The organism is Methylophilus sp. DW102, assembly GCF_037076555.1.
GTDB lineage: Bacteria > Pseudomonadota > Gammaproteobacteria > Burkholderiales > Methylophilaceae > Methylophilus > Methylophilus glucosoxydans.
Genome location: NZ_AP029023.1, coordinates 2,187,769 through 2,243,946, shown reverse-complemented (window position 1 = coordinate 2,243,946; position 56,178 = coordinate 2,187,769). Strand labels below are relative to the sequence as shown.

Here is a 56,178-nt window from a genome sequence, read left to right as displayed (position 1 = left end):
CGTGCCGCTGGGCCAAGTGGCCGGGCAGACCATTTTACTGGCGCTAGGTGAGCAACTGCCGCAAGTGGTCGCCAGCGCCATGGCCCTGCCAGATGAAGAGATGAGTAACTTTAATCCATTGCTGAGTATCGCGGGCTGTTTGCACGAGACCCAGTACAGCCGTTTGTTCAGGTCATAACCTGTTTGTTAAAGAGCGTTTAACCCATGATGAAAATACATACCCAATTTGATAGCCCCATGCCTGAAGTCACCGAGTTCAAAGAGCCGCTGCGCGTGGGCATTGGTGGCCCGGTGGGCTCCGGCAAAACCGCGCTGACCCTGGCGCTGTGCCAGCGTTTGCGCGAGGTATATAACATTGCCGTGGTCACCAACGATATTTACACCAAAGAAGATGCCGAATTTTTAACCCGCAACGAAGCGCTGGTGCCAGAACGCATCATCGGTGTGGAAACCGGCGGCTGCCCGCATACCGCCATCCGCGAAGACGCTTCCATGAACCTCGAAGCGGTGATGCAACTGAGCAAACGTTTTCAGACGCTGGATATTGTGTTTGTCGAAAGTGGTGGCGATAACCTGGCCGCGACATTTAGTCCCGAATTGTCTGACCTCACAATTTATGTGATCGATGTCGCCGCCGGGGAGAAAATCCCGCGCAAAGGTGGCCCCGGTATTACCAAATCTGATTTGCTCGTGATCAACAAGATAGACCTGGCGCCTATGGTGGGTGCCTCCCTCGAAGTGATGGACCGTGACGCCAAGAAGATGCGCGGCGAGAAACCGTTTATTTTCAGTAATTTGAAGACGGGGCAGGGGTTGGAAGACATTGTCAGGTTCATCGAAAAACAAGGCCTGATGCTTTAATCAAGCAAATGCTATGCGTCCGTGGCGGTGTTGCGCGGGCTTGCCGTACTAGTTTGTACTGTCTGCGCCCGCACGCCTTGCCACAAACGCATATCATTCGCTTGAACACTTGAAGGTAGTTCATCTTGAATTGGGTTGAAATACCAAATGCAGACTAAAGTGGTTTAGACCACAAGTATCCCGAAATTAAAACGGAGAAGATTCAATGAAAAAAAATATTCTGTTCGCCATTGCCGCGTTCGCTGCATCGAGCAACGCCTTTGCCCATCCTGGCCACGGCCTGGAGTCTGGCTTTGCCGCTGGCTTCATGCATCCATTCAGTGGCTGGGATCATCTGCTGGTGATGTTCGCGCTGGGGATCTGGGCCGCGCGCCGTCCGGCCGCGCAAGGTTGGCAGTTGCCAGTGCTGTTTGTGACGGTGATGGCCGCCTCTGCGTCATTTGCCATGGCTTGGCTGCCGGTCGTATTGGCTGAAGCCCTGGTGGCGGCCAGCGTGGTGGTCATGGGCTTGTTACTGGTGAGCAATTTAACAGTGAACCGTGCCATGCAAATCGGCGTCGTCAGTATTGCCGCCGCTGCACATGGCTATTTGCATGGCATGGAAATTGGCAACCAATGGTCAGGCTTGGCGGGTATGGTGCTGGCAACGGCTCTGCTGCATGGTTTGGGCTGGGTGTTGGGCCGCCAGACCCATCCACAATTGCAAAGAGCCACGCAATTACTGGGCGGCTTGATGCTGGGCTTGGGCGCTGTGTGGATGTTGGCTTAAAACAGATTGATTACGCGCTAATATCTGCAAGCGCACGAATAAAGTCGTCGTCAAATTGATTTAGCGCTTCCATCAGCCTATCCCCTCTGTTAGGTTTGATGGGGTGTATCACCAGATCACCATTGTCTGCACGGCTTATTTCAACTTGTTGAACATCTAATTGGAAAGCTCGTGGAATGTGCACGGCCTGGCTATTCCCATTATTAAAAACACGCGTTTTTAAGGTTTGCATAAACGTTCCCCTCGTTAATTTAACTGTGTACAAGAGATTGTATGTATTTTAAAAGCGGGTGGAGATAATGCAACCTCTGGTTGTAAGAGACTAGTCTAGGTTTTTTGTCGCCGCTGAATCTCCTGCCCGAGATGAAAATCTGCAAAGTAATTGAAGTAACATAGCGCATCCATAAAATACATGCATTGTGATGACACCCACCCCAGCGCCCGACGACACTCTCGCTCAACTCAAGGCAGGCAAACTTCAAGGGGCCCAACAGCTCAAATTAAGTGCGCAGTTAACGCAGTTCCCCGCTGAGATTTTTGACTTAGCCGATAGCCTAGAGATTCTGGACTTGTCCGGCAATGCGCTGACTGAGTTGCCCAGTGATCTCAATCGCCTGAAAAAACTGCGCATTCTGTTTTGCTCAAACAACCAGTTTACGCACCTACCAGAAGTGCTGGGGCAATGCGAAAACCTAAGCATGATTGGTTTTAAAGCCAACCAGATCAAACACATCGCTGAAAGCGCCATCCCCACCCACACCTTACGCTGGTTTATCGTCACCGATAATGCACTGAGTAAAGTGCCTCATGCATTGGGCGAGTGCAGCAAGCTACAAAAACTCATGCTGGCAGGTAACCAGCTCAGCAGCTTGCCCGCCAGCCTGGCAAATTGCCACGCCTTAGAGTTGTTGCGGATTTCTGCCAACCAGTTTGAGACCTTGCCCGAATTTTTATTCGACCTACCCAAACTCACCTGGCTCGCCTATGCCGGCAACCCGTTTTGTAACGCCATTGAGCAAGCGTTAATCAGCCAACATCACATACAACATATCGATTGGCAAACCCTCACGCTGCAACATGTGTTAGGCGAAGGCGCCTCTGGCGTTACCTACCAGGCGTTAATGCAAAACAAAAACATGCAAGAGTCTGTGGCAGTAAAACTCTTTAAGAGTGGCCTCACTAGCGACGGCCTGCCACGCTGTGAAATGCATGCCAATATGCTGGCCGGCGAGCACCCCAATTTAGTCGGCGTCAAAGGCGTGATACACAATCACCCGCAAGGCGTTGATGGTTTGGTTATGCCTCTGTTGGACGCCGATTTAAAAGTGCTGGCCAGGCCCCCGAGTTATGAAAGCTGCACGCGCGATGTATACGCGGATGATTTAACACTCACGCCACAACAAGCCGAATTTATTTTAAAAGGCATTACCCAGGCTGCAGAACACCTGCATGCCCATGGCCTCATGCACGGCGATTTATACGCGCATAATATTTTGTGGGGGCCTGAAAAAGTGGTGTTAAGTGATTTGGGCGGCGCCTCATTTTTACCGCTGCATAACCCAGAGCTCACGCAAAAAATACTTAAACTGGAGGCCAGGGCACTAGCGGTGTTGGCTGAGGAGTTGGCAGCGGTTGTGCGTAATAGTGATGGTTTTGTAATGCAGGGATAGTGGTTGCTGAAGCTGTGAATTATCCCACGCTTACAAGCGCATTTTCATTCACCATACCCACCAACTGAATCACTTTTTTCGCATCAGCCTCATCAAAAACACCAATCAATCCATCTTGATGGATATTGGTAAAGGGCGGTTCAAACAGCATCGTTTTCTCAATCACACCGTTTTTATTGAGGTAGTTGATGATGTTATTGATAAACGTCATTTGGTCCGCTTTCAGGTTTCCGGCCTGAATAAACTCGGCAAACACCTCTTGTGCGGCATTCACATCCAGGCCAACGATACTGCGAATAAACACACCCAATGGTTTATCGCCATAGGTTTCAATGTAGTCTTGCTTAGTGCCGACTGTGCTGCCATCAAATAAAATACTTTCAAGCACAATAATCTCTGTTTCGGTAATCGGCTTGTTGGTCTTAAGCTTTTGGATAACCAAGTGATTGCTGTGATCACGCACATAAGATTCCACGCGGTCTTTGTAACTTTGTAGACGACCATAGGCTGGTATTAAGTCGTGTTGTTTAACGCCGGTAAAATCCAACAGATCTTCAAAGTTGGTTTCTACAATCGTTTGTGTTTCTTTATCTAAATATTTAATCAAATCGCGCAGGGCAACTCGTACATTCTCAAGACGATTAATATTAATGGCTTTCCAAAACGGCTCCAATTGCAGCTCGTTTAGCAGATGTACTTGTTTGGCGACCGCTGGGATATTTTGTTTTTTCAGTAAAGCCTTGGCAGTGCCACTAATCTGTTTAATAAATCGGTCAGTGCTATATGCCGCCGTCATCAGCGCCAACTGATAATTTAAAATCAATAGGTCAAATCGTTTGGCCAGTTCGTCATCTTCTTTGGCAGGTAAAGCTAGCGACGAAAGGTGTGTATTGATATCTAACAAATCGCCTTTTGAGAGATTTTGCCAACGCGCTTTTTCACTGTATTCAACCACATAACGCAATTTGGCTCTCACCACAAAACGGCTTTTATCCAAAGTGGCGATGGTTTGGTGTAAATCTGCGATATAACTTTCAGCAAGGGCGCGTTCTTCTTCACTGCTTTCTGCATCTTCGCGTACCAGCATCGCCAACTCCAGCTTGGCCTCAAAAATCTGTTGCGTCAGGCTCTTAATCGCCTTGGTTTTTACGCCATCTGGGTTCACGCCAAAAAACTCAAAGTTCTGACAATAATCAAAAATCAAAAACTCGGTTTTGTCATGCCCCACACCAAACAAATCCGGGCACAAGCGTGTACCTCGGCCTATCATCTGCCAAAACTTGGTGGCCGATTTCACTTGTTTGAAAAACACCAGATTCACTACGCGCGGCGCATCCACGCCCGTATCCATCATATCCACCGAGACAGCAATTTGTGGGTCTTTTTCTTCGTATTTATCTACAAACGTCTCCAGCAGGCTTTGCGCTTTGCTTTCGTAGTTATCAATCACCCGCAAAAACTTGCCTGCGTATTCTGGGTAGTTTTTATTAAACCGCTTTTCAATAAATACGGCATGTGTATGGTTTTTGGCAAAAATAATGGTCTTGCCTAACCTTTCACCCCCTTGCACTTTAATGCCATCGGTCATTAAGTGATCTAGCACCTTATCCACCGTGTCAGTGTTAAACAGCCAGTTATTCAGGGCAGCACTATCAATCTCGTCGGGCACTTCACCGGTGGTCGGGTCACCAAACTTTTCTTCATACTCGGCTTTTTCACGGTCTGAGAGTTCATGGTACTTCACACCTGTGCGGATAAACTTGAGTGGTACAGACATTGCCTTGGGTGGAACCAAAAAGCCATCGCGCACGGCGCTATCCAGCTCATAAGCAAAAGTCGGGTTATCGTCCTCAATGCCAAACAAGCCATACGTGTTATGGTCAATGTCGGTTTTTGGGGTCGCAGTTAGCCCCACCAGCAAGGCATCAAAATAAGCAAAAATCGCGCGGTATTTTTGGTAAACCGAACGGTGCGCCTCATCCACAATAATCAGGTCAAAATGCCCCACACCATAAAAGCGCTCGCCTTCTTGCACATGGTCAATCCGGTTCATGATGGTTGGGTAAGTCGAAAACACCAGCCGCGTGCCGTTGTCTTCTTTTTCTTTAGTCAGGTCTATCGCGCTTAAATTGGGCAGGTATTCATTAAAGGCATTTTTGGCCTGGGTGACCAAGGCGTTTCTATCCGCCAAAAACAGCACGCGCTTGGCCCAATTACATTTGGTGAGCATATCCACCAGCGCCGCCGCCGTGCGAGTTTTGCCACTGCCAGTCGCCATCACCAACAAGCTCTGCCGCGCGCGACCGCGCAACTCACCTTGGCCATTCGTGGTGACAAAATTTTCCGCAATCCGCTGCATGGCCTCCAGTTGATAAGCGCGCCCGGCAATCTCGGTATTCACTTTAAAACTACGCAAATCGATTCGGCTCTGGCGGCGGGCAATCAGTAGCTGTAATTCCTCTTTGCTATAAAAGCCCTGCACTTCGCGCTCAGGGTAAAACTGGTCATCCCAAATATGTGTTTCAAAGCCATTGCTGTAAAAAATAATCGGCCGTTGGCCTGTCATCGTCTGCAGGCAATTGGCATACAGCTCGGCTTGATGTTTGCCTTTTCGCACATCGGCCATGGTCTTTTTGGCTTCAATCACTGCCAGCGGCAAGCCATCATCGCCCCACAACACATAATCCACATAACCAATGCCGGTGCGATTGGTACTGGCGGGCATACCAGTCACCTCAAACTCTAACTCGTGGCCTTCTTGCAGGTTGTCCCAGCCACATTCTTTAAGGGATAAATCAATATAGCGGCGGCGGGTTTCTGCCTCGCTCACCAATAGCGGAACGGTTTGTTCAAAGTCGATGGTTTTTTCGCGCGCCTGTTTGCGTGCCGCAACTTCGGCTTGTTGTTGCTCCAGTTGCGCTTTTAACTGTGCGTTTTCTTCTGCCTGCTGTTGTCTGGCCTGCTCAGCCTCACGGGCTGCCTGGTCTTTGGCCGCAAGTTGTTGGTGCAAAGTGGCAATCTGTTCAGCACTTTCTGGCTGGGCAGCGCCTGTTGGAATCAAGCGCTCATCAAACGCCTGTGGCGATGGTGTTTGCTTGCCGTAATATGTCGCTACATAACGCAAAAATCGATACAGATATTTGAGTGAAGCCAAGGCATCCTGCTGGCTCACCTTGCTGCCATGCGCGGCCACGTTACCGGTTTTGCGGATTAAATGCAGCTCACCCAGCATGGTCTGGTTAAACTGGCTGGCAAAGCAGTGCTCGTGCATCAACGCGCTGAGTTCAGACTTAAACGGGCGGGTGAGTTTGGGGTCGTGGTCGTAAAGCCAGTTAATGGCATTTTCCTGGGTGCTACGGCAAAAAATCGCAGCCGCTTTGGGCGAGAGTAACGTCAGCTGCTCAGCCTCTACCGCATCGGCATGCAGGGCGGGAAAATCTGCAAGTAGAAAGCTGAAATTGCTCATATATGAAGGTTGTTATTTAAGCTTATACATCAATAGATTTCCACATCATACCGATACTTTAACGCCTCCAGCCAGCAAGACAACACATCGCTTGCCATGTGTATGATATTTTCATACTATTACCACATCAATCGTGTTCAGCGCGACATTCTTAAAGGCTCAATTATGGCAACCGTACGCAAAACCATCACCGTGACTGACCAGCAAGATAGCTGGATTAAAGCACAAATTGAAAACGGCCATTACACCAACGACAGCGAATATATTCGCGACCTGATCCGCAAAGAGCAAGAACGCAGCGCCCAAATTGAAACACTCAGAAAAGCCCTGATTGAAGGCGAAAACAGTGGCGAGCCACAACCGTTTGACGCCGCCGCCTTTAAACAACGCATGCTCGCTGCTGGTTAACCATGGCTAAGTATCGCCTAAGCCCAGCGGCTGAAAAAGACCTGGAAAGCATCTGGCGATACACCCAGCAACACTGGGGCATTGAGCAAGCGGAATTGTATTTCGATACCTTAATCAGCGCTTTTCAAACCCTGGCACAAACACCAAACACCGCCCCTGCTTGCGACCATATTCGCCTAGGTTATCGCCGCCAAGTAATAGAAAAACACGTGATTTATTTTCGCGTCACGGCTGATGGTATTGCCGTGATACGTATTTTGCATGCCCGTATGGATGCGCCGCAGTATTTATAGACCTATCACCAAAGTATCTCGCTTGGCTTTTCTGCCGTCATTCCCGCCCCTCTTAGGTCATTCCCGTGAACACGGGAATCGATTTTATCGATGTTAAATTCAACTTGGATTCCCGCTTTCGCGGGAATGACGGTATGTTAAGCCGCCATCTTCGCCGTGAGCTCGCCCGTAAATGCGCGCTGTAACAGGCTATTAAACAAAGCCTCGGATTTTTCTAAACTGCGCTGCGCTTGCTGTTTTTGGGCTTCGATGAGTTGGGCGCGTTCTGCAAATTGGTTTTGCATATTAATTGGTGGCATTGGCACAGGTAATTCTCTCATGGTTTTTAGTGACACATTCTTTATTGTGCTTCCTGTTGCTCCCCCCATTGCGTATTTGAGGAAATATGGACTTTCAATCAAACGAAATAAATATATCTTGTTAATCAATTTTTCGTTTGTGTTGAAGTAACACGCGCTCTTTTCAAGTATTATTTTTTCTCCATTATAGAAGGCAACTTTGCCTATCGAGCCGTTAATAGAAACAAGTATCGTTGAATCGTTAAGGTTCTTCTTGTGTTTATCAAACTCTGCTTTAGATACTTTCTTGGTTTCTGGGAAAAACTCTATAGCTCCATGATTTAAATTATTTCCATTTATAAAAAAATATTCACCATCATCGCTATATTCTGGAGTGCCATGCAAACCATCACCTAGTTTTGAAACTAAATTATTAAGCTGCGTGTAAGACCACCCCATCGGATTTGTCACAGGGTCACCAAACATTTCCAAAAACAGCGATTGGCTGAGTGCGGTGTAACGCTCGACCAGTTCTTGGTCTTTTTGTCTAAGGCTATCCGCCGCATCCAATATCGCCGCAATTTTTTGTTGCTCGGTTAGCGGTGGTAGTGGGACCTCGACATTTTTGACTAAATTAATATTTAAATTCTTGACCACTGCGCCAGCAGCTAGACTGGAGAACTTTTTGTGAAGTAAATCACTACCTAATAAGTGGTAAAAGTAGTCTTGATTAACTTTATTTTTATCTCCTGAAAGTACGAGCCATCCGTCGTGAATACAACCCGTTGTATTCACAATATAAGGTCGCCCAAAACTCATAGAGTTAGTTAATAAAAAATCACCAGGATGAACAAGCCTCGATTTTGATAACCCTTCTTTTCTAATTTTCAGTTTTGTTTTCGAAATGTATTTCCCACTGTTCGAAGCATCTTTAATTGAAATCCAATTTAAACCATCAGGTTCTTCAGTTATAAAGTCATCGATTGGGCGTGGCGAGCCACCACGAGCAATTTCAAAAATTTGCCCTAATTTAACTGACTGCCAACTCAAGCCAACAACCCCTTCAACACCGCCAACGCCTGCGCCCGCTCCGCATCCAAGCGCTCTATCTCTGCAATAATTTCTGCTGGGCTGTCATGCTGTACTTGCTCGTACACCACTTGTTTATAGCGGTTAATGCTTAAATCCCAGTTGTTTTGCTCTATCTCGGACAGTGGCACTAAAAAGCTTTGCTCAGTGCGGCTGCGGTTGGTCTCGTTTTGGCGGTTTTGGTAGCGGGCAATTATGTCTTTGGTATCGTCTTCTTTAATCGGGCTGCGTTTGTCGTCCAGGCTGTAGCCATCGGCTTGCATATCGTAAAACCACACGTTATCAGTGCCGCCATGGTTGGTTTTGGTAAACACCAAAACGGCGGTGCTCACGCCTGCATAGGGTTTAAATACACCGCTGGGCATGGAGATCACGGCTTCTAGCTTATGGTTTGCAATGATGGTTTTGCGGATTTGCACATGGGCGTTAGATGAGCCAAACAGCACACCATCGGGCACGATCACCGCGCACCGGCCACCCACTTTTAGCATGCGCAAAATCAGCCCTAAAAACAGCAGCTCGGTTTTTTTGGTTTTGACTGTCGTCAGCAATGAGCTTTCCACACCATCGTAATCGAGGGAGCCTTTAAACGGCGGGTTGGCGAGGATTAAGCTAAATTGATCGCGGCTGTCTGCATTCGCCTCACTTAGGGCATCGCGGGCAATCAGTTGCGGGTGGTCTATGCCGTGCAGTTGCAGGTTCATGGCGGCAATGCGCAGCATGGTGGCATCAAACTCAATGCCAGTGAACATATCTTTGTTGTAGTGTGCGGCAAAACTGGCATCGTGAAACCAGTCAGGGTGATGCTCGTGCACGTATTCACCCGCTGCCACCAAAAAGCCCGCCGTGCCACAGGCCGGGTCGCAAATGGTGTCTTCCTGTGTGGGCTGCATCATCTCAACCATCATTTTAATAATGTGGCGCGGCGTGCGGAATTGGCCATTGGTGCCTGCGGTGGCGATTTTTGAGAGCAGGTATTCATATAAATCGCCCTTGGTATCGCGGTCCTCCATCTGGATTTTGGCGATCATCTGCACTACCTGGTCAAGCAGTTTGGGCGTGGGAATCATAAAGGTGGCGCCCTTCATGTAGTGCGCAAATACGCCTGCCTGCTTGTTGTTTTGTTCACCCAACTGTTTCATGTGCTCAAACACAGTGAGGTTGTCAGCATCCACCTGCGGCTTGGTAAACAGGTCGAACATCGTCTCGGGGTCTTTATTCACAAACGAATGCCAGCGGAAACGCTCTTGCTCTGGCGTGTAGAGGGGTGATTTGATTGGTGTACTGAGCATATTGGCTTTTCTTTCAGCCAGTAGCTGGTTTTCATCCAAGCGACGTAAAAACAGCAAAAAAGTAAATTGCTCAATCACGGTCAGCGGGTTGCTGATACCACCTGTCCAAAACGTCTCCCAAATCTTATCGACTTGGCTTTTTAATTCACCCGTGACCATCTTTTACCTATTGTTGTGATGTTATGTTTTGCGCTGGAGTACAAGTCATTTGGCATAAATAATCGATGACTTTTTGTGTCCAAATTGGCTTTGTTCAAAGAACCCGACCGATTTTAGCATAGGCAGGATGGCATCAGATTGCTCATCCGTTTGGTAATTGACACAGCACTTTAGTCGTTGAGGGCGCTGATCTGCATCAGCGATATGGTAAGTTCACCGGTCAGGTCATCGCTGCCGCCTGCGCTCTACGTCAATTAACGTAGTGATTGCATGAGCGAACTCTCCTAGTATATGCTCGGGGAAAGCTGGCCTTGTTCCCCGCTTGGCTATTGATACTAAGGATTGTTGATTGTCTAACCCGTCCGTAACCGGATTTACCACCGAACCAGAGACCCCTACACGCGCTGAGCCGATTCAGCGGATCGTGAAAATTCGTCGCGACTATAACAGTTGGGTGGCGAATGAAACCATTGAGGATTATGCCTTGCGCTATACGCCGCGGGCGTTTCGTAAGTGGTCTATTCTGCGTGTCTCTAATACGGCGCTGGGGGCGATTTCGTTTTTGGTGCTGGAGGCGATTGGCGGCACCATTACCATCAACTACGGTTTTCAGAACGCCTTGTGGGCGATTATGGCGGTGGGGCTGATTATCTTTTTAACCGGGTTGCCGATCAGTTATTACGCCGCCAAGTATGGTTTGGATATGGACCTGCTGACGCGCGGCGCGGGCTTTGGCTATATTGGCTCGACGATCTCGTCGTTTATTTATGCCTCGTTCACCTTTATCCTGTTTTCGCTGGAAGCGGCGATTATGGGCTATGCGCTCGAATTGTATTTTCATTTGCCGCTTTATCTGGGCTATCTGGTCAGTGCGTTGATTGTGATTCCGTTGGTGACGCATGGGGTGACGCTGATCAGCCGCATTCAGATGATCACGCAGCCGCTGTGGATTGCGCTGATGCTGCTGCCATTTTTTGCGATTTTCAAGATGGATCCGGGTGTGATTGACCGGTTGAGTCATTTTGCCGGGATATCGCCTGAGGGCGGGCATTTTAACTGGGTGATGTTTGGTGCGGCGACGGCGGTGGGGGTGGCGTTGATCCCGCAGATTGGCGAGCAGGTGGACTTTTTGCGCTTTATGCCGATGCGCAATAAAGAAAACTACTGGCGCTGGAATCTGGGCGTGCTGATGGCGGGGCCGGGCTGGGTGGTGCTGGGCATGCTCAAAATGCTGGCGGGGGCCTTGCTGGCTTACCTGGTGTTTAACCGCGATATGCCTTTAAGTTCGGCGGTGAATCCAACGCATATGTACTGGATTGGCTTTGAGCATGTGTTTAGCAACCACCATGTGGCGCTGGCGGTGACGGCGCTGTTTGTCTGTGTGTCGCAGCTTAAGGTGAATATGACCAATGCCTATGCCGGCTCGCTGGCGTGGTCTAACTTTTTTGCCCGGCTGACGCATAGCCACCCTGGCCGTATTGTGTGGGTGGCGTTTAACGTGATGATTGCCATCGTGCTGATGGAGCTCAATGTGTTTCAGGCGCTGGAAGAGATTTTGGGCCTGTATGCCAATGTGGCGATTGCCTGGATTGCGGCGGTGGTGGCGGATCTGGTGATCAATAAACCGCTGGGGTTGAGTCCTAAGGGCATTGAGTTCAGACGCGCTTATTTGTATGACATTAACCCGGTGGGTGTGGGCGCCATGTTTATTGCCTCGGCGGTGTCGATTGCGGCGTACACTGGGGCGATGGGCGTGGTGGCGCAGTCATTCTCTACGTTTATTTCGTTGATCACTGCGCTGGTGATGTCACCGCTGATTGCCTGGTGGACCCAGGGCAAGTATTACCTGGCCAGACCACGGCCCAAGTATTTGCAGCCAACCAAGACCCAGCGCTGCGTGATTTGCGAGCGTGAATATGAAATGAATGACATGGCGCATTGTCCGGCGTATGGCGGGGCCATCTGCTCGTTATGCTGCTGCCTCGATGCGCGCTGCCATGACGCCTGCAAGCCGCAAGCGCGGCTCAGTGCGCAGTGGGAGGCGTTAAACAAACGCTTTTTGCCGCAGCGCTTGTGGCCACACCTGAATGGCGGCGTGGCGCATTTTCTGTTGTTGATGGTGATTGCCGTGGTGCTGTTTGGTGCCACCATAGGCCTGATTTACCTGCATGATGCCTTGACCATTGGCCGCGAATATCCCGAGTTGATGCGTCACTTCAGGTTGGGCTATTTGAAGATTTTTGTCGCCTTGCTGTTTTTGGGCGGCATTGTCGCCTGGTGGCTGGTGCTGACCTCGGCTAGCCGCCGGGTGGCACAGGAAGAATCCAACCGGCAAACCGGTTTGTTGCTTGAAGAGATCGAGTCGCACAAAAAAACCGATGCCCAGTTACAAAAGGCGCGCCGACTGGCGGAAGAGGCCAACCAGGCCAAGAGCCGCTACATTACCGGTATTAGCCATGAGTTGCGCACACCGCTCAACAGTATTCTGGGCTATGCACAGTTGCTCACTAACGATGCCAGCATCCCCGAGCACCGCAAGCAGGCGATTAAAACCATCAGCCGCGGCGGCGAGCATTTGCTGTCATTGATCGAAAGTACGCTGGACATTGCGCGCATTGAAAGCGGCAAAATGACCTTTGATGTCAAACCGCTGCATTTCCCCGAGTTTATCGACCAGATTGTCAGCATGTTTGAGATTCAGGCGCAAAACAAAGGCCTGGCATTTATTTTTGAAAAGCAAGGCAACCTGCCCGAGTACGTGCGGGCAGACCATAAGCGCCTGATGCAGATTCTGGTCAATATTGTCGGTAACGCGGTTAAGTTTACCAGCAAGGGCAGTGTGACATTCAAGGTGAGTTATGCGCGTGAGATTGCGCAAATTGATATTGCCGACACCGGGCCGGGTATCGCCCCCAATGAGGTGGAAAAAATCTTTGAGCCGTTTGAGCGCGGTAGCGCGGCCGATGTGGTTGGCATTGGCGGCACCGGCCTGGGCCTGACCATTAGCAAGTTGTTGACGCAGTTGATGGGCGGCGAAATGCAGTTTGAGAGCGTGCTTGGCCACGGCACGCGCTTTGAAATTCGGTTGTTCTTGCCGCAGATTCGTGAAACTGCGCATCTCCCCAAGAAAACGGTACGCCAGCGCCTGGGTTATGAAGGGCCGGTGAAAACCATCCTGGTGGTGGATAACGAAGAGGTGGACCGCGAGTTGTTGCGCAACACCTTGCAGCCGCTGGGCTTTATTGTGCATGAAGCTGCCAATGGCCAGGCCTGCGTCAATCAATACCAGATGCTTAAGGCGGATGCCATCTTAATGGACTTGGCGATGCCGGTGATGGATGGTTGGGAGGCTGCCTACATCATCCGCCAGGTGCATCACGCACAGCTGCCGATTGCGATTGTGTCTGCCAATGCCTATGACCGTAACCTGGATAATCAGGCCAAGATTCCGGCGCGCGACTTTTTTGTGAAGCCGGTGAACCTCGAAGAGGTGCTGGACTGGATAGGCCATCAGTTAAACCTGACCTGGCGCTATGAAGCTAGCCAGGGCCCGGCACCGGCGTTAGCCGCCCCTGTGCTGGCGCCGCAAGCGAGTGCTGAGGCTGCGGCCACGCTTGCGGAAGCGATTCCGCAGGTATTACTGGATAACCTGGTGCAGTTTGCCCGCATGGGCTATGTCAAAGGCGTGCGCGAGGTGCTGGCCACACTGAGCCGCGAGCATCCGCAACATCAAACATTTATTTACGCACTGCAACAGGCCATGGAACGCTTTGATTTTGCTAAACTGCTGCGCTTGATTGAGGAGTATGCCAAATGACCAGTCCCAGCCATACCGTGTTAATTGTGGATGATGTGCCAGAAAACCTGGCCTATCTGCACGACGCGCTGGATGAGTCCGGTTATCAGGTGCTGGTGGCCAACTCTGGCGAGATGGCCTTGCAAATCGCGCACCTGATGCAGCCGCAAGTGATTTTCATGGATGCGATGATGCCCGGGATGGACGGCTTTGCCACCTGCCGGCGGATTAAAGCTGCGGCAGAAACCCAGCATATCCCGGTCATCTTTATGACCGGCTTGACCGAAGTGGAACACGTGACCATGGCGTTTGATGCCGGTGGCGTGGATTATGTCACCAAGCCGGTCAGGCCGGCAGAAGTGTTGGCCCGCCTCAAGGCGCATGTGCAAAATGCCACCAGAATGCATCAGGCCACCTCGGCGCTGGATGCCTTTGGTCAGGCGACCATTGCCATCTTGCCCGGCGACAAGCGCCTGATATGGCAAACCCCGCTGGCCAAGCAATACCTGGAGCAATACTTTGCAGAATGGGCCGCCAAAGAAGCTTATCATGCCGTGCAAACCTTGCCGCCCATGATTTACCAATGGCTGGAAAACTGTGTGCAACAGTTATCCGAAGGCCAGTCCATGCAGACGCTGAATGTGAATCAGGGCAACGCCCGCCTGAGTCTGACTGTGGCCAATACCAGCGAAGAGCAATGGGTGGTAGTGTTGCGCGAGTATTCTGACGATGCGCAGATCGAGTCCTTGGGCAAGTTGTTCCAGCTCACCAAACGGGAATCCGAGGTGTTGTACTGGACGGTAAAAGGCAAAACCAACAAGGATGTGGGCGAAATTTTGGGCACCAGCCCGCGCACGATCAACAAACATCTGGAGCATGTGTTTCAGAAGCTGGGGGTTGAAACCAGAACTGCAGCTGCTTCGCTGGTCGCCTCAAAAATCAAGTTTTAGCGGGCTGGCAGGCGAGTCATCGTTGCCAGCCGCATGCCAGCTCAATATCAGAAGTTGTAGATAAGACCCACCGTACCGACGTTGGTATCAAAGCCTTTACTGCCCCCACCAGTCACATCCACTTCTGCTCGGTAGTGATCCCAGCCTACGCGCATGGACAAGGTTTTATCGTAGTGATATTCCGCACCCAGGCCATAGGTGGCCCCGGTGTGTGTGGCATCGTTATAGGCGCTCAAGCCAGAAGAGACTTTGCTTTTGGTGGCGGCGACACCGAGTTTGCCGTAAAAATCAAAGGATTCATTGAGGGGTATGCTGCCCACAGCCGTCAAGCTGAGTGCATCGGCCTTGGCGCTGCCGCTGAGGTTATCCGTCACCTTACCTATCCCGGTATATTGGCCTTCGACAGCAATATATTGATTGAATCGATAGCCGCCGACGACACCAGCGATCGCCTGGTTCTCCTTGTCCACGCCATTTGGCGTGCTGAGGTTGTTGTTGGCTACACCGACATTAAAGCCGCCATAAAAGCCCTCGGCATGCCCAAGCAGAGGGGCTGTCAGCAATAGGCTGCTGACCAACAGATTGAAAACAGATTGACGCATCAGTGCTTCTCCAAGTGACGTTATTTCAAATTCGGTTATTTCAGTTTGCTTTGTGCCAGGCGCAGGCCTTCTTCAATCTCCTGCTTGCGGCCAGCGTCGGCATCTTCACGGCCGGGGCGGGCAGGGGCTTGCAGGGCTTTCTGGTAGTAGGTCACGGCCTGGCTGTAGTCGCCCTGGGCACGTAAAAAGTCTGCATAGAAATAGTTGCTGTCTATGCCGGTCGGGTTCAGTTGTAGGGCTTTCTCCAGATACTCGCGGCCTTTTTTCTTGTCACCAAAGCCAATCGGCCAGCCAGGAACGCGGAAGTAGAGCGAGCCCAGTGTGGTATATGCGGAACCATGCAGCGCTTGCGGGTTGGTTTTGATGCTGGCCAGCAACAGGTCGCGGGCTTGTTCAGCTGCTTTCAAGGCATTCACCGGATGCAGTGGCCCCATGCTTTTCGCGTAACCGCTTAACACGATCGCCTCCCAGATCATGGCTTCATTGGCGTCAGGATGCTGGGTCGTGAGTTGATGGGCTTGCTCGGTCAGGGCTTTGAAGGCGGGTTCTTGCTGGTCTTTGCTTGTTTGATAGGTCGCTTTGGCCCAGGCATGCTGCAGCGTGGCCAGTTCGTTGTCTAACATTTCATCGGCAAAAGCAGCACTGGTCAGCAATGCCAGGCAGGTATAGATCATCCAGCGTTTCACAATCACTCCTCGTAAATTATTGAATTAAATGCAGTTGAGTCATCCCATTTTTGCAAAAACGATGCCAGTCTGCGCCGCTGATTGAATTAGGTATAAAAATCAAACAGTTGCTGTTTTGTCCTCGCGCGCTTGAAAGCTGGCTGTAAGCTAGGGTGCGCGAACTCTGCTTTTTTTGCAGGGTCGGACAGCGTGACACTGCAAAAAATGCATGCTAAGGTCCTCTTTCTTGTTAGCCCACTCAAGCCATCCACCTCATGTCCCTGCGCCTGTTGCCACATTCTTTTAAAGCCTTGTCCCAGCGGTATGGGGAGCGCTACAAATGGATGGTGTTATTGATCATTGGCGTCGGCACGATGGCGGGGGTGTTATGTACGTCCAGCTTTAACGTGGCGGTGCCAGCGTTGACGCGCACGTTTCATTTGGGGCAGGATCATGTGCAGTGGGCCATGACGGCATTTTTGGCGGCGATGACCATAGGCATGTTGCCTGCCGCCTGGTGGTTGCAGCGCTTTGGCTTGCGGCGCGTGTTTATGTGGACGCTGTGGCTGTTGGTGGCGGCCAGCGTGGCGGGCTTTTATGCGCACAGCTTTGTGCAGGTAGTGATTGCAAGGCTGCTGCAAGGCCTGGCTGCAGGCGTGCTGCAACCGCTGGGGGTGATGGCGCTCATGCGTCTGTTTCCACCAGACATTCAGGGACGCGCGTCGGGGATCCTGATTGTCGGCATTGCGTTTACGCCTGCCATCGCGCCCTCCATCAGTGGCTGGTTGCTGGATCAGTTTGGCTGGCAGGCGATTTTTCTGCTTGGCGTGCCGTTTGCGCTGATCGCCCTGCTATGTGCCTGGCGGTGGTTGCCTGCGCCCAGGCAGCAGCCGGTCAATGCGTTTGACTGGGCGGGCCTGGGCTGGTTGTCGGCGGCGACCATCGGCTTGATTGAGTTTGTCTCCAGCTTGCATCACAGTGGGCTGTTTGCGCCGTGGACCTGGGGGCAGGCCTTGCTCACGGTAGGGTCGCTGCTTTGTTATATGCGTCATGCCCGGCAACTACCGCATGCCATCATACAATTGCATCTGTTCCAGCGGCCCACCTTTAGCCGCGGCACCTTGGTGGCCTTTGCCTATGGCTTTGGCCTGTATGCCTCCACTTATCTGATCCCGGTATTTTTACAAAATGCCATGGCCTTTTCGGCCACAGAGGCTGGGGTGTTGCTGTTGCCTTCAGGCATGGCCCTGGTGTTGACCATCCCGATCGCTGGCCGGATGGCTGATCAACTGTCTCCACGGCGGATTACGCTGGCTGGCCTGGTCATTTTCGGCGCATCTTTTATCGTATTTGCCGTGGCCGCCGATCAGGTGCGCTACTGGGAAATTGTTGCGGCGACCATTGTGGGCCGCATCGGTCTTGGCCTGATTTTGCCGGCATTAAATCTGGCCACCTTGCATGAAATGGAGCCGCAGCATTTGGGCCAGTCTTCGGTGGTGGTCAGTTATGCCCGCCAGTTAGGCGGCGTGGTGGGGGTGGCCATGATGGCGGTATTTATGGAGTGGCGCGAGCGTATTTATGGACAGCTGCCGCCGGGTATTTTCGAGGCCTATGCACAGGGCTTTCTGCTGCTATCTGCCGTGATTGTGTTGGCGATCATGGTGGCGCTGGGCATGCAGGACCGCAAGCTCTAACGACATAAACCTTTACAGGATCAGGCGCCAGACTTGCATGCCTGACGGTTGAAAACCATGTTTTCTGTAAAAGTGCTGGCCAGCCTGATTATCCTGGTCGGTGAGCAGGGTCAAGCGCTGGATCGCCTGCTGGCGCGCGTGCGCAATCGCAAAAGTCAGCAATTGCAAGCCAATGCCTAAGCCGCGACAGGTCTGATCGACCACCATATCTTCGAGCAATGCCACGCGGCCGCCTAATGCGGTCGAAATCGTAAACAGCAGGCTTACCATCGCAATCACTTGCCCTTGTTGCCGTGCTACTAAAATATGGCCGATGTCAGGGTGTTGCAGAATGTGGCTCAAGCCTTGCTGCTGGGCCGCGTGGTCAGGGGAGAATTCGTGTTCCTGGGCACACAGTTGCGCGAGCAGCGCGCATAAGGCAGGCAGGTCAGCCAGAGTGGCGTGTTCAAACTGAAGAGTGGCATGGGCTGTCATGCGCGTGTACTTTCATGACAGCCGGACATGCAATGTGTCTTAACCCTTATTTTTCAACAAAGGCTTTTTCAATCACGTAGTCACCCAGTTCGCCGATGCGCGGCGAGACTTTGAAACCACGCTTGTCCAGCATGGCGGCCGTGTCGACCAGCATGGCCGGGCTACCGCAGATCATGGCGCGGTCCGTTTCCGGATTCAATGGCGGCAAGCCAATATCGGTAAACAGTTTGCCATTTTCCACCAGGTCTGTCAGGCGGCCCATGTTTTTAAATGGCTCGCGTGTGACGGTGGGGTAGTAGATCAGTTTATTGCGCACTTCTTCGCCAAAAAACTCGTTATTCGGCAGTTCTTTGGTGATGAAGTCTTCGTAGGCCAGTTCATTGACGTAACGCACACCGTGAATCAGGATGACTTTTTCAAAGCGGTCATAGACTTCGATGTCTTGAATCAGGCTCATAAACGGCGCTAAGCCCGTGCCGGTCGAGAAGAAATAGAGGTGTTTGCCTGGCTTGAGGTCTGAGGTGATCAGCGTACCTGTTGGCTTACGGCTCACCAGCAGCGGGTCGCCCACTTTCAGGTGTTGCAGGCGTGAGGTCAGCGGGCCATTGGGCACCTTGATACTGAAAAACTCCAGATGCTCTTCGTAGTTGGGGCTGGCGATACTGTAGGCACGGGTCAATGGCAGGCCATCGACTTCCAGGCCTATCATCACAAACTGGCCGTTTTCAAAGCGCAGGCCAGGATCACGGGTGGTTTTGAAACTGAACAGCGTGTCATTCCAGTGATGCACGCTCAACACCGTTTCGGTGGAATATTTTTTACTCATGAGATGAACAGGTTTCTGAATTCAAAAGGTTAATTGGTAAACGCTTAATTATAACGCAGCCGTCAATTGCGGCACGGCTTCAAACAAATCTGCCACCAGGCCGTAGTCGGCAATCTTGAAGATTTGCGCTTCCGGATCCTGATTGATGGCGACCACCACTTTACTGTCTTTCATACCATAGGCATGCTGGATGGCGCCGGAAATGCCAACGGCGATATACAGCTCTGGGGCGACCACTACACCGGTTTGGCCGACTTGCAGGTCGTTGGGGGCATAGCCAGAATCGACCGCCGCACGGCTGGCGCCAATGGCGGCATGCAGTTTGTCTGCCAGCGGGGCCAGCACGTCTTTAAATGCATCCGCACTGCCCAGCGCGCGGCCACCAGAGACCACCACTTTAGCGGCGGCCAATGGGGGGCGCTCGGATTTGTTAAAGGCTTCTGCCACCCAGCGGCTGCCTTCTGGTGCAGCTGGCGCAGTCACCGATTGAATGGCAGCATTGGCGCCAGTCGCAGCGGCAGAGAACTTACTGGCACGCACGGTGAGTACTTGTTTGGCATCACTGCTTTGTACCGTTGCCAGCACGTTACCGGCGTAAATGCCACGCACATAGGTGTTGCTATTCACGATCTCAAGCACGTCAGACAGCATGTTGACATCGAGCAGGGCGGCGAGACGTGGCATGACGTTCTTGCTGAAAGCGCTGTGCGCAGCCAGCACCACGCTGTAATTGGCCGCCAGCGGCACAACCAGCGCAGCCAGGTGTTCTGCGATTGGGTGTTCCAGGGCGGCATCGGCCGCAACCAGCACGGTGCTGACGCCTTGCAAAGCGGCGGCTTGTGCGGCCAGGCCGTCAGCTTGTGCAGCAGCAATCAATACATCCACTGGTTGCTGCCAGTGTTGGGCCGCAGTCACGGCGCGTGCCACTTGTTCGTTTAAATGTTGGCCGTCGTGTTCGGCAATAATCAATGTTCTCATGGCAGCAGTCCCTCGTGCGTACGCAGTTTGCTCAATAATTCATTCACGTCTTTCACCATCACGCCGGCTGGGCGCTCTGGTGGGGCGGCAACCTTCAGTTGTTGCACACTATGAGTGAGTGACAGATTGAGCGAATCAAGCGGGAGGGTCTCAATGGGTTTTTTTCTGGCCATCATGAGGTTGGGCAGTTTGACGTAGCGTGGCTCGTTCAGGCGCAGGTCAGCAGTAATCACAGCTGGCAGGCTCACGGACAAGGTTTGCGTGCCGCCATCAATCTCGCGCACCACGGTCGCCTGATGATCGGCAATGGTGATCTGCGAGGCATACGTAGCTTGTGGCAGGTTGAGCAGGGCCGCCAGCATTTGGCCGGTCTGGCCGGCATCATCATCAATGGCTTGCTTGCCCAGCAGGATCAAGGCAGGCTGTTCACGCTCGACCACGGCTTTGAGCACCTTGGCGACGGCCAGCGGGGCCAGGCTGTTTGCTGTTTCAACCAGCGTCACACGGTCCACGCCCATGGCCAGGGCATGGCGCAAGATATCCTGATGCGTCGCGGCACCAATGGTGACGGCGACGATTTCTGTGACAATGCCTTTTTCTTTGAGGCGGATGGCTTCTTCGATGGCGTTTTCATCAAAGGGATTGACTCCCATTTTGACGCCCTCGATATCCACATCCGAACCGTCCGCTTTGACGCGGACTTGAATGTTATAATCAACGACCCGTTTGATCGCTACCAATGCTTTCATAAAACGTTTGCCTTTGTTGGGGGTATTTACTCGTAACCGGGCATTTTAAGCCAGCTTGTAATATTTATTAAATTGATTATTATAATATTATATATCTATTCTGTAGATTGATTTTGACGCGGCGCAACTCTCGGCCACGCAGCCCCCTCCATGAAATACACCCTCAGGCAACTGGAAATCTTTGTCGCGATTAGCCGCACTGGCAGTGTCTCCCGTGCCTGCGACCAGTTGGCCTTGTCGCAATCAGCCGCCAGCACCGCCCTGATCGAGCTGGAAAAACAGTTTGATATCCAGTTGTTTGACCGGGTCGGCAAGTCTTTGCGCATCAATGAAGCCGGGCAGCAGCTGTTACCCAAGGCGGTCGAATTGCTGGACCGCGCGCGTGAAATCGAGCGCATGCTGCAGGGGCAGCAGGGCTACGGCCATCTCAAGATTGGCGCGACGCTGACCGTGGGCAATTATCTGGTCACCTTGCTGGTGGCCAAGTTCTTGCAGCAGTATCCGCAAAGCCACATCCAGTTGCAGGTGCAGAACACACGTACCATCGTCGAGCAGATTGCCAACCACACCCTGGATTTGGGTATGATAGAAGGCGAGTGCAATCATCCCGATATTGCGGTGGCGCCCTGGATTGCCGATGAGCTGGTCATTTTTGCTGCGCCCACGCATCCGTTGGCACTGTGGGCGCAAAGCGGCAAACCCATCCACAAAGCGGATTTACTGCTACAGCCCTGGATCGTGCGCGAGAAGGGCTCAGGCACGCGCGAGACCTTTGACCGCGCCTTTAAACAGGATTATTCAAAACTCAATATTACGCTGGAGCTGGAACATACCGAGGCGATCAAGCGCGCGGTAGAATCGGGCCTTGGCATTGGCTGTATTTCGCGGCTGGCCCTCAAGGATGCATTCAGGCGCGGCAGCCTGGTGCCGATTGAGAACCACGGCTTGCAATTTCACCGCAATTTTTATTTTTTATGGCACAGGCAAAAATACCAGACCGGTGGCATTCGACAGTTTCTGGCGTTCTGCCAGGCGTTTACCCAAGGGGCGACGCGTAGCGACCTGATCGATATCCCGGCCATTGCCTGACGAAGGAGCAAAGATGGAAAGAGATGTCATGGAGTACGATGTGCTGATTGTGGGGGCAGGCCCGGCGGGCTTGTCCGCAGCCATCCGTCTCAAACAACTGGCGCAGGCGCAAGGCCAGGAGCTGGGCGTGTGTGTCCTGGAAAAAGGCGCCGAAGTCGGTAGCCATATTTTCTCTGGTGCCGTGCTGGACCCGAAAGCCCTGCAGGAGTTGTTCCCTGACTGGCAGGCCTTGGGCGCGCCGCTCAATACCGCCGTCGATAAAGATACCTTTGTGGTGCTGGGTGAAGAAAATGCCTGGGCCATGCCGGAGTGGTCACTGCCGCCCTTGATGCGCAACCATGGCAATTACATCATCAGTCTGGGCGAAGTCTGCCGCTGGCTGGCGACGCAGGCAGAAGCACTGGGCGTAGAAATCTATACCGGGTTCTCTGCACAAGCGCCCAGTTATGACGATCAAGGCCGCATGAATGGCGTGATTACCGGCGATATGGGTCTGGACAAGCAAGGCAACCCGACCGCCAACTACACCCCAGGCATCGAAATCCGCGCCAAACACACGCTGGTGGCCGAGGGGACACGTGGCTCACTGACCAAGCAGCTTGAAGCCCGTTATGGCTTGCGGGCAACGTCCAGCCCGGCCAAATACGGCATCGGCTTTAAAGAGGTTTGGCGTGTCAAACCCGAGTTGCATCATAAAGGCCTGATCGAGCATACCTTGGGGTGGCCACTGGATGCCAGCACCGGTGGCGGTGGCTTTATTTATCACCATGGCGAAAACCTGGTGTCCGTGGGCTATGTGGTGCATCTGGATTACCGTAATCCGTATTTGTCCCCCTTTGACGTGTTTCAGACCTATAAAACCCATCCCAAGCTCAAGGCCTTGCTGCAAGACGGTAAACGCTTGAGCTATGGGGCGCGTGCCATTTCAGAGGGCGGGATACAGTCCTTGCCGGAAATGGCTTTCCCCGGCGGGGCCTTGCTCGGCTGCAGTGCAGGGCTGGTCAATGTGCCCAAAATCAAGGGCACGCATTACGCCATGAAGTCCGGCATGCTGGCGGCGGAAGCCGTGTTTGATGCCATCGCACAAGGCAGCCCGGAAGTGTTGAGTGCTTATCCGCAAAAACTGCGCGCCTCCTGGGTCTGGCAAGAATTGTCTGCGGTGCGTAACGTCAAGCCTTATTTGTCCCGCTTTGGCACCTGGGGCGGCACCGTATTGGGTGGCGCCGAAATGTGGCTGTCCAGTTGGGGCGTGACCTTGCCGTGGACGCTCAAGCATGACAGCGCAGACCATGCGACTTTGGCCGAGGCTGCCAATAGCCGTCCGCCTGTGTATGCCAAACCGGATGGCGTGTTGACCTTTGATAAACTGAGCTCGGTCAGCTTATGCAATATTTCGCACGATCACCAGCAACCGTGCCATTTGAAACTGGGCGTTGCGGATAGGGCCGTGCGCGTGAATCTGCCGAAGTATGCCGGCCCAGAACAGCGCTATTGCCCGGCAGGTGTGTATGAGTTTGTGGAGCAGGCCGGAGAAAAGGCCTTGCAGATCAACGCGCAGAATTGCATCCATTGCAAAACCTGTGACATTAAAGACCCAACGCAGAATATTAATTGGGTACCGCCGGAAGGGGGCAGTGGGCCGAATTATGTTTCGCAGTAATTGGCGAAGCTACCTTACCTGAATGGATCCTTGGATGGCTTATACGAGATGAAGTGTGGTGGGGGCGGGTAGGGTAGGTAACTCATCTAGTAACGTTTCTTTTCGCCTGTAGGCGAGTTACTTTCTGTTGCTTGCCCCACAGAAAGTAACCACAACTAACGGAGTGTTGCGGCTTAGGCTAACCTTTAGGTTAAGCTACAAAGTGGCGGCCGTAGCCAAAGAAGAGGGCACCCAGCCATCACGGCCTTACGGCTCCCTTGCGTTGCTCGACAAAGTGGGCGGCCATCGAAACTCGCCCTGACAAGCCACACACTTCGTGGCTTGTTGCGGAACTCGAACAGCCGATGGCCGACATCCCCCACTTCGTCTGTGCTCCTCAGAGTGATGGGATGGGGCTCATCTCATCTAACTCACACTGGTAAAGTTTGAACCGTTCAAAAAAATCATTCTTTTGTTAAATCCAATGATGCTGGTACTCGCATGGTTTTCGGGGTCCCCATCTGCCGCGCCGAGTAGCGCAGGCAAAATAAGATGAAGCGAGCGGCTGTCCGAATCCCGCGGTGGCCTGCGGTGTGTGCAGGCCGCTAGGATGAGTTTCGCGAGCGCTTATTTTGACGAGCAACACAGGAAAAAAGCGGAAGCTGGGGTGCACTTTCTTTTGGTTACTTTATCTTTGTGCAAGCAAAGAAAAGTAACTCGCCGAGAGGCGAAATGAATGAAACATCTATCTTGGCTGTACTCAAGAGCGACACTAAATCGTAACTAACCAAACGCAACTTAGCCCAAGAAAAAATTTAATTATTCACGGAAGGGCTGTGTCAGGCTCTGGAGCTATTAACCGAGTGAGTGATATTGCTATTTCTTCTGCGTCAGCGCAATAAATGCGGCAATCCACCCAATTGCAGTAGTACACAGCAAGATCAGCCCACCCACATGAACCAGATGAAAAGCCAACTGAAAATGGCTTTGATAGTTATTAGCCAGCAATTGCACCGGCTGCCGCAGGTTCCAGACAATGGCAAATAAGAGTGCGACGGCAATCAGGCCGCCGCCCAGGCCATAGGCGCCACCCATATACAAAAACGGGCGCCGGATAAAGCTATGCGTGGCGCCGATCAGGCGGCTGACTTCAATCTCGGCTTCATGCGTGAGAACCTGCATGCGCACGGTGTTGCTGATGACGGTAATCATGGCAATGCCGAGCAGACTGGCAAAAATAATGGCAATGCGTTTGCCCAGTAGCAGCATGGAGTGCAGGCGTTCTATCCACACGCTATCAATGACGATTTCATCGACTTCTGGCCGGGTTTGCAGCAGGGTTTGTACCGGTTTGACGGTGGCAGGCTGTGTATCCGTCAAGGTAATGAACACGGCATCGGGCAGCGGGTTTTGCGGCAAATCGACTAGCAAGTTTTTTTGCGAAAACTGCTGGGACAGTTGCTCGATAGCATCTTCTTTGGAGACATAACGCACCTCTTTGACCTGTGGCAGGCCTTGTGTATCGTTGATCAGGCGTTGAATCAGGTTGCTGGAGGTCGCCGGTTTGAAAAAGACGCTGATTTGCGCATCCTGCTTGATGGCGCCAGACATGTCCTGCAAGTTATCCAGCGCGACAAATAGCAGGCCGGGCAGGGTGACGGTAATGCCAATCACCATGCAGATAATCAGGGTATTGAGCCAGTGATTTTTTAAACGCTGCAAAACCAGGTCTAAGGCCAGCGTGTGTTGGTTAAGCCAGTTTTTCATGCACTTGTTCTCATAACATGGCCGTCTGTGCAGGCAGGGTGCTAATGGTTTGGTGGTCAATATGCAGTGTACGGTAAGCGATGCTGCTGACTTGGGCGACATCGTGCATGGCAATCACCACGGTCACGCCCACTTCATTAAAGGCTTTGAGTAACTGCATGATTTCAAGCGAGGCCGTCTGATCAAGGCCGCCGGTCGGTTCATCGGCAATCACAATGGAGGGGCGGCTGACCACAGCGCGCGCAATCGCGAGCCGTTGTTGCTCGCCGCCGGACAGGGTGATCGGCATGGCTTTTTCTTTATTGAGCAGGCCGACTTTATCCAGCGCTGCCCGCACGCGACGGCCAGCCTCTTCGCCGGTGATGCCCTGAATGCTTAGCGGCAAGGCCACGTTGTCAAAGCTGTTGCGGTCGTAGAGCAGTTTGTGGTCCTGAAACACCAGGCCAAAGCGGCGACGCAAATAGGGCACGGCATTGGGATGCAGTTTGCCGATATCCTGCTGATTAATCAGAATTTGGCCGCTGGAAGGCGCTTCAATGCCCGCCATCAATTTAAGCAGGGTGCTTTTGCCTGCGCCAGAGTGGCCGGTGACGAGCACGAAATCGCCTTTGTCTATATTGAAGCTGACCTGGCGGAACAGGTGTGCGCTATTGGGGTAGCGCATGCTGACGTTTTTAAACACAATCATGGCTAGTCATCAATCAAGGCGTCGATAAAGTCATGGGCGTCAAACGGGCGTAGGTCATCAATACTTTCCCCCACGCCAATAAAACGCACCGGAATCTTGCTTGCCGATTGCTGGCTCAGGTGCGCAATCGCGGCAATGACGCCGCCTTTGGCGGTGCCATCCAGCTTGGTTAAGGCCAGTCCGGTGACACCGAGCGCCTCGTTAAAGGCTTTTAACTGGTTGACCGCGTTTTGGCCGGTGTTGGCATCCAGCACCAGCAAAATTTCGTGTGGCGCACCGGGCAAGGCTTTGTCGATGACACGCTGCACTTTTTTAATCTCATCCATCAGGTGCAATTGCGTGGGCAAGCGGCCCGCGGTATCGGCGATGACCACGTCGATTTTTCTGGCCATGGCCGAGTTCACCGCATCGTAAATCACTGCCGCCGGGTCGCCACTCTCTGAGGCAATGACGTGCACATCGTTGCGCTCGCCCCACACCTGCAACTGCTCACGGGCAGCGGCCCTAAACGTATCCCCTGCGGCAATCAGCACGCTTTTGCCCTGGGCCTGCAAATACTTGGCCAGTTTGCCAATAGTGGTGGTTTTGCCAGCGCCATTCACGCCGACCATCATCATCACAAATGGCTGGTGATCCTTGACCTCCAGCGGCACTTGCAAGGGCGTCAGCAGGTCAAGCAGCGTGTCTTTCAACGCCTGTTTCAGTGCAATGGTGTCTTGCAGATCATGCTTTTTGACACGGCTGCGCAGTTGTTCGAGCAGGTGCTGGGTGGCACTGACGCCGACATCCGAAGTTAGCAGGATGGTTTCGAGTTCTTCGTAAATGTCTTCATCAATCTTGCCACCGCCAAACAAGGCGCTTAACTGCCCGCCCAGCTGCTGACGGGTTTTGGCCAGCCCGTTTTTGAGACGCTGCGCCCAGCTGAGGCTGGTCGGTTCAGGTTGGGCAGGCGTCGCTGGTTCGGATTTTTTGGCGAAAGGATTAAACATGGCAATCTAAAACTCTGTAATATGACTATTTTAAGCCGAATCGACGTTTCCCGCCACGTCAAGCTGAGCACTTGAGTCGCCAGGCCTCCGAACTTAGTCCGCGCTGTGTCGGTCACATGCATGGCGATACACATCAAGCTAAAAACAATCTATTCATCATTCATAAAGTCAGATATGAAAAAATCTTATTCTTTTGCGCGCTTGCTACGATTGGGGCTGTGCCTGGCCCTGTTGATGAGCGCTCATGCCGCGCAAGCACAGGCAGAGATTGCGCAGAAAACCCTTAAAAACGGACTCAAAGTCATTGTGCAAGAAGACCATCGAGCGCCCGTCGTTGTCTCGCAAGTCTGGTATCGCGCCGGTTCGCTGGATGAAGTGAATGGCAAAACCGGGGTTGCCCATGTGCTGGAACACATGATGTTTAAAGGCACGCAAAAAGTCCCGGCCGGGCAGTTTTCCCGCCAGATTGCGGCTGCGGGCGGTAAAGAAAATGCCTTTACCAGCAAAGATTACACCTGTTATTTCCAGCAACTGGAAAAATCCAGATTGCCGCTGGCCTTTACGCTGGAAGCAGACCGCATGGCCCATTTGCAGATTACCGATGCCGAGTTTGCCAAAGAGATTGAGGTGGTGAAAGAGGAACGCCGCTGGCGTACTGAAGACAAGCCGCAATCACGCGTCAACGAACAATTTGAATCTTCGGTCTATCGTGCCCATCCTTATGGCCGCCCGGTGGTCGGCTTTATGAATGATCTTGAAAATATGACTGCTGATGATGCCCGTGAGTGGTACCGCACCTGGTATGCGCCGAATAATGCCACAGTGGTGGTGGTCGGTGACGTCAAGGCGCAGGAGGTGTTTGCGCTGGCTGAAAAAAACTTTGGCAAACTGGCTGCCAAGCCTTTACCTGTGCGTAAGCCGCAGGTGGAGCCCGCCCAGATTGGTGAGCGCCGGGCCATTGTGAAGGCGCCAGCCAAGCTGCCCTTTTTTGTGATGGGGTTTCACGCGCCCGCGCTCAAAAATGCGGCGGCTTACAGCGAGCAGGACTGGGAGCCTTATGCGCTTGAAGTGTTGTCCAGCATTCTGAGTGGCAATGATGCGTCACGCCTCAACCAGAAACTGGTGCGTGAGCAGGCGATTGCGCTTGAAATTGACACGGGGTATGACAGTACCAACCGCGGTCAAACCTCGACATTTGAGGTGGCGGCCTCGCCAAGTGAAGGCGTCTCGCAAGAGGCGCTGATCAAGGCGATCTGGGCACAAATTGAAGAAGTCAAAAACAACGGCGTCACGCCGGCTGAGCTGCATCGAGTGAAAGCCGCGGTCATTGCCGCCGATGTCTACAAACGTGACTCCATGTTTTATCAGGCCATGCAGATCGGCCAGCTGGAAACCATGCATTACCCTTTATCTTTGCTACAAACCAATGCGTCACGCGTGCAGGCGGTCACCTCTGAACAAGTGCAGGCCGTGGCCAAAAAATATCTGGTCGCAGACCAAATGACGCTCGTCAGCCTGGACCCACAACCGATGGATCCTAACCAGAAGCCCGCCGGTCGGCCGCATCAACATTAATCCGTTCTTCGAACGTTTGATTTGGGAATTTCATGAAAGTCGTTACTTTATTTAAACACCGGGTATTCAACATCGTCTTGTTGATCAGCCTGCTGCAAGGCTATGCCAGCCTTGCATGCGCCGCACTGAATATTCAGCACTGGACCACCGCGGAGGGCAGCGAAGTCTATTTTGTTGAAAATCATGCCTTGCCCATGATGGATGTCAGCATCAATTTTCGTGCAGGCAGCGCTTATGACCAGCCAGACAGCAGTGGTGCCGCCGCGTTAACCCATCATGTGATGGGCATGGCCGCGGGCGGGTTGGCAGAGGAAACGCTGACTAACCGCTTTGCCGATGTGGGCGCGGTGTTGGGCGGCAGTTTTGATGCAGACCGCGCCAGCTTCAAGTTGCGTACTTTGACCAGCGAACAGCAGGCCGCACTGGACGCGTTTACGCTGGTGTTACACCAGCCGGATTTTCCTGAAGCCGTCGTGAGCCGTGAGCAAACCCGGATTGTGGCCGCGTTGCAAGAGGCCGAAACAGAGCCGGATAGCATTGCGCAAAAAGCCTTTATGCAGGCGGTGTACGGCATGCATCCTTACAGCCTGGATCAAAATGGTGAAGTGGGTACGGTGCCATCGCTAACGGTGAGCCAGTTGCGGCAGTTTTATCAAAGCCACTATACGGCAAAGTCTGCCGTGATCGCCCTGATGGGGGATCTGACCCCGGATCAGGCCCGGCAGATTGCGCAGCGTCTGAGCGCCGGCCTGCCAGCAGGATCTGCGGTGGTCGATATCCCCGCCGTGCCAGCGTTGTCTGCGCCTAAACTGAAAAAAGTACCGCATCCGGCCATGCAGGCACACATCCTGGTTGGCCAGCCTGGCAATAAGCGCGGCGATGCAGATTTCTTTGCGCTGTATGTGGGTAACTATATTTTGGGCGGCGGTGGTTTTGTGTCACGTCTGACCGAGGAAGTCCGTGAAAAGCGCGGTCTGGCGTATAGCGTGTATAGCTACTTTATGCCCATGAGTCAGTTGGGACCGTTCCAGATCGGGCTGCAAACCAAAAAAGAGCAAAGTGAAGAAGCGCTCAAACTGGTGATGGCCACCGTACAGAAATTTGTCGATCAAGGCGTGACAGAAAAGGAACTGGCTGCGGCCAAGGATAACCTGATTGGTGGTTTTCCCATGCGTATAGACAGTAATAGCAAGATTCTGGAGTACCTGAACATGATCGGCTTTTACAAGTTGCCGCTGGATTACCTGGATAGCTTTAATGACAAGGTCGCAGCCGTCACTGTGCAACAGGTGAATGATGCGTTCAAGCGCCGCATCCATCCTGAGCATTTTGCCACCGTGATTGTTGGTGCGGAATAACAAAAAGCCGGCAGTTTGCCGGCTTTTGCTTTTATGTCTGTTGCGGTGAGCGGGATCAGATCAAGCCATGCGCTTTTTTCTCGCCAGCCAGTAGTATAAAAAGGCCCCCAGCAGGTTTAAAAAGAAAATCACCAGAAACCACACCAGCTTGTCTTCACTTTGATTGGCCAGGCAATCAATCAGCATCCATACCCAAAACAGTGACAGCGCCAGCGCGATCACGCCGCCCAGCAGACCAAAGCCAAATAAGAACTCCATAGCAATATTCCTTGATGAATTAACGAAATCATAACACGATGACTTGGGTGCACCCTCGGTTTAGCGCAGGCCATGGGTAGTCGGGATGCAAAATCTGGGATAATGCTGATTTATTTATTCGAATCAACCACCGCTCATGAATCAGGTACGATTGAATGCCGGGAAATGGCGTAGCCGTGTGCTCAAGTTTCCCGATGCCGAAGGGCTACGCCCGACGCCAGACCGCGTGCGGCAAACCGTCTTTAACTGGCTGGGCCAGGACTTGACAGGCAAAACCTGCCTGGATTTGTTTGCGGGGACCGGCGCCTTGGGGTTTGAAGCGCTGTCTCGCAATGCCAAAGCGGTCACCATGCTCGAATTGGCCAAAGCGCCTTATGCGGCTTTGTGCCAGAACCAGCGTTTGCTGGAGGCGACCCAGGCCCGCATCCAGCAAATGGATGCCAGAACTTTTCTGAGCAGCAATCAACAGCCGTTTGACGTGATTTTTTGTGACCCGCCGTATCGCCAGGACTGGCTGGCGCAATTGTTGCCCGTGCTGCCCAGACATTTGGCGCCTGAAGGCTGGCTATATGTTGAGGCCGAATATGCGTTAAAATCCGATGCATGCTGGCAGGTGGTCAAATCGGGCAAAGCGGGTCAGGTCTATTTTCACCTGCTGCAACCCGCGTCAGCCGATGCGGCTGCTGGCACGGATTAAGGCAATCAAGTCAGCGGCAGCCAGCAACGACACAACGACGATTACGGAAGCAAGCGATGAGTAAAACCAGAATTGCCGTCTATCCAGGCACCTTTGATCCCATCACCCTGGGGCATGAGGATATTGTGCGCAGGGCGGCCAAGCTGTTTGACCAGGTGATTGTGGCGGTGGCTGGCAGCACCAGCAAACAAACCTTGTTCAGCCTGCAAGAGCGGGTTGCGCTGGCAGAGTCGGTGTTTGCAGGCGATAACATCCGTGTGGTCGGCTTTGACGGCTTGCTCATGCAGTTTGTGCAGTCGCAGGGCGGGCAGATGGTGATCCGTGGCCTGCGTGCGGCCAGTGACTTTGAATATGAGTTTCAGTTGGCCGGCATGAACCGCAAGCTCTATCCCAAACTGGAAACCCTGTTCATGACCCCGGCGGAAGAGTTCATGTTTATTTCCTCCAGCCTGGTGCGTGAAGTGGCGCGCCTGGGAGGAGATGTGAACCAGTTTGTTTCACCTGGCGTCGAACGGGCAATCAAGCAAAAACTGGCGATCGCCTGAGTGATGGCGCCTCTGTAGCGATGTAAAGAAAATCATGGCTTTATTTATTACCGATGAATGTATTAACTGCGATGTATGCGAGCCCGTGTGCCCGAATGAAGCCATCTCGCAAGGCGCAGAAATTTATGAAATCAACCCCGACTTGTGTACCGAGTGCGTCGGCCATTACGATAAACCGCAATGTCAGCAGGTCTGCCCGATCAGCTGCATTCCGCTAGACCCTGAGCGGCGCGAAACCAAGGAGCAATTGCTGGAGAAATATCAGCGCATTGTTGCCACGCGGGGTTAAGCCGAGTGGACCGGTTACGTCCACAACAGATTAAAAAAATCAGAGATCAAGGAGATATCAATGCGGATTTTACATACCATGTTGCGCGTGGGCGATATGCAACGTTCCATCGACTTTTATACTGGCGTACTGGGCATGAAGTTAATCCGTACCCAGGATTATCCTGACGGCGAGTTTACACTGGCGTTTGTCGGCTATGGTAACGAGTACGACCACACTGTGCTGGAGCTCACCTACAACTACGGCAAAACCACTTATGACATGGGCACTGCCTATGGTCATATGGCAATTGAGGTGGACGATGCCTATCAAGCGTGTGAGCTGGTCAAGGCCAAGGGCGGTAAAGTGGTGCGCGAGGCGGGGCCCATGAAACACGGCACCATCGTCATTGCTTTTATCGAAGACCCGGACGGCTATAAAATCGAATTCATCCAGAAAGGGACGATTGAATATCCCAAGCATGTCTAACCGGACATTGTTATTGCAGGCAGTGAGGCTGGCGCAAGCCGGAGACTGGCATGGCGCACATCAGATTGCGCAGGCGTATAGTGACCCCACTGCCCACTGGATACATGCGGTATTGCATAAAATAGAAGGTGACCGTTGGAATAGTGAATACTGGTATGCCAGAACCGGCGGTCATCAGTATGCAGATTTTGACAGCGACAGTGCGGCAGAGCTCGACGCGATTGCCCGCTGGCTGACGCCAGAATAGCGCTTATTTACTTGTGCTCTTCGTCGCTGCCCTGGCGACCCGTTGTAAAAATACCCCACAGTGATTGCGTAAACAGCCCGATCACGGTCCCAAACAGAAATAGCAGCAAGCCGATGATCAGGCACATCAGCAGCAAAAAACCATCCTGCAGCCAAACGCTCTGCGCGGCCAACGATTGCCAGACGGACAGGATTTGTGCCATCCAATGATCGAGATTGATGCATTTCATCTGTCTATTATGCCTCAGGAAACGCCATGTGATGCATCCCTGCGGCGTCTTTGCTAGTGCAAATTTCCGCAAAACATCCATCAAACTGTGCGGCCTTGCCGTTTCAGGGCCTGATGGACAGTCTGCGTTCAACGCGACTGTTGCCCATGTGATTCGAGGCCCAAATCGGTGCACCGGTTTGCCTGTTGGCAGTGCATGGGAGTCACTTCGTATAAGGCGCTTGAGTTTCGTTTCTTCCAATACGCTGATTTTAAAGTAAAAAAATCTTTCTTTTAGATGGCCTGCTTGTTGCTAGGGATAACCTAAGCTAGAGGAGAGGCATCATGATAAAAAAACTTGCAGCCGACGCCATGCTAACGGCGGAAATGCGGCTGTCCAACAATATTCAGTTGTTAGGTGATTTACTTGATCAGGCCATTCTGGAGGTGGAGGGCGAAGCGGTTGCGCAGAAAATTGCCGCCATCCGGCAAGCCGCATTGCGTTTTCACCAGAATCATGACCAGCAGGCTTCGTTAGATCTTGAGCAGTTGCTCGCTGACCTGAGTCTGGAGCATACGGTGCGCGTGGTACGTGCACTGGCTTATTTCAAACATCTGGTGAATTTGGCCGAAGATCTTTACGGACAGGAACTCGGCCATTGCCAGCAAAATACACCTGCGCCTGGCATGCTGTCGCACACGCTGGCACAAATCAAGGCCTCTGGCATCGCGCCGCAAAAAATCCAGCAACTGTTGCAGGACGCGTTGATCTCACCGGTACTGACCGCGCATCCGACCGAGGTGCAGCGTAAAAGTGTGCTGGACATTGAGCAGCTGATTGCGGAGTTGCTGGGGCAGCGTGGGCACATGGTGTCTGAGCGCCAACTGGCGCGCAACAAGCTGTTATTGCAAGGCGCGGTGTCGGCCTTGTGGCAAACCCGCATGATGCGCTACTCCAAGCTCAGTGTGCTCAATGAGATTGAAAACGCACTGACCTATTACGAAAGTACCTTCTTACATGTGATCCCTGAAATCCTGCAGGATATCGAGCGCGACCTGGCAGATTGGCTGCCCGGCATGGACTTGCCAGGTATTTTGCGCATGGGTAGCTGGATTGGTGGCGACCGTGACGGCAATCCGTTCGTGAATGGCACCACCTTGCGCGATAGTGTGCGCCTGCAGGCCACCACCTTGTTCAAGTTCTATCTGCAAGAGCTGGCTGCGCTCAAGCGCGAGCTGGCTGTGTCCACGCGCGTGGTTGGTGTGGATGACGCAGTGTTGGCCTTGGCGAAAGCTTCGCGCGACCAGTCATCGCATCGCCTGGATGAACCCTACCGGCTCGCGCTCAATGGCGTGCATGACCGTTTGCTGGTGACCGCCAGCCATTTGCTACCCGATGCCAGCTGGAGTTTGCCGGAAGAGGTCGGCAACGAGCCTTACGAAGATCCTGAGGCCTTGCTGCACCCCTTGCAGACTATTGCCGACTCTTTGCGCCGTCACCATGGCGAGGCCTTGATTTATCCGCGGCTGGGCAAGTTGATTAAAGCCATAGTCACGTTTGGGTTTCATTTGGCCACCGTGGATATCCGCCAGTCCTCTGACGTGCATGAAGCGGTGATTAGCGAGCTGTTACATAAGGCGGGCTACGATTTTGACTACGCCAGTTTTAACGAGGAAGAGAAAATAGGCCTTTTGCTCGAAGAACTGAAGCAACCGCGCCTGCTGTTTTCGCCTTTCCAGCAATATTCCGAGCTGGTGCACAAGGAAATCGGCGTGCTGGAAGCGGTGCGTGAGGTGCGCCAGCGCTTTGGTGAGCATGCCGTACGCCAGTATATTATTTCGCACACTGAAACCTTGTCTGACCTGCTGGAAGTGGCCTTGCTACAACGTGAGGCTGGTTTGCTGCGCGGCGTGTGGGGCTCGGCCAATATCCAGGTCGATCTGAATATCGTGCCGCTGTTTGAAACCATCGCCGACTTGCGCGATGCGCCCATGATCATGGGCAAATGGTTGAGTCTGATCGGCATCCGCCATGTGATCCGTTTCCAGGGCAATGAGCAGGAAGTCATGCTGGGCTATTCGGACAGCAACAAGGATGGCGGTTTTTTGACCTCAAACTGGGAGCTGTATAAAGCGGAAATTTCGCTGGTGGAACTGTTTAACCAGGCCAACGTCAAGTTGCGCCTGTTCCATGGCCGTGGCGGCACGGTTGGCCGTGGCGGCGGTCCGACCTATCAGGCCATCATGGCGCAACCTATCGGCACCGTCGATGGCCAGATTCGCCTGACCGAACAGGGCGAAATCATCTCCACGCGTTATGCAGACCCGGTGGTCGGCCGCCAGCATCTGGAAACCCTGATTGCGGCGACGCTGGATGCTACCTTGTTCCCGGCCGACCAGCTGGAGCCCGCCAAACGGCGTGCGTTTGAAAGCGTGATGGAAGCCCTCTCAGCCACCGCGATGACCAGCTACCGTAGCCTGGTTTATGAAACTCCTGGCTTTGCCGATTACTTTTTCAATACCACGCCGATTGAGGAAATTGCCGGACTCAATCTGGGCAGCCGGCCCGCCGCGCGCAAATCAACGCGACGGATTGAGGATTTAAGGGCGATTCCGTGGGGATTCTCATGGGGACAGTGCCGCTTGCTGCTGCCAGGCTGGTATGGTCTGGGCAGCGCCATTCACCAGTTTTTAGCGCACGACCCAGCCTTGAAGCAGGCACGTCTGGAAATGTTGCTGGAGATGCAGGCACACTGGCCGCTGTTTAATACCCTGATTAACAACGTCGATATGGTGCTTGCGAAAACAGACCTGATCGTGGCCCGCCATTATGCCCATTTACTGGCTGACAAGGCCTTGCGCGAAGAAATTTTCAGCCGCATTGCGCACGAACACAAACTGACCACCGACGCGGTCAATCTGCTACTGGGCACCACGCAACGTCTGGCCACTCAGCCGGTCATCGCCAAATCCATTCGCGACCGCTTGCCCTATCTGGATCCGCTTAATCACTTGCAGGTAGAAATGATACAGCGCTACCGCAATGGCGAAACCGATGAAAAACTTAAATGGGCCATCCCGCTGACCATTAACGGCATTGCTACCAGTTTGCGCAATACAGGTTAAGGCCTGATAGGCAGAAACAACGCAGGACAAGCGGGGCTTGTCCTGCGTGCTGTCACTGCTTAGACAATGATGCTAAAACGCCAAGCGTTACATCATGCTAAGTGGGTATGGCACAGGCCTTAGTGGCGGTGTTTGTCTTCCCAGGCTTTGAGCTGTTTCTCAGCTTCATCCTTGGTGATGCCATAGCGTTCCTGGATTTTGCCTGCGACCTGGTCGCGTTTGCCTTCGATCACATCCAAGTCATCATTGGTCAGTTTTCCCCATTGTTCTTTGACTTTGCCTTTAAGCTGCTTCCAGTTGCCTTCGAAAATGTCTTTGTTCATCTCGAGTCTCCTATGATTACATTCTTGATTTAGATCGTTGTGTCAGTCGGTGTGCATGCCATCGACCTGAGTGCATCTTAAAGGCAAGCTTGCCTGGGTTCAGTCGGCCATGCCCGCATTTTTGGGTCGGATTTGGCTGACAAGCTATTCAGGCGCGTCTGGGTTCAGCAGCGCTTTGAATTTGGGCAGGTATCGCGATGCCATTAAAAGCTGTTAAGATGCGGCCATGAAGAATGACACCTTTTTCAGTGCGCTCGCGCGGCGCCTGCCTTATGAGTTTTGGATAGGCTGGCGCTATACACGCGCCAAACGCAACAATCACTTTATTTCGTTTATCTCTCTCACCAGCATGATAGGCATTGCCCTCGGTGTGATGGCCCTGATTGTCGTGTTGTCGGTCATGAACGGCTTTCAGGATGAGCTCAGAAAGCGTATTTTAGGCGTGGCTTCGCATATTGAAGTGCGTAGCTTTGAAGCCGGTTTGCCGGACTGGCAGCATTTGCAGCAGCAAATAGAGCAGATTCCGGCCAAGGCGGTTGCCAGCCCCATCACCGGCGTGGCGCCTTACATCATGGCGCAAGGCATGTTGACGCATGACGAAGCGGTGCAGGGCTTGCTGATTCGTGGCGTGTTACCTTCACAGGAAGGCAAAGTCTCTGACCTGGCGACCCAGATGAAAATTGGCAAGCTGACCGATTTGCAGCCAGGCCAATTCAATATTGTGTTGGGGGCAGACCTGGCGCTGGCGCTGGGCGTGCGCGTTGGCGACAAGGTGGTGTTGATGGCGCCGCAAGGGCAGGTGACTCCGGCGGGATTGGTGCCACGTATCAAGCAATTTACCGTGGCCGGGATTTTTCAGGTTGGCATGTATGAGTATGATGCGGGCCTGGCCTTGATTCATTTGGACGATGCGGCCAAGCTCTACCGGCTGGGCGATCAGGTTTCTGGCTTGCGCCTCAAGCTGGATGACTTGTTTATGGCCGACCGCGTCAGCCGCGAGCTGGTGCAGGCGCTGGGACCCAATTATTACGTCACTGACTGGACCCAGCAACATGCCAATTTCTTTAAGGCGATCCAGCTCGAAAAACGAGTGATGTTTATTATTTTGGCGCTGATCGTAGCGGTGGCGGCGTTTAATATTGTCTCTACGCTGGTGATGGCGGTAACTGACAAACGTGCGGATATTGCCATCCTGCGCACCATGGGCGCAACCCCGCAAAGCATACGCAAAATGTTTGTGGTGCAAGGCGCGATGATAGGCATTATCGGCACCTTGTCGGGGGCGGTGCTGGGCGTGTTGCTGGCCCTCAATATCGAGACCGTGGTGCCCTGGATTGAACATACTTTTAATGTGCAGTTTTTGTCCAAAGACGTCTACTACATCAGTGATTTGCCTTCCAAGCTGATGTGGTCAGATGTGTCGGCGATTGTGGGCCTGTCTATCCTGCTCAGTCTGGTCGCGACCTTGTATCCCAGTGCCCGTGCGGCGAGTATGAATCCGGCGGAGGCCTTGCGTTATGAGTAATTGGGTATTGCAGTGCCAGGGCTTGGCCAAGCGGTATGAAGCGCTGGATACCTCGGTGCTGACCGGGGTCGACTTGCAACTGGCGGCAGGTGATCATGTGGCGATTGTTGGCGCTTCGGGCAGTGGTAAAAGTACCTTGTTGCATTTGCTGGGCGGTCTGGACGCGCCTACGCATGGCGAGGTGCAGTGGTTGGGCAAGCCGTTAACCAGGCTCTCCGAAGTTGAAAAAAGTGCCATGCGTAACCAGTATCTGGGCTTTGTCTATCAGTTTCATCACTTGCTGCCAGAGTTCAGTGCGCTGGAAAATGTGGCCATGCCGCTACTGATTCGTCGCATGCCACGGGCGCAGGCGCTGGAACAGGCTGCACATTATTTGACGCAGGTCGGTCTGGCGCATCGTCTGCAACATACCCCTGGTGAGTTGTCAGGCGGTGAGCGTCAGCGCGCGGCCCTGGCCCGTGCATTAGTCACTCAGCCACGCTGCATATTGGCCGATGAACCAACCGGCAACCTGGACCGGCAAACGGCACAACAAGTGTTTGAGTTACTGTTGCAGATCCAGGCGCAACAGGGCACTGCGCTGGTGGTCGTGACTCATGATCTGTCGCTGGCGGCACGCATGCATCAGCAATATCGTTTGCAGGATGGGCGCTTGCAACCCCTGTTGCCGGACGCACAAGGACTGGCTGACGAGTAGCCGTCATGTTGCCGGGCGCCACACTGGGATTATTATTCGGTGTCTGGCTGTTTCAGCAACAAGCGCAATTATGGTCGCTCCCGGTTTGGCTGGGCTGGCTAGCAGCCTTGGGACTGGTCGCGCTACTGGCGAACAGTCGCCATATCGGGGGTGTCAGGCTAACCTCAGCGGTTCGCCTTTTTTGCCGTCGGCTTGGCTGTATTTTGCTGGTGGCTGCCATCGGCTTTGCCTGGGCGCAGGCGCGCGCGGCCTGGCGCTTGCAAACGGCGCTGCCTCAGGCGTGTGAACAACAGCCACTCAAGATTCAAGCTGTGATTGTGAGCGTGCCAGCGCGCGATGCACGAGGCCAGCATGTGGATGTTGCCGTTGAGCGCACCTTCAACGCACATTGTCCGTTGCCCCCCAGGCTGCGCTTGCATCTCTACGAGCAGTCATATCGTCATGCCCCGGCCACGTCGCGCAATGCTTTACCATTATTACAAGCAGGAGAGCGCTGGCAATTCACCGTCAAGCTCAAACGTCCCCATGCCACGCGCAATCCGCATGGTTTTGATTATGCTGCCTGGTGCCTGGCCAACCAGATTGGCGCAGCGGGTTCTATAGTCTCCAAAGCACCGATGTGCAAGCTGCAAGCCATGGTCTGGCAACCCGCTGCCATGGTTGCGCACTGGCGAGCGCTGGTGGGTGAGCGAATCCAGCAGGTGCTTGGACACAGCCCGGCCAGTGGCGTCCTGCGCGCTTTGGTTATCGGTGATGATAGCCAGATCTCGCGTGCGGACTGGCAATTGTTTGTCGATACCGGGATTAATCATTTAATCAGTATTTCTGGCCTGCATATTACGATGCTGGCTGGCCTTGGTTATTTATTGACGGGCTGGGTGTGGCGGCAGCAACCGCGCTGGGCGCTATATGTGCCCTCCACACTGGCGGCCCGGGTGGGTGGGGCGTTAGTGGCGGTGGTTTATTCCGCCCTGGCCGGATTTTCCATTCCGACACAGCGCACCTTATGGATGTTGCTGACCATGCTAGGCATGCTCAGTCTGCGCCGCCAACTCCCTTTTTCCTGGATACTCAGTGTGGCACTCTGGGTGGTCGTCGTGCTGGATCCCTGGGCGGTGCTGGCGCCGGGTTTCTGGTTGTCTTTTGGCGCAGTGGCCTTGCTCGCCTTTGGCATGGGCGGACGCTTGCGTCCACCGAGTGCCTGGCGGGCCGCGGTGCATACACAGAGCATGATTACGCTGGCCTTTGTGCCTATCCTGATCCTCTTGTTTAACCAGGTGTCTCTGGTGTCCCCGTTTGCCAATGCTCTGGCGATTCCACTGGTTAGCCTGGGCGTGGTGCCACTGGCGATTGCCGGCGCTATGTTGCCGGTGGATGCCTTGTTAATGCTGGCAGCACAGTTGTGGCAGGGACTGGCCTGGCTATTACATTGGTTCAGCCAGTTATCCTGGGCAGTCTGGTATCTGCCTACACCGTCACTGTCTGCCTGGCTGCTGGCAATGTTAGGCATGCTGGTGTTGCTGTTACCCAAAGGCTGGCCATTACGCTGGTTTGGGCTGCTACTCTGGTTGCCTTTATGCTTGCCTGCCCCGTCAGTGCTCAAGCCAGGGGACATGCGCGTCACTGTGCTGGATATCGGCCAGGGCTTGAGTGTGCTGGTGCAAACGGCTAGCCATGCCATGCTTTACGATGCGGGGCCGGTCTATCATGAAGACAGTGATGCCGGTCAACGGATTGTGCTGCCTTATTTGCGCCACTTGGGCCTGTACCGGCTGGATTTGGCGGTGGTCTCGCATGACGATAATGATCATGTCGGTGGCATGGCCTCAGTGTTGGCTGGCGTGCCAGCCACACGCTTGTTAAGCTCACTGGGCGCAGACGCGGCTTTTTTTGCGCAACTGCAGGCGATTCCGCAGGCGGCAAGCATGCCACATCTTACTTGCCAGGCCGGACAGCATTGGCAATGGGACCAGGTCAGTTTCAAGGTGCTTTATCCTTTGGCGCAACCAGAAACTCCCCTTAAAGATAACGATAAAAGCTGTGTGATTCAGGTGATCTCTGCCCATGGCAGTCTGTTATTGACAGGGGATATCGAACAATATGGTGAGCAACGGTTGCTGGAACAGTCTGGAAAAAATCTGGCTTCTACGGTGATGACCATGCCGCATCATGGCAGCAAAACCTCCTCCAGTCCTGCGTTTGTCCAGGCGGTAAAACCCAGCATCGCGATTGCCACGGTGGGCTATCTTAACCGGTTCGGTCACCCCAAGCAGGCGGTGTTATCACGCTACGAAGCGATAGACAGTCAACGCTATCGCTCAGATCAGCATGGCGCGGTGATGCTGGATTTTACGCAGGGCAATCACCCAACGGTCTTGACCTGGCGCCAGGTTGAGCCGCATTATTGGGATTGACTGCCTCTGCGACCACCCCACATTGTGCAAAAGCGGCTTTGTAACCGCTTAGATACCGCACAAAACTTGCCCTCAGGGCAGGTTAACGCTAAAGTAGCGGAAGTTTAAAAAACCATTGGAGTCATCACTGTGTGGGAAATTATTTTAGCGGCCGGTTGGCCAATCTGGCCTCTGGTTATCGCTTCTGTGATCTCGTTTGCCATTATTGTCGAGCGATTCTGGGCCTTGAGAGCTTCAGTTGTCACCCCGGACCAGTTATTGCCTGAAGTGCAAAACTGGTTAAAGCAGGGCGGCGTGACACGTGAAACCTTAAGCCGTCTCGAAGCACACTCTTTACTTGGTCGCGTCTTTGCCAGTGCGTTGGCGAATATGGGGCACTCACGTGAGGTTACCAAAGAAGCGATTGAAGAAACCGGCCGTGCGGTTGCACACAAGCTGGAACAATACCTGCCCACCCTGGGGACCATTGCCACTGTAGCGCCTTTGCTGGGGCTGCTGGGGACGGTGATCGGGATGGTCGAGCTGTTTGGCTCATTCACAAACAGTGGTCACGATGTGGCACAGTTTGCGCGAGGCATTTCGGTGGCCTTGTACAACACGGCGGCCGGGATTGTGGTGGCGGTGCCTTCGATGATTGCCTATCGTTATTTCAAGAGCAAAGTGGACGGTTTTCTGGTGGATATGGAGCAGCAAGCCGTTAAACTGGTAGAAATTATCCACGGCGACCGCGGATAAGCATTTTGCGACAGGATAAAAAAAGGCAGTCTCATGAACTTTAAACGTGGTAGCCGCGACGAAGAGCTCGAAATCAACTTTATTCCGTTGATTGACGTGTTGCTGGTGATTATTATTTTCCTGATCGTGAGTGCAACCTTTTCACGTACCAGTGAGTTGCAGATTAACTTGCCGACTGCGGATGCCAATGCCCCTCAAGAAAAACCATTGACCATTACCGTGGAGGTCGATGCCAGCGGCCGTTGCCTGGTGAATGGCAAAGAAGCGAATGGCGCCGTGGTGTCTGATTTGTCAGCCGCCTTGGTCGAAGCAGGCAAGGCCGGTCCGGCAGACAAAGAGCCGACCATTATCATTAATGCCGATGGCAAGGCCTCGCACCAGTCTGTGGTGAATATTATGGAAGCCTCCCGGATGGCGAATTACACACATATCACCTTTGCTACACAGGTAAACAGCCACTAATGTGTGGTGGCTGTTTGTGAGCTGTCCCGTTTAGTGCCAGGCAAGCCCGTTGTGACCGACGGGCTTGCTTGTTTTTAAGTAATCAGAGAACCCGCATGGCCCGCAAACAAAAAGTCGATTTACCTAAAATCGTCAATCCCAAACTGTTATATAAGCGCCTGTTTTTATATGCCTGGCGTTACAAGTTTTATTTTCTGGTCTCCATGGTGGCAACCACCGTGTTGTCGCTCAGTAACACCGCTTTTCTGGCCCTGATTAAAAAAGTCACCGATGAAGGCTTTGTCCAGCATTCGGTGCAGGAAGCATTTACTTTGCCGCTGATGCTGGTTGGCTTGATGGTCGTTCGTGCCGTGGCTTCATTCTTCTCGATTTACTGCTTGCGCGCTGTGACCAGGCTGGTGGTCGAAGTGATGCGTAAACAGGTGTTTGCCAAGCTGATGTTGTTGCCGGTGAGTTTTTTTGACATGCATTCCAATGGCTCGCTGGTGTCCAAGATGACCTATGACGCCGAGCGGCTATCGATTGTCGTCACGCGTTCGGCCCATAACGTAGTACGGGATATCCTGACTGTGATAGGCCTGATTGCTTACATGCTGTATTTGGACTGGAAACTGACCCTGGTATTTGCGCTGGTGACGCCGCTGATGGGGCTGTATTTATCCAAGACTACGCCCAAGTTGCGCGCAAATGCCAAACGGGTACAGCAAGCCGTTGGCGAGATTACCAAAACGGCGGAAGAGGCGATTGCCGCGCAGCGTATTGTCAAAATTTTTGGCGCCCAAAATTTTGAGAACACGCGCTTTGGCGATGTGGTCGGTAAAAACCGCCAGCTCGAATTGCGCAGTGCGCGTATCTCGGGGCTGAACAGCTTTGTGATTGAGGTGTTGTCGGCGCTGGCTTTAGGGCTGGTGGTCTATTATGCCCTGGGACAATTTACGGTAGGCGAGTTTGCCGCGTTTATCGGCGCATTGATGATGCTGATTGCACCGATCAAACACATCACTTCGGCTAACGAAGACTTGCAAGTGGGCCTGGCGGCGGCGCAGAGTATTTTTGAGGTGCTGGATTTGGCATCCGAAGAGGATCATGGCCATCATCGGATTGGCCGCGCACAGGGCGATCTGGTATTTAAAGACGTGACCTTGCGGTATCCGCAGGCCAAACACAACGCACTGGACCACATTAACGCCACGATACGCGCTGGCGAGAAAGTGGCGCTGGTTGGTCGTTCTGGCAGTGGCAAAACCACACTGGTCAATTTGCTGCCACGCTTCTATGGGTTGCAAGAAGGCAGTATTTTGCTGGATGGCGTGGATGTCCGTGAGTATGGGCTGGAGAACTTGCGCGAACAGTTTTCACTGGTCAGTCAGGATATCGTCTTGTTTAACGACACCATTTACAACAATATTGCCTATGGTGCCTTGCGCGAGGCGACTGAGGAAGAGGTCATTGCCGCTGCCAAAGCGGCTAATGCCTGGGAGTTTATCGAGCACATGCCGCAAGGCCTGCAAAGCGAAATCGGTGACCGGGGTGTCCGTTTGTCCGGCGGGCAGCGCCAGCGTCTGGCGATTGCACGTGCCATTTTAAAAGATGCGCCGGTGTTACTGCTGGATGAGGCGACGTCTGCCTTGGACAGTGAGTCCGAGCTACATGTACAGATGGCGCTGGATCGCTTAATGCAAAACCGCACGACGATCGTGATTGCGCACCGCTTGAGTACCGTAGAGAACGCAGACCGGATTTTGGTCATGGATCAGGGCAGAATCATCGAAACTGGATCGCATACCAGCCTGCTGGCACAAAGCGGGTATTACAGCCGGTTGTATCACAAGCAGTTTCAAGACGACTGATGTTGCGGCATTGGTTTGAAAAACAGTGGCAGGGGATGGGCTGGGCGCAAGCCTTACTGCTGCCGTTGTCTATGCTGTTTGCGGTATTGTCTGGCTTGCGGCGCCAGTGTTACCAGGTGGGGTTGTTGAGAAGCCAGGCCTTGCCTGTGCCGGTGGTGGTAGTCGGCAATCTCTCTGTAGGTGGGGTCGGTAAAACGCCTGTAGTGATTTATCTGGCGCAGCAGTTACTTGCCGCAGGCTACCGTCCCGGGATTTTGAGCCGCGGCTATGGCGGACAACACACCGGCGAGGTGACGCCTGATAGCTTGCCGCAGTCACTGGGCGATGAGCCGGTGTTGATTGCCGGGCGTACTGGCTGTCCGATCTGGGTCGATGCCAACCGTGTGGCAGGCGGTCTAGCCTTGCTGCAGGCGCATCCTGAAGTCAATGTGATTCTGTGTGATGATGGCTTGCAGCATTATGCGCTTCAGCGGGATATCGAAATTGCCGTTGTACAGCGGCCACTCGGTATCGGCAATGGTCACTTACTCCCTGCCGGGCCGTTGCGTGAGCGATTGCGCCGTTTGCAAACCGTGGATATCATCGTAGAAAGTGGTCAGGTCCCTGCCGGCCCCTGGCCTGTGGCGCATTATGTCGTTGGCCTGGAAGTGGGCCGCTGGACCTCAGTCACAGACCTGAATACGCATCTGTCGAATGCCGAGTTGCAGCAGCGGGCATTGGTTGCAATTGCCGGCATCGGTCACCCACAACGGTTTTTTAATACCGTCTCCAATCTGGGTATTAGCTGTGAAACCGTCGCCTTCCCCGACCACCATGCTTACCGCAAGGAAGACTTCCAGCCTTTTAAACAAAAAACCATACTGATGACAGAAAAAGATGCCGTAAAATGTCAGCATCTGGGATTAACCAACGCCTGGTATTTGCCAGTCAGTGCGCAAATCACGCCGCTTGGTGATCATCCTTCCCTGACGGAAAACGTCATCAGACGTTTGCAACAATGCAAAGGAAATAGGCATGAATCCTAAACTCTTGGAAATTCTGGTGTGTCCGGTGACCAAAGGACCGCTGGTGTATGACAAACAAAAGCAGGAGCTGGTGTCCAAAGGGGCCCGCCTGGCTTATCCGGTACGCGATGGCATCCCGGTCATGCTCGAAGACGAAGCGCGTCGCCTGGAAGAGCATGAATACGCTGAATAACCATGTTTAAAGTTGTTGTTCCAGCCCGTTTTGCCAGTACCCGGCTGCCGGGCAAACCCTTGCTTGATCTTGCCGGTAAACCCATGGTGGTTCGCGTGGCTGAGCAGGCAGCCAAAAGCCTGGCCAATCAGGTGGTCGTGGCCACCGATCATGCGCAAATTCTGCAAGCTGTCGCGCAGCACCAGATCACTGCAGTGATGACGCGGGCCGATCATGTTTCTGGCACAGACCGCATTGCTGAAGTGGTGCAAACCATGCAATGGCCGGAGGACACCATCGTCGTCAATGTGCAGGGCGATGAACCTTTGATTGATCCGGTGCTGATCAACGAGGTGGCCCAAACCTTGGCCAATGATGAACAGGCGGTGATGTCTACCGCTTGCCATGCCATTCATGACGAGACGGTCTTCACAAATCCGAATGTGGTCAAGGTGGTATTCAATGCCAAGCAGCGCGCGCTGTACTTTAGTCGCGCGGCGATTCCATTTGCACGGGACACGACAGATCGCCAGCAGCCCCTCACCGCATATCGCCACATTGGCATTTATGCTTATCGTGTCAGCTTTTTAAAGCAATATGCCAGCTTGCCAGTCACCACGCTGGAAAGCATTGAAAGTCTGGAACAATTGCGCGTGCTGTATCATGGCTACCAGATCGCCGTTAGCGTGACTGATCACGCGCCTGCCAGCGGCGTGGATACGCCCGAAGACCTGGCGGCAGTCAGGCAGATTTTTGCTAGCAACGGCTAAAAGCAAAAAGCCTCACTTAAGTGAGGCTTTTTATTTTGCGATAGCTGATAAATTAGCTGTTTTTCTGACGACGGAAGGCAATCAGACCCATCATCGCCAAGCCAGCGAACATCATGCCGTAAGTTTCTGGCTCTGGAACAGGGACAGTAATTGGGTTGATGGTATAGCTACCTTCGTAACGGCCACCACCGATCAGGTTAAATTGTAAAGTGTAGTTCCCTGCAGCCAGGTTCGAAACACTGAAAGTCCATCTTGTCAAATCAGAGCCAATCAGGATAGGCGTGATAATTGGTGCCCATGTGAAGGTGTCATCTGCATCGCTAATCAGGGTGACACCTTGGTAAAGTCCTGAATTGACTTCATTTAACAGTCGGAACTCTGGATCCAGAACGCCTGTTAAGTCAAAGCTGCCAGCAGTGTATGAAATATTCACTTTAGCTGTTTTTGCAAGACTGCTTCCTGACAAGTCAGTGCCACTAAAATTGGTTGTCGTGGCAGTTGCAAATGCTGATGTGCTCACTAACAATGATGCTGCGACTAAAATATTTTTTAACATATTCGTATCCCCTAATGAATTAATTAACAATTTCTGGGAGCGATTATGACAATATCAATCGTGCAAGCATATAGCCCGTTAGGGTCATCGGACTATCGGGCGTTTAAAAACGGAGTCAAGTACGGAATATAAAGTAGACTGCCCCCATCATACATAAGCCTGCCCACAGGTAATCCCACTTGAGTGGCTGCTGCATGTACATGACGGCAAACGGGACGAATATCACTAGTGTGATGACTTCTTGCAGAATTTTGAGTTGCGCCAGATTGAGTTGGGTAAAGCCAATCCGGTTGGCGGGTACCTGAAAACAATATTCAATCAGGGCGATGCCCCAACTGACCAGAATGGCGATCCAAAGCGGTTTTTGATGCAAGTCTTTCAGGTGACCATACCAGGCAAACAACATGAACAAGTTGGCTGTGGAAAGAAGCAGGATGGTTTTAATCAGTGTGAAAGACATGCAACATCAGGCAAGAAAAGGTGACTTGGGAAAAGTCACCGGATCATTGAAAAAAGCTTAAATGGCGGCTTCGCCAGTTTCACCAGTACGGATACGGATCACTTGTTCGACGGAAGAGACAAAAATCTTGCCGTCACCGATTTTACCGGTATGGGCGGCCTTGATAATGGCTTCGATCGCACTTTCTACCATGTCTGATCCTAGAATCACTTCAATTTTGATTTTTGGCAGAAAGTCGACGACATATTCTGCGCCACGATATAACTCGGTGTGACCTTTCTGGCGACCAAATCCCTTGACTTCGGTGACTGTCAGTCCATTGACGCCAATTGCAGATAACGCCTCACGCACTTCGTCCAGTTTAAAAGGCTTAATAACGGCTTCTACTTTTTTCATATGTGCTCCGTGGATAAATCTCTCAATGGCATTTTACGCAAGCAGTGCTTTTTATACAAATGTCCTGTGCATGCCTCACAAGGCCTTGCGTGTCGCGCACTTAAAATGACAGGTTACAGGTGATCGGGTAGCGACGGTCCTTGCCAAAGCCGCGCTCTGTAATCCTGACACCCACTGCCGCTTGCCGCCGCTTGTATTCATTGCGATCAATCAGGCGGGTCACGCGCTGCACATCACTGGCGGTATACCCCATTTCGATGATACGTGCGATGCTCAGGTCTTTTTCGACGTAGGCTTCCATGATGGCATCCAAGACCTCATAGGGCGGTAAGCTGTCCTGGTCGGTCTGGTTTTCTCTGAGCTCGGCGCTAGGGGCACGTGTGATAATCCGTTCAGGGATCACCCGGCTCAGGCCATTGCGGTAGGTTGCCAGCTTGTAAACCAGGGTTTTGGGTACATCCTTGATCAAGGCAAAGCCACCCGCCATATCACCGTATAAGGTGCTGTAGCCGACAGCGGTTTCTGACTTGTTGCCGGTGGTGAGCACCAGGCTGCCAAACTTGTTACTGATGGCCATCAGTAGCATGCCACGGATGCGGGCCTGCAGGTTTTCTTCGGTGGTATCAAAAGACTTGCCGGAAAACTCCTCAGACAAGGTCGCACAAAATCCTTCAAATAGCGGTTTGATGGGTAATACGCTGTACTCAACCTCAACCAGTTGTGCCATTTCAGCGGCATCTGCCACGCTGATGCCGGCGGTAAATTCAGAGGGCATCATCACCGCTTTGACGCGCGCTTTACCCAGCGCATCCACGGCGATGGCAAGTGTGAGGGCGGAGTCTATGCCACCAGACAGACCTAGCACCACCCCGGGGAATTTGTTTTTATTCACATAGTCACGCAGACCCAGTACCAGCGCTTTATACACGGCGGCTTCAGTGCTCAACGGCACTGTAATGTCGGTAGACAAGGGATTTGTGCCATCAATGGTCAGGTAAGCCATCCCGGCTTCAAACATTGGCAGCTCTTGCACCAGTTCTCCCAACCGGTTCATGCTAAAAGACGCGCCATCAAACACCAGTTCGTCCTGGCCGCCGACCATGTTGGCATAGATCATGGGTAGCCCGGTTTCACGGATGCGGTCGCGCAATACCTGGTAACGAGTCTGTTGTTTGTGCAGATGGTAAGGCGAAGCATTGATCGTCAGCAGTACTTGTGCCGAAGCTTGCAGGGCCTGCAGGGCCGGGCCTGACTCCCAGCTATCCGCACAGATCAGCACCCCATAGCGTACGCCATGCCATTCAAACACCACGGGCAATTGACCCGCCTCAAAATAGCGCTCTTCATCAAAAACGCTGTAGTTGGGCAAGTGATGTTTATGATAGGTCGCCTGTATCCTGCCAGAATGTATTACCGAAGCCGCGTTGTAGCGTTTGCCTGCCACTTCATCAGGATGACCAACAATGACTGCCATGTCGTGAGGCAGACGCTGCACCAGCCAATTAAGTGCCTGCGTGTTGGCGTGATAAAAATCCTGCCTGAACAGCAAATCTTCTGGAGGGTAGCCGCATAACGCCAGTTCTGGTGTCAGTAAGAGGCGTGCGCCCGCTCGATAAGCCTCTTCGGCTTGCGCCAGAATGTGTTCCGCATTTTGCTGCATGGCACCGACCATGCAGTTCATTTGAGCAATTGCAAGTTTCATCTGCTTTTCATTCAGGATGGGCTGCAGGGCTTAATACTTGCCACCCGCAGCCTTGATCAGTTCTACCATGGTCGGGTTTTGGCCTTTGAGGGCATAGACATAAGCGGTCAAACCGTATTGATCACGTGTTTTGACATTGGCCTCATGTTCAAGCAGCAATCGCGCCATTTCCGGCGCATTGTTGCTCACCGCCAGGTGCAGCAAGGGCGTGCCTTCGCTGTCTTTTTGGTTGGCATCTGCTTCATGCTCAAGCAGTGTTTTGGCTGCTTCAAGCTGATTTTTCTTCACCGCCCAGGTCAGGGCTGTCCAGCCATGCTCATCTTCCTCATCCACTTTTGCACCATGTTCTGCCAAATAGGTCACTGCGGCGGCATGCCCCTCTCGGGCGGCAATCATGAGCGCTGTGGTGCCCAGCTTGTCTTTGAGATTGGCGTCAGCGCCTTTGGTTAATACCGTGGTAATGGTGGGTACATCACCACTTTTGGCCGCATACATGAGCACAGTTTTCCCATCCGAAGACCGCACATTAGCATCAAAACCACGCGCGATAATCAGGCCCACCAGTTCGCTGTAGCCGGAGGTGGCCGCCAGGCCGAGGGCGCTCCAGCCGGCCGGGTCGCGGGCTTTAACATCGGCACCTTTTTCCATCAGCATTTTGGCGGCATCCAGATTATTTTTCTTGGCCGCAAACATGAGTGCTGTCCAGCCACCCTGATCTTTGGCATTAATGTCGGCGCCACCGGCTAACAACTCGCGGATCACTTCCGCCTGGTTTTTACGGGCGGCATACATGATGGGCGTCAGTTTGTCGCCATCGGTGACATTCGGGTTGGCGCCGCTTTTTAACAAGGCTTTGACCGTGGCCAGGTCGCCTTTGGCGGCGGCAATGAGCAGGTAAGACACTTCATCATCGCGAAAAGGCGCGCTGTCCTCGGCCATCTGTTTTTTGCTGGCGGCCTCAGCAGACAGGCCAGGCCAGGTGAGGCCAATCAGCAGTACGCTGCTAACAATGATGCCTGTCCAGCGATGGTGAGCCTGTAAGCAACGATACATGCCAGTTCCTTTATGCGTTTGCGCGTTGAATGGCCGCGAGGACGGCCTCACCCAGACCAGCAGGGGAGGCTGCAACAACACAGCCAGCTGATTCCAGGGCGGCAATCTTGTCTTCTGCACGGCCAGAACCACCGGAAATAATTGCCCCGGCATGGCCCATACGTTTGCCTTTAGGGGCGGTTAAGCCGGCAATATAAGCAGCGACCGGTTTGGTGACATGGTGTTTGATGTAGTCAGCCGCTGCCTCTTCATCACTGCCACCGATTTCACCAACCATGATGATCGCCTCTGTTTCCGCGTCTTTCTGAAAGAGTTCCAGGCATTCAATAAAGTTCAAGCCTTTGATCGGGTCGCCACCAATGCCGACACAGGTGGTCTGGCCCAGGCCCAGGGCCGTGGTCTGATGGACAGCCTCGTAAGTCAGGGTGCCAGAACGTGACACGACACCGACCTTACCACGTTTGTGGATGCTGCCCGGCATAATGCCGATTTTGCATTCGTCCGGCGTGATCACGCCTGGGCAGTTTGGGCCGATCAGTTTGGTGCCATTGGCGCGCAGCGCCGCTTTGACATTGAGCATGTCCAGAGCCGGAATGCCTTCGGTGATACAGACAATGAGCTCAATGCCTGCGTCTGCGGCTTCAAGGATGGAGTCAGCGGCAAAAGGCGGCGGCACGTAAATCACGCTGGCATTGGCCTCGGTTTCCTTCACGGCTTCGCGCATGGTATTGAATACGGGTAGCTCCAGATGGCGCTGGCCCCCTTTGCCTGGCGTCACGCCACCCACCATTTTGGTGCCATAAGCCAGCGCTTGTTCGGAATGAAACGTCCCTTGTTTGCCGGTAAAGCCCTGGCACAATACTTTGGTATCTTTATTGACTAAAATCGCCATGACTACACACCCTTGTTCACTGCGTTGACTGCTTGCTGGGCGGCATCGGTCAGCCCTTCTGCAGAAATAATATTCAGGCCACTCTCACGCAGCATCTGCTTGCCCAATTCGACATTGGTCCCTTCCAGCCGCACCACGACCGGAATGGTCATGCCCACCTCTCTGACTGCGGTGATAATGCCGGTGGCAATGATGTCGCAACGCATGATGCCGCCAAAAATATTGACCAGAATCGCTTTCACATTAGCGTCAGCCAAGATGATTTTGAAGGCCTTGGTCACGGTCTCAGCTGTGGCGCCGCCGCCGACATCCAGAAAGTTGGCAGGCATGCCGCCATGCAGCTTGATCAAGTCCATGGTTGCCATGGCCAGGCCAGCGCCGTTCACCATGCAACCAATGTTGCCATTTAAGGCAATGTAATTGAGGCCGCTATGATGGGCCTCCGCTTCTTTGGCATCGTCTTGTGACCAGTCACGGATCTCTGCAAACGGTTTTTGACGGTAAAGTGCGTTGTCATCTACCGTCATTTTGCAATCCAGCGCCACCAGTTTTCCTTCAGCGGTTACAATCAGCGGGTTAATTTCGAGCAGTGACAAGTCATTGTCTTTAAACAATTTGTACAGGCCTTTGGCCAGCTTGGTAAACGCGCCAATCTGGTCACCACTCAGACCCAAGCCAAACGCCAGGTTGCGCGCCTGAAAGTCCACCAGGCCATTGAGCGGGTCACAGACTTCCTGCAGGATTTTTTCTGGCTGGGTAGCCGCAATCTCTTCAATATCCATGCCGCCTGCGCTGGAAGCAACCATGACCACGCGTTCCAGCGTGCGGTCTACCAGCATCGAAAGATAAAGCTCACGTGCAATCGGCAGGGTTTGCTCCACCAGCACCTGATGCACGGGTTGGCCATCCGGCGCATTCTGGTAAGTCACCAAATGCTTGCCAAGCAGGCTACCTGCCACGGTTTGCGCTTCTAATGCAGATTTAACCACTTTGACGCCACCCGCTTTGCCGCGACCGCCGGCATGCACCTGGGCCTTGACCACCCAGGCTTCACCGCCCAGTTCTTTGGTGGCTGCCGCAGCGGCTTCTTCGGATTGAACGACCAGGCCAGCCGGTGTGGCCAAACCATATTTTTGCAGGAGTTGTTTGGCTTGGTATTCGTGCAGATTCATGAAAATTCAGAGGTTTTGATAGTTAAGCATCTATTTTCGCGCAAATACCCTATCAAGGCTAGACTGCAAATAAAAAAACCGCACAACTGTGCGGTTTTTAAACGTATTTAACGCGATAGCGTTAACGAATGCGTCGTCGCTTATAAGTCCTGCGCCCAGGCATTGCCGTAGACTTTGCCATTGCGGGACAGTACCAGCATTTGATACATGCTGATCACCCACATGTAACTGGAGGCCAGGCTGTAGCCAATGCCACCGATAATCGTCAACCAGGCAAAGTGTGGTGACAACTTGGTCAGCCACCACGACATCACGTCCATAATCAGAAAAGCAAACGGGAAGGCGATGGCAATGATTTTGGCAGGTTTGGGCACATTCACGGCAAAACTGAAAATCAGGCCGATAAAAAAGAAAATGAAACTGATGCCAAACAGGTGTATATGCGACACCCGCGTCAGGCCGCTGATCGTTGCGCCCTCATTCACCTCTGCGCGCGCCTTAACTTCATCATAGTTGTTAAAGTTGGGGATGCCGGGGATGTTGCTGTGGCACATGACGCAATGCTGCGCAAACACCTGCTTGAAGTGTGATTCCCACTGGTCTTGTGGCGCGCCTTGTTGCGCCCATTTGATAATGTCCTGGCGGACCTCCAGGGGTGCCTTGTCAGACATGGAGCCATTAAGTTTGCTCGCCAGTTTGGTGCCACTGCGGTCACCGTAATAACTGTAAACAATATCGTTCACGGACAAGCCGAATTTGCCATCGGCCATGCCGTGAGTGAGCATTATTTGCAGGCCAGCCATACACAGGCCGACGCCAATCACGAGCAGATAACCAATAAACAGGGCTTTAAGCGGTAAGGGCAGGTTAGGCAAGTTCAGCCATGGCAGCGTTTGTGCGTCTTGTTTCATTGTAATCCCTAGGGTGTTGAGTTTAACCAGTTTTAATTTTTGCCAAGCATATCATTGCCGGGGGCAATCCAAAAACAGAAATACTCCCAAAAAAGCACGCTTATCAATGCGATGCACGGGCAACTGCTATAATCCAGTCTTTTAATCGACGGTAGTGATCATGCGTTTAGTGGTTCAAGGGCCGGCCATCACCATGGCTCATCTTTCCCATCTTCATGGCCTGGTGGGCGGGCATGCGCAGTTTATGCAAGTGGGCGAACATGCCTACTATTTGCCGGTGCCAGAAGCGGATTATCTGGAAGCGAAGGCTTTTTGCGCCAGTCAGCAGATAGACTGCGCGCTGGTGCAAGACACTCATAGGCTGCAACACATGGGCTTGTGCGTCATGGATATGGACTCCACCCTGATCTCCATTGAATGCATTGATGAAATTGCCGACATGATGAACCTCAAACCGCAGGTCGCCGAGATCACCGAAGCCGCCATGCGTGGCGAGCTGGATTTTTCTGCCAGCCTGCGTAAACGTGTGGCCTTGCTCAAAGGCCTGCCAGCGACCGCATTGCAACGCGTGATTGATGAGCGCCTTCGTTTTAATCCCGGCGCGCAAGCCTGGATCAATACCTGCAAGCAACACGGCATCAAAACCATGGTCGTCTCTGGCGGCTTTACCTTTTTTGCCAACCATGTCCAACAGACCTTGGGGCTGGATTACGCGGTCTCCAACACGCTGGAAATCATAGACGGCAAACTCACCGGCCAGGTCCTTGGTGAGATCGTCGATGCCCAGCGCAAAGCCGATGAACTCACTAAACTGCGTGATCAGTTGGGCCTGTCGGCCGCACAAACGATTGCGATTGGTGACGGTGCCAACGACCTCAAAATGATGGCGGTTGCCGCGGTGGGCGTGGCTTATCACGCCAAACCAGTGGTGCAACAGCAAGCCATGTATGCGCTCAATGTGGTGGGGCTGGATGGCGTAGCGAGCTTGCTATCGGTCTAACTCATCTGCACGGTTGCTCCATGATTCCAGAATTCTGCTCTCGAGTCATCGCCACCTAACATAAAGCGTTCAAGGGTGGCTTGGGCGCTTTTTATTTAGCCAAATGAGGCCTGCGCTTGTCCACAGGCGATGCCTTGAGTTTTTTGATGATGCGATTTGTCGCGTATTGAATGCTTTTCGGGATAGATGCTTAAATAAATATTTGATTTATTTTGGTTTTTTTGAAAATAATATTTGCTATTGTGGTGCATAAAGCGCATAGTTGTTGCACGCGACGTTCAAGCATTGTTGTTTTCTCTGGTGGTATCTTCTGGTTCTCTCGTTAATCCCGCTTACTTGTGCCTCGCCCTCCAAGGGGTTTCCCTTTCATTTTTTACAAAGGATTTAGATATGGCTACAGGTATTGTCAAATGGTTTAACGATGCAAAAGGTTTTGGTTTTATTACTCCAGATCAGGGTGGCGATGATTTGTTCGCTCACTTTTCCGAGATTCAATCAGCAGGTTTTAAAAGCCTGGCGGATAACCAGCGCGTTTCATACAACGAAACGACTGGCCCTAAAGGCAAACAAGCTTCTGCGATTCAGGTGATTGCATAGTCACGCCTGACCAAGTGGCGCAGTAAAAAGCCCGGTTTCGGGCTTTTTTCATTATTGAAAAAGGAATCGCATGGCTAAAGAAGAATTGATTGAAATGCAGGGCGCAGTGACTGAAGTGTTGCCGGATGCGCGTTATCGCGTGACGCTGGACAATGGGCATCAGTTGACTGCCTACACCGGCGGCAAAATGCGCAAGCACAAAATACGTATTTTGGCGGGCGATAAAATCACCATCGAAATGTCGCCTTACGACATGGGCAAGGGACGCATTACGTTCAGGCATCTGCCGCCCAGAAGACCTGCTTGAGTCATCTGCTGCTCTTTTCGGCGTGCAGTTGATCTTGCTCAGCTAGAAAAAAAGCCCCTTGCGGGGCTTTTATCGTTGATGGCATCACGCTGATCGCGCTTAGTAGTCCATCTCAGGCATCGCAGGCGTTTTTTTGTCCTCTTTGGGCAATTCGGCCACGGTCGCATCGGTGGTCAAAATCAGCCCGGCAATCGAGGCGGCATTTTGCAGCGCGGTGCGAGTCACTTTGGTGGGGTCGACCACACCGGTTTCCACCATATCCACATATTCACCTGTCGCGGCGTTGTAGCCGGTGTTACCCGTTGCCTCAAGCACTTTGGTGATGACCACAGAAGGCTCTTCTCCGGCATTTTTCACAATCGCGCGCAAGGGTTCTTCGATTGCGCGCAACACGATGCGGATACCAGCATCCTGATCATCATTATCCCCCTTGAGGGCACCGATACGGCTGCGAGCCCGCAGTAAAGCCACACCGCCGCCAGGGACGATGCCTTCTTCCACCGCAGCGCGGGTGGCATGCAGGGCGTCATCGACACGGTCTTTTTTCTCTTTCATTTCGACTTCGGTGGCCGCACCGATTTTAATCACGGCGACACCACCGGCCAGCTTGGCCACGCGCTCTTGCAGTTTTTCCTTGTCGTAGTCAGAAGTGGTCTCCTGAATTTGGGTTTGAATAGACTGCACACGGGCTTTAATCTTGGCTTGGTCGCCAGCGCCATCAATGATCACGGTGTTTTCTTTGTGTATCTCAACTCGTTTTGCACGGCCCAAATGCTCGATGCTGACTTTCTCCAGTTGCATGCCGGTTTCTTCTGAGACGACGGTGGCCCCGGTCAGGATGGCAATGTCTTCTAGCATGGCTTTGCGACGATCACCAAAGCCTGGCGCTTTGACGGCAGCTACTTTAAGGATGCCACGCATGCTGTTGACGACCAGTGTCGCCAGCGCTTCGCCTTCCACGTCTTCGGCAATGATCAGCAAAGGCTTGTTGGTTTTGGCTACGTTTTCCAGCGTCGGCAACAAGTCGCGGATATTGCTGATTTTCTTGTCATACAACAAAATCATCGGCTCATCCAGCGCCGCCACCTGTTTGTCCGGATTGTTCACAAAATAGGGGCTGATGTAGCCGCGGTCAAATTGCATGCCTTCCACCACATCCAACTCATTTTGCAGTGACTTGCCTTCTTCTACCGTAATCACGCCCTCCTTGCCAACTTTT

At 52.9% G+C, this 56,178-nt stretch carries 56 protein-coding genes (2 of these 56 cut by a window edge); 31 read left to right on the top strand and 25 right to left on the bottom strand.

Going from position 1 to position 56,178, the window contains the following annotated elements:
- From AACH41_RS10535 to AACH41_RS10525, 3 genes are all read left to right on the top strand, one after another.
- Positions 1-178, top strand: partial view of an urease accessory protein UreF gene (locus tag AACH41_RS10535; protein WP_275356074.1) — the final stretch only. 521 nt of this gene lie to the left of the window's left edge; the window shows 178 of its 699 coding nt (coding positions 522-699); its start codon lies off the left edge, out of view; its stop codon occupies positions 176-178.
- 29 nt (positions 179-207) lie between these two features.
- Positions 208-861 carry an urease accessory protein UreG gene (gene ureG, locus AACH41_RS10530; RefSeq protein WP_275356395.1) on the top strand — a complete coding sequence of 218 codons (654 nt, stop codon included), beginning with the start codon at positions 208-210 and terminating at the stop codon, positions 859-861.
- 205 nt (positions 862-1,066) lie between these two features.
- Complete coding sequence (locus AACH41_RS10525; RefSeq protein WP_338654959.1) at positions 1,067-1,630, top strand: HupE/UreJ family protein; 564 nt, start codon at positions 1,067-1,069, stop codon at positions 1,628-1,630.
- A gap of 10 nt (positions 1,631-1,640) precedes the next feature.
- On the opposite strand, the gene AACH41_RS10520 is transcribed toward AACH41_RS10525, so the two are convergent.
- A complete protein-coding gene (locus AACH41_RS10520) occupies positions 1,641-1,862 on the bottom strand; it encodes a hypothetical protein (RefSeq protein ID WP_275356071.1) in 222 nt (73 codons plus the stop codon).
- 190 nt (positions 1,863-2,052) lie between these two features.
- Between AACH41_RS10520 and AACH41_RS10515 the strand changes: the two genes are divergently transcribed.
- Complete coding sequence (locus tag AACH41_RS10515; protein WP_338654957.1) at positions 2,053-3,300, top strand: leucine-rich repeat-containing protein kinase family protein; 1,248 nt, start codon at positions 2,053-2,055, stop codon at positions 3,298-3,300.
- Positions 3,301-3,319: 19 nt separating this feature from the next.
- Here the strand turns inward: AACH41_RS10515 and AACH41_RS10510 are convergent, their stop codons facing one another.
- Positions 3,320-6,766 carry a DEAD/DEAH box helicase family protein gene (locus AACH41_RS10510; protein WP_338654956.1) on the bottom strand — a complete coding sequence of 1,149 codons (3,447 nt, stop codon included), beginning with the start codon at positions 6,764-6,766 and terminating at the stop codon, positions 3,320-3,322.
- Between the two features lie 165 nt (positions 6,767-6,931).
- Between AACH41_RS10510 and AACH41_RS10505 the strand changes: the two genes are divergently transcribed.
- Both AACH41_RS10505 and AACH41_RS10500 read left to right on the top strand, forming a co-directional pair.
- On the top strand, positions 6,932-7,174 hold the full coding sequence (locus AACH41_RS10505; RefSeq protein ID WP_338654955.1) for a type II toxin-antitoxin system ParD family antitoxin: 243 nt from the start codon (positions 6,932-6,934) through the stop codon (positions 7,172-7,174).
- 2 nt (positions 7,175-7,176) lie between these two features.
- Positions 7,177-7,467, top strand: coding sequence for a type II toxin-antitoxin system RelE/ParE family toxin (locus tag AACH41_RS10500; RefSeq protein WP_338654954.1), 291 nt, complete (start codon positions 7,177-7,179; stop codon positions 7,465-7,467).
- Positions 7,468-7,604: 137 nt separating this feature from the next.
- Here AACH41_RS10500 and AACH41_RS10495 read toward each other — a convergent pair whose 3' ends face one another.
- Entirely contained in the window at positions 7,605-8,795 is a 1,191-nt protein-coding gene (locus AACH41_RS10495; protein WP_338654953.1) for a restriction endonuclease subunit S, read from the bottom strand.
- The gene (locus tag AACH41_RS10490; protein WP_338654951.1) at positions 8,792-10,285 is read right to left on the bottom strand and encodes a class I SAM-dependent DNA methyltransferase; all 1,494 of its coding nucleotides are present in this window, start codon (positions 10,283-10,285) and stop codon (positions 8,792-8,794) included. Before AACH41_RS10490 ends, AACH41_RS10495 begins: the two co-directional genes overlap by 4 nt.
- 349 nt (positions 10,286-10,634) lie before the next feature.
- Between AACH41_RS10490 and AACH41_RS10485 the strand changes: the two genes are divergently transcribed.
- Both AACH41_RS10485 and AACH41_RS10480 read left to right on the top strand, forming a co-directional pair.
- On the top strand, positions 10,635-14,102 hold the full coding sequence (locus AACH41_RS10485) for an ATP-binding protein (protein ID WP_338654950.1): 3,468 nt from the start codon (positions 10,635-10,637) through the stop codon (positions 14,100-14,102).
- A complete protein-coding gene (locus AACH41_RS10480; protein ID WP_194748352.1) occupies positions 14,099-15,031 on the top strand; it encodes a response regulator transcription factor in 933 nt (310 codons plus the stop codon). The genes AACH41_RS10485 and AACH41_RS10480 overlap by 4 nt, the downstream gene beginning before the upstream one ends.
- Positions 15,032-15,078: 47 nt before the next feature.
- Here AACH41_RS10480 and AACH41_RS10475 read toward each other — a convergent pair whose 3' ends face one another.
- The gene (locus tag AACH41_RS10475) at positions 15,079-15,633 is read right to left on the bottom strand and encodes an outer membrane beta-barrel protein (RefSeq protein WP_194748351.1); all 555 of its coding nucleotides are present in this window, start codon (positions 15,631-15,633) and stop codon (positions 15,079-15,081) included.
- Between the two features lie 35 nt (positions 15,634-15,668).
- Positions 15,669-16,307: a hypothetical protein gene (locus AACH41_RS10470; protein ID WP_313986968.1), complete on the bottom strand. Its 639-nt coding sequence runs from the start codon at positions 16,305-16,307 to the stop codon at positions 15,669-15,671.
- A gap of 266 nt (positions 16,308-16,573) precedes the next feature.
- On the opposite strand from AACH41_RS10470, the gene AACH41_RS10465 reads away from it, so the two are divergent.
- Entirely contained in the window at positions 16,574-17,992 is a 1,419-nt protein-coding gene (locus AACH41_RS10465) for a DHA2 family efflux MFS transporter permease subunit (RefSeq protein WP_338654948.1), read from the top strand.
- 12 nt (positions 17,993-18,004) lie between these two features.
- Here the strand turns inward: AACH41_RS10465 and AACH41_RS10460 are convergent, their stop codons facing one another.
- The 4 genes from AACH41_RS10460 to AACH41_RS10445 are packed head-to-tail and all read right to left on the bottom strand — an operon-like array spanning position 18,005 to position 21,019.
- Positions 18,005-18,466: a GNAT family N-acetyltransferase gene (locus AACH41_RS10460; protein WP_338654947.1), complete on the bottom strand. Its 462-nt coding sequence runs from the start codon at positions 18,464-18,466 to the stop codon at positions 18,005-18,007.
- Between the two features lie 46 nt (positions 18,467-18,512).
- Entirely contained in the window at positions 18,513-19,292 is a 780-nt protein-coding gene (locus AACH41_RS10455) for a ferredoxin--NADP reductase (RefSeq protein ID WP_194748348.1), read from the bottom strand.
- A 48-nt stretch (positions 19,293-19,340) separates the two neighbouring features.
- Entirely contained in the window at positions 19,341-20,270 is a 930-nt protein-coding gene (locus AACH41_RS10450) for an FAD-binding protein (RefSeq protein WP_338654946.1), read from the bottom strand.
- Positions 20,267-21,019, bottom strand: a complete 753-nt coding sequence (locus tag AACH41_RS10445; protein WP_313986595.1) for an electron transfer flavoprotein subunit beta/FixA family protein — start codon at positions 21,017-21,019, stop codon at positions 20,267-20,269. The genes AACH41_RS10450 and AACH41_RS10445 overlap by 4 nt, the downstream gene beginning before the upstream one ends.
- A gap of 150 nt (positions 21,020-21,169) precedes the next feature.
- Here AACH41_RS10445 and AACH41_RS10440 point away from each other — a divergent pair, with 150 nt between their 5' ends.
- Both AACH41_RS10440 and AACH41_RS10435 read left to right on the top strand, forming a co-directional pair.
- Positions 21,170-22,108, top strand: a complete 939-nt coding sequence (locus AACH41_RS10440) for a LysR family transcriptional regulator (RefSeq protein WP_194748345.1) — start codon at positions 21,170-21,172, stop codon at positions 22,106-22,108.
- A gap of 13 nt (positions 22,109-22,121) precedes the next feature.
- A complete protein-coding gene (locus AACH41_RS10435; protein ID WP_338654944.1) occupies positions 22,122-23,768 on the top strand; it encodes an electron transfer flavoprotein-ubiquinone oxidoreductase in 1,647 nt (548 codons plus the stop codon).
- A gap of 855 nt (positions 23,769-24,623) precedes the next feature.
- Here AACH41_RS10435 and ftsX read toward each other — a convergent pair.
- The 3 genes from ftsX to ftsY are packed head-to-tail and all read right to left on the bottom strand — an operon-like array spanning position 24,624 to position 27,191.
- Positions 24,624-25,514 (bottom strand): permease-like cell division protein FtsX, encoded by an 891-nt coding sequence (ftsX, locus tag AACH41_RS10430; protein WP_194748343.1) that lies wholly within the window; start codon positions 25,512-25,514, stop codon positions 24,624-24,626.
- A 10-nt stretch (positions 25,515-25,524) separates the two neighbouring features.
- Positions 25,525-26,202, bottom strand: a complete 678-nt coding sequence (gene ftsE / locus AACH41_RS10425; protein ID WP_338654943.1) for a cell division ATP-binding protein FtsE — start codon at positions 26,200-26,202, stop codon at positions 25,525-25,527.
- A gap of 2 nt (positions 26,203-26,204) precedes the next feature.
- A complete protein-coding gene (gene ftsY / locus AACH41_RS10420) occupies positions 26,205-27,191 on the bottom strand; it encodes a signal recognition particle-docking protein FtsY (protein ID WP_194748341.1) in 987 nt (328 codons plus the stop codon).
- A 234-nt stretch (positions 27,192-27,425) separates the two neighbouring features.
- On the opposite strand from ftsY, the gene AACH41_RS10415 reads away from it, so the two are divergent.
- Positions 27,426-28,766 (top strand): pitrilysin family protein, encoded by a 1,341-nt coding sequence (locus AACH41_RS10415; RefSeq protein WP_275356392.1) that lies wholly within the window; start codon positions 27,426-27,428, stop codon positions 28,764-28,766.
- A 32-nt stretch (positions 28,767-28,798) separates the two neighbouring features.
- A complete protein-coding gene (locus AACH41_RS10410; RefSeq protein ID WP_338654941.1) occupies positions 28,799-30,124 on the top strand; it encodes a pitrilysin family protein in 1,326 nt (441 codons plus the stop codon).
- A gap of 60 nt (positions 30,125-30,184) precedes the next feature.
- Here the strand turns inward: AACH41_RS10410 and AACH41_RS10405 are convergent, their stop codons facing one another.
- The gene (locus AACH41_RS10405; RefSeq protein WP_194748338.1) at positions 30,185-30,382 is read right to left on the bottom strand and encodes a PLDc N-terminal domain-containing protein; all 198 of its coding nucleotides are present in this window, start codon (positions 30,380-30,382) and stop codon (positions 30,185-30,187) included.
- 136 nt (positions 30,383-30,518) lie between these two features.
- Here AACH41_RS10405 and rsmD point away from each other — a divergent pair, with 136 nt between their 5' ends.
- The 5 genes from rsmD to AACH41_RS10380 are packed head-to-tail and all read left to right on the top strand — an operon-like array spanning position 30,519 to position 32,628.
- Entirely contained in the window at positions 30,519-31,079 is a 561-nt protein-coding gene (rsmD, locus tag AACH41_RS10400; RefSeq protein WP_313986578.1) for a 16S rRNA (guanine(966)-N(2))-methyltransferase RsmD, read from the top strand.
- A gap of 56 nt (positions 31,080-31,135) precedes the next feature.
- Positions 31,136-31,624 carry a pantetheine-phosphate adenylyltransferase gene (coaD, locus tag AACH41_RS10395; protein WP_338654939.1) on the top strand — a complete coding sequence of 163 codons (489 nt, stop codon included), beginning with the start codon at positions 31,136-31,138 and terminating at the stop codon, positions 31,622-31,624.
- 34 nt (positions 31,625-31,658) lie between these two features.
- A complete protein-coding gene (locus tag AACH41_RS10390) occupies positions 31,659-31,913 on the top strand; it encodes a YfhL family 4Fe-4S dicluster ferredoxin (protein WP_275356035.1) in 255 nt (84 codons plus the stop codon).
- Positions 31,914-31,973: 60 nt separating this feature from the next.
- Positions 31,974-32,381 (top strand): lactoylglutathione lyase, encoded by a 408-nt coding sequence (gene gloA, locus AACH41_RS10385; RefSeq protein ID WP_194748334.1) that lies wholly within the window; start codon positions 31,974-31,976, stop codon positions 32,379-32,381.
- Complete coding sequence (locus tag AACH41_RS10380) at positions 32,374-32,628, top strand: hypothetical protein (RefSeq protein ID WP_338654936.1); 255 nt, start codon at positions 32,374-32,376, stop codon at positions 32,626-32,628. Before gloA ends, AACH41_RS10380 begins: the two co-directional genes overlap by 8 nt.
- Positions 32,629-32,635: 7 nt before the next feature.
- Here the strand turns inward: AACH41_RS10380 and AACH41_RS10375 are convergent, their stop codons facing one another.
- Entirely contained in the window at positions 32,636-32,857 is a 222-nt protein-coding gene (locus tag AACH41_RS10375; RefSeq protein ID WP_194748332.1) for a hypothetical protein, read from the bottom strand.
- A gap of 323 nt (positions 32,858-33,180) precedes the next feature.
- Between AACH41_RS10375 and ppc the strand changes: the two genes are divergently transcribed.
- The gene (gene ppc / locus AACH41_RS10370; protein ID WP_275356027.1) at positions 33,181-35,961 is read left to right on the top strand and encodes a phosphoenolpyruvate carboxylase; all 2,781 of its coding nucleotides are present in this window, start codon (positions 33,181-33,183) and stop codon (positions 35,959-35,961) included.
- Between the two features lie 119 nt (positions 35,962-36,080).
- On the opposite strand, the gene AACH41_RS10365 is transcribed toward ppc, so the two are convergent.
- Positions 36,081-36,284: a CsbD family protein gene (locus AACH41_RS10365; protein ID WP_194748330.1), complete on the bottom strand. Its 204-nt coding sequence runs from the start codon at positions 36,282-36,284 to the stop codon at positions 36,081-36,083.
- Between the two features lie 226 nt (positions 36,285-36,510).
- On the opposite strand from AACH41_RS10365, the gene AACH41_RS10360 reads away from it, so the two are divergent.
- The 9 genes from AACH41_RS10360 (at position 36,511) to kdsB (ending at position 45,913) form a co-directional block, all read left to right on the top strand.
- Positions 36,511-37,809: a lipoprotein-releasing ABC transporter permease subunit gene (locus AACH41_RS10360; protein WP_338654932.1), complete on the top strand. Its 1,299-nt coding sequence runs from the start codon at positions 36,511-36,513 to the stop codon at positions 37,807-37,809.
- Positions 37,802-38,506 (top strand): lipoprotein-releasing ABC transporter ATP-binding protein LolD, encoded by a 705-nt coding sequence (gene lolD / locus AACH41_RS10355; RefSeq protein ID WP_338654930.1) that lies wholly within the window; start codon positions 37,802-37,804, stop codon positions 38,504-38,506. The genes AACH41_RS10360 and lolD overlap by 8 nt, the downstream gene beginning before the upstream one ends.
- A gap of 5 nt (positions 38,507-38,511) precedes the next feature.
- Positions 38,512-40,920 (top strand): DNA internalization-related competence protein ComEC/Rec2, encoded by a 2,409-nt coding sequence (locus AACH41_RS10350; protein WP_338654928.1) that lies wholly within the window; start codon positions 38,512-38,514, stop codon positions 40,918-40,920.
- A gap of 129 nt (positions 40,921-41,049) precedes the next feature.
- Positions 41,050-41,655 (top strand): MotA/TolQ/ExbB proton channel family protein, encoded by a 606-nt coding sequence (locus tag AACH41_RS10345; RefSeq protein ID WP_194748326.1) that lies wholly within the window; start codon positions 41,050-41,052, stop codon positions 41,653-41,655.
- Between the two features lie 33 nt (positions 41,656-41,688).
- Entirely contained in the window at positions 41,689-42,117 is a 429-nt protein-coding gene (locus tag AACH41_RS10340) for a biopolymer transporter ExbD (protein ID WP_338654926.1), read from the top strand.
- Between the two features lie 95 nt (positions 42,118-42,212).
- Positions 42,213-43,967, top strand: coding sequence for a lipid A export permease/ATP-binding protein MsbA (msbA, locus tag AACH41_RS10335; protein WP_194748324.1), 1,755 nt, complete (start codon positions 42,213-42,215; stop codon positions 43,965-43,967).
- Positions 43,967-44,992 (top strand): tetraacyldisaccharide 4'-kinase, encoded by a 1,026-nt coding sequence (gene lpxK, locus AACH41_RS10330; RefSeq protein ID WP_275356017.1) that lies wholly within the window; start codon positions 43,967-43,969, stop codon positions 44,990-44,992. Before msbA ends, lpxK begins: the two co-directional genes overlap by 1 nt.
- Positions 44,982-45,164 carry a Trm112 family protein gene (locus AACH41_RS10325; RefSeq protein WP_194748322.1) on the top strand — a complete coding sequence of 61 codons (183 nt, stop codon included), beginning with the start codon at positions 44,982-44,984 and terminating at the stop codon, positions 45,162-45,164. Before lpxK ends, AACH41_RS10325 begins: the two co-directional genes overlap by 11 nt.
- A 2-nt stretch (positions 45,165-45,166) precedes the next feature.
- A complete protein-coding gene (gene kdsB / locus AACH41_RS10320; protein WP_338654924.1) occupies positions 45,167-45,913 on the top strand; it encodes a 3-deoxy-manno-octulosonate cytidylyltransferase in 747 nt (248 codons plus the stop codon).
- 52 nt (positions 45,914-45,965) lie between these two features.
- On the opposite strand, the gene AACH41_RS10315 is transcribed toward kdsB, so the two are convergent.
- From AACH41_RS10315 to AACH41_RS10280, 8 genes are all read right to left on the bottom strand, one after another.
- Positions 45,966-46,469 (bottom strand): FxDxF family PEP-CTERM protein, encoded by a 504-nt coding sequence (locus tag AACH41_RS10315; protein WP_338654922.1) that lies wholly within the window; start codon positions 46,467-46,469, stop codon positions 45,966-45,968.
- A 115-nt stretch (positions 46,470-46,584) separates the two neighbouring features.
- Entirely contained in the window at positions 46,585-46,929 is a 345-nt protein-coding gene (locus AACH41_RS10310) for a DMT family protein (RefSeq protein WP_313986548.1), read from the bottom strand.
- 57 nt (positions 46,930-46,986) lie between these two features.
- The gene (locus AACH41_RS10305) at positions 46,987-47,325 is read right to left on the bottom strand and encodes a P-II family nitrogen regulator (RefSeq protein ID WP_194748319.1); all 339 of its coding nucleotides are present in this window, start codon (positions 47,323-47,325) and stop codon (positions 46,987-46,989) included.
- Positions 47,326-47,425: 100 nt separating this feature from the next.
- Positions 47,426-49,027: an NAD+ synthase gene (locus AACH41_RS10300; RefSeq protein ID WP_338654921.1), complete on the bottom strand. Its 1,602-nt coding sequence runs from the start codon at positions 49,025-49,027 to the stop codon at positions 47,426-47,428.
- A 30-nt stretch (positions 49,028-49,057) separates the two neighbouring features.
- Positions 49,058-50,080: an ankyrin repeat domain-containing protein gene (locus AACH41_RS10295; protein ID WP_338654920.1), complete on the bottom strand. Its 1,023-nt coding sequence runs from the start codon at positions 50,078-50,080 to the stop codon at positions 49,058-49,060.
- A 10-nt stretch (positions 50,081-50,090) separates the two neighbouring features.
- Positions 50,091-50,972, bottom strand: coding sequence for a succinate--CoA ligase subunit alpha (gene sucD, locus AACH41_RS10290; RefSeq protein ID WP_194748316.1), 882 nt, complete (start codon positions 50,970-50,972; stop codon positions 50,091-50,093).
- A gap of 2 nt (positions 50,973-50,974) precedes the next feature.
- Positions 50,975-52,144, bottom strand: a complete 1,170-nt coding sequence (gene sucC, locus AACH41_RS10285; RefSeq protein ID WP_194748315.1) for an ADP-forming succinate--CoA ligase subunit beta — start codon at positions 52,142-52,144, stop codon at positions 50,975-50,977.
- A 140-nt stretch (positions 52,145-52,284) separates the two neighbouring features.
- Positions 52,285-53,055, bottom strand: coding sequence for an elongation factor-1 alpha (locus tag AACH41_RS10280; protein ID WP_194748314.1), 771 nt, complete (start codon positions 53,053-53,055; stop codon positions 52,285-52,287).
- A 160-nt stretch (positions 53,056-53,215) separates the two neighbouring features.
- Between AACH41_RS10280 and serB the strand changes: the two genes are divergently transcribed.
- The 3 genes from serB to infA all read left to right on the top strand — a co-directional run bounded on the left by serB (position 53,216) and on the right by infA (position 54,959).
- Complete coding sequence (gene serB / locus AACH41_RS10275) at positions 53,216-54,055, top strand: phosphoserine phosphatase SerB (protein WP_338654918.1); 840 nt, start codon at positions 53,216-53,218, stop codon at positions 54,053-54,055.
- 390 nt (positions 54,056-54,445) lie between these two features.
- Positions 54,446-54,652 (top strand): cold-shock protein, encoded by a 207-nt coding sequence (locus tag AACH41_RS10270; RefSeq protein ID WP_194748312.1) that lies wholly within the window; start codon positions 54,446-54,448, stop codon positions 54,650-54,652.
- Positions 54,653-54,722: 70 nt separating this feature from the next.
- Positions 54,723-54,959 (top strand): translation initiation factor IF-1, encoded by a 237-nt coding sequence (infA, locus tag AACH41_RS10265; RefSeq protein ID WP_018985872.1) that lies wholly within the window; start codon positions 54,723-54,725, stop codon positions 54,957-54,959.
- A 99-nt stretch (positions 54,960-55,058) separates the two neighbouring features.
- Here infA and groL read toward each other — a convergent pair whose 3' ends face one another.
- Positions 55,059-56,178, bottom strand: the 3' portion of a protein-coding gene (groL, locus tag AACH41_RS10260; protein ID WP_275355999.1) for a chaperonin GroEL. Its footprint extends 500 nt past the window's final position; the window shows 1,120 of its 1,620 coding nt (coding positions 501-1,620); its start codon lies beyond the right edge, outside the window; the stop codon is at positions 55,059-55,061.

What these genes read in the sequence shown, in the direction of transcription:
- ureG (WP_275356395.1), top strand. Translation starts at nt 208, where the DNA reads ATGAAAATACATACCCAATTTGATAGCCCCATGCCTGAAGTCACCGAG.
- AACH41_RS10525 (WP_338654959.1), top strand. Translation starts at nt 1,067, where the DNA reads ATGAAAAAAAATATTCTGTTCGCCATTGCCGCGTTCGCTGCATCGAGC.
- AACH41_RS10520 (WP_275356071.1), bottom strand. Translation starts at nt 1,862, where the DNA reads ATGCAAACCTTAAAAACGCGTGTTTTTAATAATGGGAATAGCCAGGCC.
- AACH41_RS10515 (WP_338654957.1), top strand. Translation starts at nt 2,053, where the DNA reads ATGACACCCACCCCAGCGCCCGACGACACTCTCGCTCAACTCAAGGCA.
- AACH41_RS10510 (WP_338654956.1), bottom strand. Translation starts at nt 6,766, where the DNA reads ATGAGCAATTTCAGCTTTCTACTTGCAGATTTTCCCGCCCTGCATGCC.
- AACH41_RS10505 (WP_338654955.1), top strand. Translation starts at nt 6,932, where the DNA reads ATGGCAACCGTACGCAAAACCATCACCGTGACTGACCAGCAAGATAGC.
- AACH41_RS10500 (WP_338654954.1), top strand. Translation starts at nt 7,177, where the DNA reads ATGGCTAAGTATCGCCTAAGCCCAGCGGCTGAAAAAGACCTGGAAAGC.
- AACH41_RS10490 (WP_338654951.1), bottom strand. Translation starts at nt 10,285, where the DNA reads ATGGTCACGGGTGAATTAAAAAGCCAAGTCGATAAGATTTGGGAGACG.
- AACH41_RS10480 (WP_194748352.1), top strand. Translation starts at nt 14,099, where the DNA reads ATGACCAGTCCCAGCCATACCGTGTTAATTGTGGATGATGTGCCAGAA.
- AACH41_RS10475 (WP_194748351.1), bottom strand. Translation starts at nt 15,633, where the DNA reads ATGCGTCAATCTGTTTTCAATCTGTTGGTCAGCAGCCTATTGCTGACA.
- AACH41_RS10470 (WP_313986968.1), bottom strand. Translation starts at nt 16,307, where the DNA reads ATGATCTATACCTGCCTGGCATTGCTGACCAGTGCTGCTTTTGCCGAT.
- AACH41_RS10465 (WP_338654948.1), top strand. Translation starts at nt 16,574, where the DNA reads ATGTCCCTGCGCCTGTTGCCACATTCTTTTAAAGCCTTGTCCCAGCGG.
- AACH41_RS10460 (WP_338654947.1), bottom strand. Translation starts at nt 18,466, where the DNA reads ATGACAGCCCATGCCACTCTTCAGTTTGAACACGCCACTCTGGCTGAC.
- AACH41_RS10455 (WP_194748348.1), bottom strand. Translation starts at nt 19,292, where the DNA reads ATGAGTAAAAAATATTCCACCGAAACGGTGTTGAGCGTGCATCACTGG.
- AACH41_RS10450 (WP_338654946.1), bottom strand. Translation starts at nt 20,270, where the DNA reads ATGAGAACATTGATTATTGCCGAACACGACGGCCAACATTTAAACGAA.
- AACH41_RS10445 (WP_313986595.1), bottom strand. Translation starts at nt 21,019, where the DNA reads ATGAAAGCATTGGTAGCGATCAAACGGGTCGTTGATTATAACATTCAA.
- AACH41_RS10440 (WP_194748345.1), top strand. Translation starts at nt 21,170, where the DNA reads ATGAAATACACCCTCAGGCAACTGGAAATCTTTGTCGCGATTAGCCGC.
- AACH41_RS10435 (WP_338654944.1), top strand. Translation starts at nt 22,122, where the DNA reads ATGGAAAGAGATGTCATGGAGTACGATGTGCTGATTGTGGGGGCAGGC.
- ftsX (WP_194748343.1), bottom strand. Translation starts at nt 25,514, where the DNA reads ATGAAAAACTGGCTTAACCAACACACGCTGGCCTTAGACCTGGTTTTG.
- ftsE (WP_338654943.1), bottom strand. Translation starts at nt 26,202, where the DNA reads ATGATTGTGTTTAAAAACGTCAGCATGCGCTACCCCAATAGCGCACAC.
- ftsY (WP_194748341.1), bottom strand. Translation starts at nt 27,191, where the DNA reads ATGTTTAATCCTTTCGCCAAAAAATCCGAACCAGCGACGCCTGCCCAA.
- AACH41_RS10415 (WP_275356392.1), top strand. Translation starts at nt 27,426, where the DNA reads ATGAGCGCTCATGCCGCGCAAGCACAGGCAGAGATTGCGCAGAAAACC.
- AACH41_RS10410 (WP_338654941.1), top strand. Translation starts at nt 28,799, where the DNA reads ATGAAAGTCGTTACTTTATTTAAACACCGGGTATTCAACATCGTCTTG.
- AACH41_RS10405 (WP_194748338.1), bottom strand. Translation starts at nt 30,382, where the DNA reads ATGGAGTTCTTATTTGGCTTTGGTCTGCTGGGCGGCGTGATCGCGCTG.
- rsmD (WP_313986578.1), top strand. Translation starts at nt 30,519, where the DNA reads ATGAATCAGGTACGATTGAATGCCGGGAAATGGCGTAGCCGTGTGCTC.
- coaD (WP_338654939.1), top strand. Translation starts at nt 31,136, where the DNA reads ATGAGTAAAACCAGAATTGCCGTCTATCCAGGCACCTTTGATCCCATC.
- AACH41_RS10390 (WP_275356035.1), top strand. Translation starts at nt 31,659, where the DNA reads ATGGCTTTATTTATTACCGATGAATGTATTAACTGCGATGTATGCGAG.
- gloA (WP_194748334.1), top strand. Translation starts at nt 31,974, where the DNA reads ATGCGGATTTTACATACCATGTTGCGCGTGGGCGATATGCAACGTTCC.
- AACH41_RS10380 (WP_338654936.1), top strand. Translation starts at nt 32,374, where the DNA reads ATGTCTAACCGGACATTGTTATTGCAGGCAGTGAGGCTGGCGCAAGCC.
- AACH41_RS10375 (WP_194748332.1), bottom strand. Translation starts at nt 32,857, where the DNA reads ATGAAATGCATCAATCTCGATCATTGGATGGCACAAATCCTGTCCGTC.
- ppc (WP_275356027.1), top strand. Translation starts at nt 33,181, where the DNA reads ATGATAAAAAAACTTGCAGCCGACGCCATGCTAACGGCGGAAATGCGG.
- AACH41_RS10365 (WP_194748330.1), bottom strand. Translation starts at nt 36,284, where the DNA reads ATGAACAAAGACATTTTCGAAGGCAACTGGAAGCAGCTTAAAGGCAAA.
- AACH41_RS10360 (WP_338654932.1), top strand. Translation starts at nt 36,511, where the DNA reads ATGAAGAATGACACCTTTTTCAGTGCGCTCGCGCGGCGCCTGCCTTAT.
- lolD (WP_338654930.1), top strand. Translation starts at nt 37,802, where the DNA reads ATGAGTAATTGGGTATTGCAGTGCCAGGGCTTGGCCAAGCGGTATGAA.
- AACH41_RS10350 (WP_338654928.1), top strand. Translation starts at nt 38,512, where the DNA reads ATGTTGCCGGGCGCCACACTGGGATTATTATTCGGTGTCTGGCTGTTT.
- AACH41_RS10340 (WP_338654926.1), top strand. Translation starts at nt 41,689, where the DNA reads ATGAACTTTAAACGTGGTAGCCGCGACGAAGAGCTCGAAATCAACTTT.
- msbA (WP_194748324.1), top strand. Translation starts at nt 42,213, where the DNA reads ATGGCCCGCAAACAAAAAGTCGATTTACCTAAAATCGTCAATCCCAAA.
- lpxK (WP_275356017.1), top strand. Translation starts at nt 43,967, where the DNA reads ATGTTGCGGCATTGGTTTGAAAAACAGTGGCAGGGGATGGGCTGGGCG.
- AACH41_RS10325 (WP_194748322.1), top strand. Translation starts at nt 44,982, where the DNA reads ATGAATCCTAAACTCTTGGAAATTCTGGTGTGTCCGGTGACCAAAGGA.
- kdsB (WP_338654924.1), top strand. Translation starts at nt 45,167, where the DNA reads ATGTTTAAAGTTGTTGTTCCAGCCCGTTTTGCCAGTACCCGGCTGCCG.
- AACH41_RS10315 (WP_338654922.1), bottom strand. Translation starts at nt 46,469, where the DNA reads ATGTTAAAAAATATTTTAGTCGCAGCATCATTGTTAGTGAGCACATCA.
- AACH41_RS10310 (WP_313986548.1), bottom strand. Translation starts at nt 46,929, where the DNA reads ATGTCTTTCACACTGATTAAAACCATCCTGCTTCTTTCCACAGCCAAC.
- AACH41_RS10305 (WP_194748319.1), bottom strand. Translation starts at nt 47,325, where the DNA reads ATGAAAAAAGTAGAAGCCGTTATTAAGCCTTTTAAACTGGACGAAGTG.
- AACH41_RS10300 (WP_338654921.1), bottom strand. Translation starts at nt 49,027, where the DNA reads ATGAAACTTGCAATTGCTCAAATGAACTGCATGGTCGGTGCCATGCAG.
- AACH41_RS10295 (WP_338654920.1), bottom strand. Translation starts at nt 50,080, where the DNA reads ATGTATCGTTGCTTACAGGCTCACCATCGCTGGACAGGCATCATTGTT.
- sucD (WP_194748316.1), bottom strand. Translation starts at nt 50,972, where the DNA reads ATGGCGATTTTAGTCAATAAAGATACCAAAGTATTGTGCCAGGGCTTT.
- sucC (WP_194748315.1), bottom strand. Translation starts at nt 52,144, where the DNA reads ATGAATCTGCACGAATACCAAGCCAAACAACTCCTGCAAAAATATGGT.
- AACH41_RS10280 (WP_194748314.1), bottom strand. Translation starts at nt 53,055, where the DNA reads ATGAAACAAGACGCACAAACGCTGCCATGGCTGAACTTGCCTAACCTG.
- serB (WP_338654918.1), top strand. Translation starts at nt 53,216, where the DNA reads ATGCGTTTAGTGGTTCAAGGGCCGGCCATCACCATGGCTCATCTTTCC.
- AACH41_RS10270 (WP_194748312.1), top strand. Translation starts at nt 54,446, where the DNA reads ATGGCTACAGGTATTGTCAAATGGTTTAACGATGCAAAAGGTTTTGGT.
- infA (WP_018985872.1), top strand. Translation starts at nt 54,723, where the DNA reads ATGGCTAAAGAAGAATTGATTGAAATGCAGGGCGCAGTGACTGAAGTG.